Source organism: Aliivibrio wodanis (genome assembly GCF_052920805.1).
On record NZ_JBREXA010000002.1, the window covers coordinates 2,537,538 to 2,595,208 of the forward strand.

Here is a 57,671-nt window from a genome sequence, read left to right on the forward strand (position 1 = left end):
CAGCGTCGTAAAAGCGAACGTAAATTTTTCCCTGGTTACGTGTTAGTGCAAATGATCATGAATGATGAATCATGGCACTTGGTACGTAGTATTCCACGTGTTATGGGGTTCATTGGTGGTACTTCAGATCGCCCAGCACCAATTACAGATAAAGAAGCTGATGCTATTTTAAATCGTCTTGCACAAGCGAGTGAAGCCCCTCGTCCTAAGACATTATTTGAAGCTGGTGAAGTGGTTCGTGTTACTGAAGGTCCATTTGCTGACTTTAATGGTACAGTGGAAGAAGTTGATTACGAAAAAAGTCGTATCAAAGTGTCTGTTTCTATCTTTGGTCGTGCAACTCCAGTTGAACTAGAGTTTAGCCAAGTAGAAAAAAACTGATCGAAAAATCAGCAAAGCTATTGTAAAACGCGCGAATTATTATTATAATTTCGCGCGTTTTTGTTAACGGGGAGCTAATCCAGTTGGATGGCGTTTGAACCCAAAATTAGGAAATATTATGGCTAAGAAAGTTGAAGCTTATATCAAACTGCAAGTTGCAGCAGGTATGGCGAACCCAAGTCCACCAGTTGGTCCTGCTCTAGGTCAACACGGTGTTAATATCATGGAATTCTGTAAAGCGTTTAACGCAAGAACAGAATCTGTTGAGAAAGGTCTACCTACTCCAGTTGTTATCTCTGTATACAACGACCGTTCTTTCACGTTTATTACTAAGACTCCACCTGCTGCTGTTCTTCTTAAGAAAGCTGCTGGCGTTAAGTCTGGTTCTGGTCGTCCAAACACTGAGAAAGTTGGTACTATTACTGACGCTCAAGTACAAGAGATCGCAGAAACTAAAGCTGCGGACATGACTGGTGCTGACATTGAAGCTATGAAGCGTTCAATTGCTGGTACTGCTCGTTCAATGGGTCTAGTGGTAGAGGGTTAATAAAATGGCTAAACTTACTAAGCGTATGCGTAATATCCGCGAAAAAGTGGAAGTTACTAAAGACTACGAAATCAACGAAGCTGTTGCTCTTCTTAAAGAACTAGCTACCGCTAAATTCAATGAAAGTGTTGATGTTGCTATCAACCTTGGCATTGATGCACGTAAATCAGACCAAAACGTACGTGGTGCAACAGTACTACCTCACGGTACTGGTCGTGATATCCGTGTTGCTGTGTTCACTCAAGGTGCAAACGCAGAAGCAGCTAAAGAAGCTGGCGCTGATCTAGTAGGCATGGAAGATCTTGCTGAACTAGTTAAGAAAGGCGAAATGAACTTTGACGTTGTTGTTGCTTCTCCAGATGCAATGCGCGTTGTTGGTCAACTAGGTACAATCCTAGGTCCTCGCGGTCTTATGCCAAACCCTAAAGTTGGTACTGTAACTCCTAATGTTGCTCAAGCAGTTAAAAATGCGAAAGCTGGTCAGGTTCGTTACCGTAACGACAAAAACGGCATCATCCACACTACTATCGGTAAAGTGGATTTTGATGGCGCTCAACTTAAAGAGAACTTAGAATCTCTTCTAGTTGCACTTAAGAAAGCAAAACCAACTTCAGCGAAAGGTGTTTTTCTGAAGAAGGTAAGCATCTCAACTACAATGGGTGCTGGCGTATCTCTAGATCAAGCGACTCTAGATACTGCTACAAACTAATTTGCAAAAGCGTAGGATTTGTGTATAATTCTGCGCTTATCAAATTTATGGTTGGGGCTGTTTGATTTTTATTGAATAGTCTCCGTCCAAGACCGTAGGCGCTTGTAAAAGAGCTTAATAAAACCTGCGTAGACGGTGCCCGAACTAAAGGCTAATTTTTAAAATTAGCTTTCTGGGAATGCATCGTAATTACTCTCCTACATTTTGTAGTGAGTGGTGTAATCACAACCAGAGGTTAATCCAAATGGCTTTAAATCTTCAAGACAAAAAAGCAATTGTTGCTGAAGTCAACGAAGCAGCCAGTGGTGCACTTTCTGCAGTTGTAGCTGATTCTCGTGGCGTTACTGTTGGCGCGATGACTTCTCTACGTAAACAAGCGCGTGAAGCGGGTGTTTACATGAGAGTTGTTCGTAACACTTTAGCACGTCGTGCAGTAGAAGGTACTGAGTATGAGTGTCTACAAGACACCTTTACTGGTCCGTCTCTACTTGCATTCTCTAACGAGCACCCAGGTGCTGCAGCACGTCTTTTTAAAGACTTTGCTAAAGAGAATAAAGACTTCGAGATCAAAGCTGCTGCATTTGAAGGCGCAGTTACTGATGCTGATGTACTAGCGACACTACCAACTTACGACGAAGCTATCGCACGCTTAATGATGTGCATGAAAGAAGCTTCTGCTGGTAAATTGGTACGTACTATCGCTGCTGTTCGTGATCAAAAAGAAGAAGTTGCGGCATAAGCCCTGCTTTATTTGATTACAAAATAAATTATTGTTGACTTAAAAGAGAATTGTTATGTCTATTACTAACGAGCAAATCCTAGACGCAGTTGCAGAAATGTCTGTAATGCAAGTTGTTGAGCTTATCGAAGCTATGGAAGAAAAATTCGGTGTTACTGCTGCTGCTGCAGTAGTTGCTGGTGGCGCTGCTGCTGAAGCTGCTGAAGAGCAAACTGAATTTGACGTAATCCTAACTGCTGTTGGCGGAAACAAAGTTTCTGTAATCAAAGCAGTACGTGGCGCTACAGGTCTTGGCCTGAAAGAAGCTAAGGGTCTTGTAGACTCAGCTCCTGCTGCACTTAAAGAAGGCGTTGATAAAGCTGAAGCTGAAGGCCTTAAAGCACAGCTTGAAGAAGCTGGTGCAACTGTTGAAATCAAGTAATTATTACTTAGTTTCATAGCCTAACGGCTAATGGCTGGTGGTTTATTAACCACCGGCCTTTTTGCGCTGTAGGGTTTAGGGTAATTTCACACTGTTTAAAGTCCCTATATCCGAGCAAAAAACATAATCTCAATCAGAGATTATGTCCTACAGAAAACAGTGTTATTAGTTACTGTCCCAACCTTTCGAAGGCGGATGGTTCGGGTCACTTATCAGCGAGCTGAGGAACCCCATGGTTTACTCTTATACAGAGAAAAAGCGCATCCGTAAGGATTTTGGTAAGCGTCCACAAGTGTTGGACATACCATACTTGCTATCGATCCAGCTTGATTCTTTTACTAAGTTTATCGAGCAAGATCCTGAAGGGCAATACGGTCTTGAGGCTGCTTTCCGTTCTGTTTTTCCAATTCAGAGCTATAACGGCAACTCTAAGCTAGAATACGTTAGCTACAATCTCCGTGAGCCAGAATTTGACGTTAAAGAATGTCAAATCCGCGGTGTTACATATTCTGCACCTCTACGTGTTAAACTGCGTTTAGTTGTGTACGATAAAGATGCACCTGCAGGCACGGTAAAAGACATTAAAGAACAAGAAGTCTACATGGGCGAAATTCCGCTTATGACAGACAATGGTACTTTTGTAATCAATGGTACTGAAAGGGTTATCGTATCCCAGCTGCACCGCAGCCCAGGTGTCTTCTTCGACAGCGATAAGGGTAAAACCCATTCATCTGGTAAAGTTCTTTATAACGCACGTGTAATTCCTTACCGTGGTTCATGGTTAGACTTCGAATTTGATCCTAAGGATAACTTATTCGTACGTATCGACCGTCGTCGTAAATTACCAGCAACGATCATCTTACGTGCACTTCGCAAGACAACAGAAGAAATCTTAGATTTATTCTTCGACAAAGTTGTATTTGAAGTGAAAGATCAAACGCTAATGATGGAATTACTTCCTGAGCGTTTACGTGGTGAGACTGCAACATTCGATATCGAATCGAACGGCAAGGTTTATGTTGAAGCCGGTCGTCGTATTACTGCACGTCATATCCGTCAATTGACGAAAGACGAAGTAAACTATATCGAAGTACCAGTGGATTATATCGTAGGTAAAGTGGCTTCTCACGATTATGTGAATGAAGACACAGGCGAGATCATTATCGCAGCTAACCAAGAGTTTAGCTTAGAAGATCTTGCTAATTTATCTCAAGCTGGCCATAAGAAGATCGAAGTGTTATTTACGAATGACCTTGATCATGGTGCATACATTTCAGACACATTACGTGCTGATTCAACTGTTGACCGTCTATCGGCTCTAGTTGAAATTTACCGAATGATGCGCCCAGGCGAGCCACCAACAAAAGAAGCTGCTGAATCATTATTTGAAAGCCTATTCTTCTCTGAAGATCGCTATGACTTATCGACTGTTGGTCGTATGAAGTTTAATAGCTCAATTGGCCGTGATAATGATGAAGGTAATGGTATTCTTGATGAGAAAGACATCATCGAGGTTATGCGCAAGCTGATCGATATTCGTAACGGTAAAGGCGAGGTTGATGATATCGATCACCTTGGTAACCGTCGTATTCGTTCTGTTGGCGAAATGGCAGAAAACCAATTCCGTGTTGGTCTAGTTCGTGTAGAACGTGCTGTTCGTGAGCGTTTAAGTCTTGGTGATCTTGATGCTATTATGCCTCAAGACCTTATCAATGCTAAGCCGATTTCAGCTGCAGTTAAAGAATTCTTTGGTTCTTCACAGCTATCTCAGTTTATGGATCAGAATAACCCATTGTCAGAAGTTACGCACAAACGTCGTATTTCTGCTTTAGGTCCTGGTGGTCTAACTCGTGAGCGTGCTGGTTTCGAAGTTCGTGATGTACACGCGACTCACTACGGTCGCCTATGTCCAATCGAAACACCTGAAGGTCCAAACATCGGTCTAATTAACTCATTATCAGCTTACGCTCGATGTAATGAATATGGTTTCTTAGAAACTCCATATCGTCGTGTTGTTGATAATGTTGTGACTGAAGATGTAGATTACCTATCTGCGATTGAAGAAGGTACTTTTGTTATTGCACAGGCGAATGCCGTGTTAACAGAAGAAGGTACTTTCGCTGATGAACTAATCATCGCTCGTCAGAAAGGTGAATCTGGCCTACACCCACGTGAACACATTCAATATATGGATGTCGCGACAAACCAAGTTGTATCTGTAGCTGCATCGCTTATCCCGTTCCTAGAACACGATGATGCGAACCGTGCCTTGATGGGCGCGAACATGCAACGTCAAGCTGTACCTACACTAAGAGCTGATAAGCCTTTAGTTGGTACTGGTATTGAACGTAGTGTAGCAGTCGATTCAGGTGTAACTGCAGTTGCGAAACGTGGCGGTATGGTTCAGTCTGTAGATGCTTCTCGTATCGTTATTAAAGTGAACGAAGAAGAATTGGTACCTGGCGAAGCTGGTATCGATATCTACAACTTAACAAAATACACTCGTTCTAACCAAAATACGTGTATCAACCAACGTCCTACAGTACTTCCTGGTGAACCTGTAACTCGTGGTGATGTACTTGCTGATGGTCCTTCAACGGATCTTGGTGAGCTTGCACTTGGTCAGAACATGCGTATCGCGTTCATGCCTTGGAATGGTTATAACTTCGAGGATTCAATCCTTGTATCTGAGCGTGTAGTTCAGGAAGACCGTTTCACGACAATCCATATTCAAGAACTATCTTGTGTGGCTCGTGATACTAAACTTGGTTCAGAAGAGATCACTGCAGATATCCCTAATGTAGGTGAAGCTGCACTGTCTAAACTTGATGAATCAGGTATTGTTTACATTGGTGCTGAAGTTAAGGGTGGTGACATCCTAGTTGGTAAAGTAACACCTAAAGGTGAAACTCAACTGACTCCTGAAGAGAAGCTACTACGAGCTATCTTCGGTGAAAAAGCATCTGATGTTAAAGATTCTTCTCTACGTGTACCAAACTCTGTTTCAGGTACTATCATTGATGTACAAGTATTTACTCGTGATGGTGTTGAAAAAGATAAACGTGCTCTAGAAATCGAACAAATGCAGCTTAAAGAAGCTAAGAAAGACATTACTGAAGAATTCCAGATTCTTGAAGGTGGCTTATTAGCACGTGTTCGCACACTTCTACTTGCTGCAGGTACTTCTGAAGTTAAGCTTGATGCGATGGATCGTAAGCAGTGGTTAGAAATCACGCTTGACGACGAATCTCAACAGAATCAACTTGAACAGCTTGCTGAGCAATATGATGAGCTTAAAGCAGAGTTCGATAAGAAATTCGAAACTAAACGTCGTAAGATCACTCAAGGTGATGATCTTGCACCTGGCGTACTGAAAATCGTTAAAGTTTACCTAGCGGTAAAACGTCGAATTCAGCCTGGTGATAAGATGGCGGGTCGTCATGGTAACAAGGGTGTAATCTCTAAGATCAACCCTGTTGAAGACATGCCTTATGATGAAAAAGGTCAGCCAGTAGATATCGTATTGAATCCTCTGGGTGTACCTTCTCGTATGAACATCGGTCAAATTCTTGAAGTTCATATGGGTCTTGCTGCGAAAGGCGTTGGTGACAAACTTAACCAAATGCTTAAAGAGCAACAAGAACTGCATAAGTTCCGTAACTTCTTACAAAAAGTATACGATCTTGGTGAAACTCGCCAAGAAGTAGACATTGCTGCATTGTCAGATGACGAAGTTCGTACATTAATTAAGAACTTACGTGGTGGTTTACCAATCGCAACACCAATCTTTGATGGTGCTCCAGAAGCCTCAATTAAAGAACTATTAAAACTAGTAGATTTACCAGAATCTGGTCAATTGAAATTGTTTGATGGTCGTACTGGTGATGAGTTTGAGCGTCCTGTAACTGTTGGTTACATGTACATGCTAAAACTAAACCACTTAGTTGATGACAAGATGCACGCACGTTCTACCGGCTCTTACAGCCTTGTAACTCAGCAACCACTTGGTGGTAAAGCTCAGTTCGGTGGTCAGCGTTTCGGTGAGATGGAAGTATGGGCACTTGAAGCATATGGTGCTGCATATACTCTACAAGAAATGCTAACCGTTAAGTCGGATGACGTGAACGGTCGTACTAAGATGTATAAGAACATCGTAGATGGCGATCATCGTATGGAACCAGGTATGCCAGAATCATTCAACGTATTGTTGAAAGAAATCCGCTCACTTGGTATCAACATCGAGTTAGAAGACGAAGAATAATCTCATTGAGATTGTTCGGTAGAATATAAGGCGCTCGCCGAGCGCCTTTTTTCTCCTTACAGGAGCCGAATGTGAAAGACTTATTAAAGTTTCTGAAAGCACAACACAAGACCGAAGAATTTGATGCAATCAAAATCGGTCTTGCTTCACCTGACCAAATTCGTTCATGGTCTTTTGGTGAAGTTAAAAAGCCAGAAACAATCAACTATCGTACCTTTAAGCCAGAACGTGACGGTCTTTTCTGTGCACGTATCTTTGGCCCAGTTAAAGACTACGAGTGCTTATGTGGTAAATATAAGCGCCTGAAGCACCGTGGTGTTATCTGTGAAAAATGTGGCGTAGAAGTAACGCAAACTAAAGTTCGTCGTGACCGTATGGGCCATATTGAACTTGCGTCTCCTGTTGCACATATCTGGTTCCTGAAGTCACTTCCATCTCGTATTGGTTTGTTAATGGACATTCCTCTACGTGATATCGAACGTGTACTTTATTTTGAATCATATGTGGTTACAGAGCCGGGTATGACTGACTTAGAGCGCAGCCAACTTCTTTCAGAAGAAGACTACCTTGATAAGCTAGAAGAGTTCGGTGACGAATTTACAGCTAAGATGGGTGCGGAAGCGATTAAAGACTTGCTTGGCTCTATGGACATGCAAGCTGAAATCGAAGACATGCGTGAAGAGTTAGAAACTACTAACTCAGAAACAAAACGTAAGAAACTGACTAAGCGTTTGAAACTTGTAGAAGCATTCGTTCAATCTGGTAATAATCCAGAATGGATGATCTTAACTGTTCTACCTGTACTTCCGCCAGATCTTCGTCCTCTAGTACCACTAGATGGCGGCCGTTTTGCTACGTCTGATCTAAATGACTTATACCGTCGTGTGATTAACCGTAATAACCGTTTGAAGCGTCTTTTAGACCTAGCTGCACCAGACATCATTGTACGTAACGAAAAACGTATGTTGCAAGAGTCTGTGGATGCGCTGCTTGATAACGGTCGTCGTGGTCGTGCGATTACAGGTTCTAACAAGCGTCCTCTTAAATCTCTTGCTGATATGATCAAGGGTAAACAAGGTCGTTTCCGTCAGAACTTGCTTGGTAAACGTGTAGACTACTCTGGTCGTTCTGTAATTACAGTAGGTCCATACCTTCGTCTACATCAGTGTGGTCTTCCTAAGAAGATGGCACTTGAACTATTTAAACCATTTATCTACAGCAAATTAGAAGGTCGCGGTCTTGCTACGACAATCAAAGCTGCTAAGAAAATGGTAGAGCGCGAAGAAGCGATCGTTTGGGATATCCTAGATGACGTAATTCGTGAACACCCAGTACTGCTTAACCGTGCACCAACACTTCACCGTCTTGGTATTCAAGCGTTTGAACCAGTACTAATCGAAGGTAAAGCGATTCAGCTTCACCCACTTGTGTGTGCGGCATATAACGCCGACTTCGATGGTGACCAGATGGCGGTACACGTACCTCTAACTCTGGAAGCTCAATTAGAAGCACGTACACTAATGATGTCGACGAATAACATTCTGTCGCCAGCATCAGGCGACCCAATCATCGTTCCTTCTCAGGATGTTGTATTAGGTCTGTACTACATGACACGTGACAAAATTAACGCGAAAGGCGAAGGCATGTACCTTGAAGGTTTTGCTGAAGCTGAGAAAGCATACCGTACAGGTTGTGCAGAGCTACATGCTCGCGTTAAAGTTCGAATCACAGAAGTACTTCGTGATGAAAACGGTATTGAAACTCGTGAAACTAAACTGGTTGATACGACTGTTGGTCGTGCAATGCTATGGCAGATCGTTCCTGAAGGTCTACCTTACAGCATCATTAACCAGAAGTTAGGTAAGAAGCAAATCTCTAACCTACTAAACGAAGCATATCGTTCTCTTGGTCTAAAAGACACAGTAGTGTTTGCTGACCAAATCATGTACACAGGTTTCGCATACGCAGCATTGTCTGGTGCGTCTGTTGGTATCGATGACATGGTTATCCCTGATGCTAAGTACACTAAAGTTGCTGATGCAGAAGAAGAAGTTAAGCAAATTCAAGAACAGTACCAATCTGGTCTTGTAACTGCAGGCGAACGTTACAACAAAGTTATCGATATCTGGGCAGCAACGAATGAACAAGTTGCTAAAGAGATGATGGATAACTTGTCTTCAGAAACCGTGCTTAACCGCGATGGTGAAGAAGAGCAGCAAGAATCGTTTAACAGCGTTTACATGATGGCCGATTCAGGTGCTCGTGGTTCTGCAGCTCAGATTCGTCAGCTTGCAGGTATGCGTGGTCTGATGGCGAAACCAGATGGTTCAATCATCGAAACACCGATCACGGCGAACTTCCGTGAAGGTCTAAACGTAAACCAATACTTCATCTCAACGCATGGTGCGCGTAAAGGTCTCTTGCCGATACAGCACTTAAAACAGCGAACTCAGGTTACCTGACTCGTCGTTTAGTTGATGTTGCTCAAGATGTTGTAGTTCATTTAGATGACTGTGGAACACTGGAAGGTGTAACCATGATCCCTCTAATTGAAGGTGGTGATGTTAAAGAACCTCTACACGAGCGTGTTCTAGGTCGTGTGGTTGCTGAAGATGTATTGAAACCTGGTACAGATGAGATTCTTCTTCCACGTAACACGCTTCTTGATGAGAAGCAGTGTCAAATCGTTGAAGAAAATTCAGTTGACCAGATTAAAGTACGTTCAGTAGTAAGCTGTGAAGCTGACTTCGGTTGTTGTGCTAACTGTTACGGTCGTGACTTGGCTCGTGGTCACATGGTAAACCAAGGTGAGTCAGTAGGTGTTATTGCTGCTCAATCAATCGGTGAACCTGGTACACAGCTAACGATGCGTACGTTCCACATCGGTGGTGCGGCATCTACGGCAGCAGCAGACAATAGCATTCAAGTTAAGACGACTGGTTCGATCAAGCTTCATAATGCTAAGCACGTAACAAACGGTGAAGGTAACTTAGTTATCACATCTCGTGCTTCTGAAATGACAGTTATTGATGAGCATGGCCGTACAAAAGAGAGCTATAAGCTATCTTACGGTACTATTCTTTCTAAGAAAGATGGTGATGCAGTGGTTCAAGGCGATAAGATCGCTGCTTGGGACCCGCATACAATGCCAATCATCACTGAAGTACAAGGTCAAGTTCAATTCGTGGACATGATTGATGGTGTGACAATTACAACTCAAACTGATGAGTTAACTGGTCTATCTTCAATTGTTATCCTTGATGCGGCTGAGCGTGCTTCTGCTGGTAAAGACATGCGTCCAACAGTGAAACTTGTTGATGCGAATGGTCGTGACATCATGATCCCTGGTACTGAAATGCCAGCACAATACTTCCTACCTGGTAAGGCGATTGTTAACCTTGCAGATGGTGGTAACGTAGGTATCGGTGAAACACTAGCTCGTATTCCTCAAGCTTCAAGTGGTACTAAAGATATTACCGGTGGTCTTCCACGCGTTGCGGACTTATTTGAAGCTCGTAAACCTAAAGAGCCAGCAATTCTTGCTGAGCACGCAGGTATTGTTGCGTTTGGTAAAGAAACTAAAGGTAAAGTACGCTTATTGATCACTCGTGACGATAACAACGAAGTTTATGAAGAAATGATTCATAAGCACCGTCAACTTAACATCTTTGATGGTGATAAAGTTGAACGTGGTGACGTTATCTCTGATGGTCCAGAAACTCCACATGATATCCTACGTTTACGTGGTATTCATGCAGTTACTGAATACATCACTAACGAAGTTCAAGAAGTTTACCGTTTACAAGGCGTTAAGATTAACGATAAGCACATTGAGACTATCGTTCGTCAAATGCTACGTAAGTGTACTATCACACATTCTGGCGATTCTACCTTCCTTGAAGGTGAACAGCTAGAATTCGCTAACGTAACGATTGCAAACCGTCTGCTTGAAGCAGAAGGTAAGGAACCAGCTCGTTTCGAACGTGATCTACTAGGTATTACTAAAGCGTCTCTTGCTACTGAGTCGTTCATCTCTGCTGCATCGTTCCAAGAAACGACGCGCGTACTTACTGAAGCAGCTGTTTCTGGTAAGCGTGATGAACTACGTGGTCTGAAAGAAAACGTAATCGTTGGTCGTTTAATTCCAGCGGGTACAGGTTTCGCATACCACCAAGAACGTCAAAAGCAAAAAGCAATGGAACAAGAAGCTCCTTCTGCTGAACAAGCGACTGATAACTTAGCCGCTCTATTAAATGCAGGATTCTCTTCTGAAGAGTAATTAAGCCTTAATAGTTTTGCTTTAAAATAAAAGCCGCTCATATTCAATATGGGCGGCTTTTTAATATCAATTATTTAATAACTAAAAAATAATACTAATCGTAGTAAATAACTGATCATCTTAGCTGGTTAAAATACTCGATAACTGTGTTGAAATTAATAACTACTTATCGACATTACGCACCTGGTGGGTGACTTAAACTACTCACAATAAGTTCGATTAAGCCATCTTCTAATTCAAACCTCACTTCAATAATTTCTCCTAAAATAGAAAAATCATTATCAAAATCACTTAATAATAAAGCCTCATTTTCTTTTGAATATTTATCTGTGAAATTAAGAATCGGGTCCGTGGTTTTTGTAATATTGGCATATAGTTGACTCATTTCTTCTGTTGGAGAAAAGCCCGTCGCATCCCATTTAGCCATTACCATATTGTAAATTTTAAAGTGGCCTTCAGAAATATAGTCGATCAAATGCTGTGTAAATGATTGAATGGATGAAAAAGAAGGAAGTGAAGAGGAAGAGTTATCAAATGGAGGGAGTCCAGCTAATTTACAAAATTCCACAAGGAGATCTTGTCGAGTAGAAAGCCAGTGGTCAATAACATCGTTATTCCCACCCCATTGTTCTTGGAATTGATTTAGTTTAGTAAGCATAACGATATCCTTGTAGTTGCAAGCAATAAACCAACGTCTTATATCTATACCCAACATATTAAAATACAGTTTCAGAGAGGATCGGTTGGGTATACACTCATTACTATGTTCTTTAAGATTGCCAGTAAATATTGATGGCTGCAAGAGGGTTGTGATAAAGATGTTAAACCAACATACAAACGCGTACTGGTGTGTCGTAAATGATTCAGCAATTTGGCTAGAGGGCAGTAACCTTCCTTGCGGGAGTGCCATTGAGCTTAATTTACCTTTTGAGCAAGCGGTATGCATTGGTGATTATGACGGTTTTCCTGTTATGTGGCTCAATGATGAACACCTAGAACAAACCGTTGAATACACTAGCTTGAGAGAACTACTACAGGTTAAAGAACCGTTATTTCTAATGATAAGTAAAGCGATTCAATATGGGTTCATGGCTCGTGAATTTCGTTTTTGCCCTCAATGTGGTGGCCGAACGCAATTAAATCTCAATCAAATAGCCATGCAATGTAATGAATGTAGAAAATTGCATTACCCCCGTATTTTTCCTTCAATTATTGTTGCGGTACGTCGAGGTGATACCATTTTATTAGCACAGCACCAACGACATAAAGGCGGATTATTCACTGTTCTTGCTGGTTTTGTTGAGGTGGGTGAAACGTTAGAGATGGCGGTTGAGCGAGAAGTTTATGAAGAGACTGGTATTAAAATAAAAAATATTCGTTATATCGCAAGTCAGCCTTGGGCATTTCCATCCAGTTTAATGATGGGATATATGGCGGATTATGATTCAGGAGAAATTAAAGTGGATAAAACAGAGTTGATCAAAGCTGATTGGTTTAATTTAGATAATTTACCTGAATTAGCACCAAAGGGTACGATAGCAAGATCATTAATCGATTCGACCCTTAGTGACATCAAAGAAGCTTGAATATAGAAGAGTTAAGTAAATATGATCTTGATAACAAAGGTAAGCTTTTGTTCCAGAGATTGAGTGCTACAATAGCGGGAGCTAAATATAAGGAAAGATCATGACAGAATTAAAAAATGACCGCTATTTACGTGCGTTATTAAAACAACCAGTAGATTACACACCAGTTTGGATGATGCGCCAAGCAGGTCGATACCTTCCAGAGTACAAGGCGACACGAGCAGAAGCTGGTGATTTCATGTCTCTATGCAAAAATGCAGAGCTTGCTTCAGAAGTAACTCTTCAGCCTTTACGTCGTTTTCCTCTAGATGCAGCGATTCTATTTTCAGATATTCTGACTATCCCTGATGCGATGGGTTTAGGTCTGTACTTTGAAACAGGCGAAGGCCCTAAGTTTGAACGCCCAATTACTTGTAAAGCTGACGTAACTAAAATCGGCCTTCCAGATCCTGAAGGTGAACTGCAATACGTAATGAATGCAGTACGTCAGATCCGTAAAGATCTAAAAGGCGAAGTGCCACTGATTGGTTTTTCTGGTAGTCCTTGGACACTAGCGACATACATGGTTGAAGGTGGAAGCTCAAAAGCATTCACTAAGATCAAAAAAATGATGTATGCAGAGCCAGCAACATTGCACCTATTACTAGATAAATTAGCTGATACAGTTATTGAATACCTAAACGCGCAAATTAAAGCGGGTGCACAATCAGTGATGGTATTTGATACATGGGGTGGTGTATTAACTCCTCGTGATTACAACGAATTCTCTTTGCAGTACATGCATAAGATCGTTGATGGCCTAATTCGTGAAAATGAAGGTCGTCGTGTACCAGTAACTCTGTTCACGAAGAATGGTGGAATGTGGTTAGAATCAATTGCAGCAACAGGCTGTGATGCCGTAGGCCTTGATTGGACAATCAACATTGCAGATGCGAAAGCTCGCATTGGTGATAAAGTGGCTCTACAAGGTAATATGGACCCATCAATCCTTTACGCACAACCTGAACGTATTCGCCAAGAAGTGGGTACAATTCTTGAAGGTTTTGGTAATGAAGGTACAGGCCACGTATTTAACTTAGGTCACGGTATTCACTTAGACGTTCCGCCAGAAAATGCAGGTGTATTTGTGGAAGCGGTTCATGATTTATCTAAGCCTTACCATAAATAAAATCTTAGTTTAAGATCCTAGATAGAAAGGAGACTCATTGTAGTCTCCTTTTTTATTGGAACAGAGCTATAATTTTATTGTCATAAATTAGATGAAAGTAATAAAGAGCCAGTTATGTTTAAACAATTACGTACCTTATTAAAAAAAGTCATCAATGAAGCGGCAGAAAGCGGCTCAAATGATACGACCTCGATGCATTTAGCAATGGCCTCATTACTTTGTGAAGTATCAGGTGCCGATCATCAAAGTGATGAACGAGAAGATAGCGCGAAATTACAGTTATTGGTAAAACTGCTCGATATTAGTGAGGAACAAGCACAGCAATTATTGCTTGAAGCGGTAGCTAAAAGTAAAGCGTCGACGTCTTTATATGAGTTTACGACTAAGCTGAGAGCCTTAATGCCAAATGAACGTTATGATTTAATTGAAGCGATGTGGGCTGTCGCGTATGCCGATGGCATTATTGAACCGATGGAAGAGGCCGTTATTCGTCAGGTCTCTGATTTGATCTATCTTGATCATTTAGAGTTTATACGAGCAAAACTTGCCGCCGCACCAAAAAATCAGTAACTGAACATTAATTAATAGAATATTGAAGCCTGCGAATAAACAGGCTTTGTTTTTTATTAAATGACCTTAATAACCCTTATCAAAATCCACCAAGTTCAATAATGAAAACCCATCACGCCAACGTAAGTAGTTCTCAGAAAATTGCTCGAAAACCTGCTCAGGAAAACTGATGGCAGCAATATGTGGAGTCACTGTGATGTTAGGATGGTGCCAATAGGGGCATTCTTGAGATAAGGGCTCGTTAATAAAAACATCGAGAAAAGCATGGGAGAGAGATTGCGACTCTAGGGCATGCAATAAGCCATAATTATCGATGACATCACCACGTCCAACGTTAAATAGTAATGCGCCATTACAGTCGTTTAACGTTTCAATATTAAGTAAGCCAACGGTTTGTTCTGTTTTAGGTAAAGTACTGACAATCACGCTTGCTTGTTTAAAAGCGTTACACATTTCAGTAATGTGAAATACTTTTTCAAAAGGAGAATCTTTGGGTGGGATGCCTGAACGATTAATACCATAAGCAGTAAAGCCTAATGCCTTAGCCGTATTTGCAAGAGCGCAACCAATCGATCCCGTTCCTAGAATTACCATGACTTTATCAGTGAGTGATGAGTAGCTATGAGGTTGCCATTTTTTTTGCCGCTGTTGTTGTTCATACAATGCAAAGTGACGAAAATATTGAATGCAATAACCCAAAACATACTCAGAGATCTGTTGACCAAAGATCCCTTTTACATTGGTCAGGTCGTAGTCTTGTCGTAAGTCTGGGTGTGTTAAAGCGTCAATGCCAGCAAAGGTCGATTGAACCCAGTCGACAGATTCAAATTGGTTAAGTAAATCCAGAATGAGTGGTGGATCGGCAAGAACAATGTCAGCCTTTCTAAGATCATGACAAATTTCGAGATCAGGAAGATCCGATTGCTTGAAAAGTGAGAGGTATTTCTCTTTTTCTTTTGAAATGATAAGTAATTTATTCATAACCTTCCTTTTGTCATTCGTGGTTATCAAGTACACTTAAAGCGTCATTTTTTTATAGTGTAGAATCGTATATGTTACGCAATCCTATCCAAGTTCGTTTAGAAAAGTTTGAACCATGGCAACAAATTACTTTTATGGCTTCTTTATGTGAGCGTATGTATCCAAACTATGCCCATTATTGTGAAGCAACAGGCTTTGCTGAACCTCAAACCTATCGCGTTATACTAGATAGTATTTGGGAATTATTGACGGTTAAAAATGCCAAGATTAATTTCGAACGTCAATTAGAAAAGCTAGAAGAAATGATCCCTGAGTTAGATGATGACTCAATTTACCTCACTTATCCTGCCATTGATGCTTGTGTTGCATTATCGACTTTCTTGCACGGGATCTTAGATCGTGATGTATTAGAAGAAGCTATGTTTAAGATCAGCCAATTATCAGTGATGACCGTTGCTCAATTAGTTGAAGCTGAAACGGGTGAAGAAGTAACAGACGAAAATCAAAAAGAAATTGAAGTGATTTGTGAAGAGTGGGATGTCCAGTGGGCTATTTTCCGTCCTCTTCGTGAAGCAGAAGAGCGTGATATTGATTTAATTAAAGATTTACGCCAAGAATTACGAGATGAAAATGTAAGTAATATTGGGCTTGAACTGAGTTACTAATATTCTTACTTGTATAAAAAAACCGATGATAATTCATCGGTTTTTTTGTTTTTATCTAAAGGGGCTTGCTAACACCTTTATTTTTAAATTTATTTAGTGTTCTTCTTTATCTGTATTATCAATAACACCGTGTTTAGTTTTCCAATTTGTCCAACGTTGTTGAGCAAGTTGCTGCATATCTGTTGTTTTGTCAGCTTCATCAATAATCTCTTCGCCAACCATGTATTCAAAGATATCTTCTAGAGTTAATAAACCCTGAACCGTGCCATATTCATCAATGACTAGAGCAAGCTGTGCTCTGTGCTTCATTAAGTGCTCAAATGCTTTTGGTAAGGTTGATGTGCTGATGACAACTTGAATTGGGCGCATAACAGAGCCTAGAGGGCGCTTCCCTTGTCCTTCATGCATTGCAGAGAACAATTCCAAGCGGTGAGTAAAGCCAATAATATTGTCACTGTCTTCGCTGTACACTAAAGGACGAGAGAATGGCGTATCCATGTGTTCTTTTAGGAAGTCTTCAACTGTCATTTCTGCATTTACGCGAAATAATACGGTTCTTGGTGTCATTATCTGCGTCACGGGAATATCTTTAATATTTAAAATATTAGTTAATATTTTTGATTCGCCTTCTGCAAACTCGCCATTTTCTTTTGCAAGGGTTGCCATTGCTGCAATTTCATCTCTTAACTTTGGTGCTTGATGACCACGAGCTAAACGTTTAGTCAGTTGTTCAGAGGCCCAGACAACAGGTGTAAGCAATAGAACCATCCAATAAAGCATTCTTGCTGCCATTGGAGCCAATTGACGCCAGTAAGTTGCCCCAATCGTTTTAGGTACGATCTCTGAGAATAATAGGATAGCGAATGTTAAAAACGCTGAGAATACGCCTAACCATTCACTACCAAAAACAATAGAGGCCTGAGCACCAGATGCAGCAGCACCAGCAGTATGGGCGATAGTATTTAGCGTTAAAATAGATGCCAAAGGGCGATCTACATTATTTTTAAGTTTCGTTAATCTTTCCGCTGAAGGGTGATTCTCCTGGCGCATTTGGGCTAAGTAGCTTGGACTAATACTAAGTAAAATAGCTTCAAGCACAGAACAAATGAAAGATACACTAATAGAAATGGCAATATAGATGGATAAAATAAACATTATTAATCTCAAAAAAGTAAGCAAGCCCTTATAAAATGGGTGCTGATTGACCAAAATACAATGACTCATAAATGAAAATTAGTAACAATTTGTGAGACGTTACTCAGTTTATGTTTAAAGAACACGCATTCCGTAGCAAGAAGTGCGACAAACCTTTGCCAGATGGGGGCTTTATGCATTAGAGTGAAGGGGATTTCAAAAAAATAGAAGGGAAACCCTAATGAATAAAACCCAGTTAATTGATGCTATTGCTGAAAAAGCAGATCTATCAAAAGCACAAGCAAAAGCAGCTCTTGAAGCGACTCTAGAAGGCGTAACTGGCGCACTGAAAGATGGTGATCAGGTTCAACTTATTGGCTTTGGTACGTTTAAGGTTAATCACCGTGCAGCACGCACTGGTCGCAACCCTAAGACTGGTGATGAGATTCAAATTAAAGCAGCTAATGTTCCTGCATTTGTTGCTGGTAAAGCACTGAAAGAATCAGTGAACTAAGATATACTTTGCCGAGTTACCCTAACTCGGCATTTTTATGAAGCGAATCCTCTCTACATTACTTCTCTCTACTTTTCTTTTTGGTTGCTCTTCTAGCCCACAAGATGAACAGCGCATTAAATCGACCATCTTAACTAGTGGTCAAATTCAAGGGGATGCAACTAGCTACTATTGGTATACCCGTCGATTACAACAATCAATTAGTGCGTCTGACTATGTGACTATCGGTGATTATGGTTGGTATAAAACCACGTATCGCTGGGAAAAAAACATCTTGGTAGAAGCGGTTCGTGAAGGCGAAATGCTAGATAAGACGAATGAACTTACTCCTTATTTTATGCATGTTCGTTACAATGGTAATGGCGAGGCTGTTTATCAACGTTATCGTAAAGATGGCCGTATCTTTCCTTTAATGCCAAACCAATTAGCTCAATTCCAAGACCAATCTCAGTATTTAATTACTAAAGTGGAAAACTCAAATAAAGAGGGCATTTCCTTATATCAAGGTGAGTGGGATGGTGAAACGTTTTATTCATGCAATGGTGAGGAATATAGTGAAGTAGAGTTTAATCAAATATTGCCTGATTTTGTCGTTGCTAGGTTGTCGGGTTTAGACAGTTTTATTTCGTTTTTAGGTGAAGAAAAAAACAGGAATAAAAAGGTGCTGAAGATGTCTGAATTATTGTTATTAACCGATGATAGTTATAAATGTGTAGAGCGTTCAAATCTTATTGAAGAATAAGATACTAGCTGGGGCAGGCATAGCCAAGTAAAGTTAAAAAAGGCACTATCACAGTGCCTTTTACTATCTGTAGAAAGTAACGACTATTTACTTTCTAATTCGCGAGCAATGGCACGGTAACCAATGTCATTGCGGTGGAACATTCCATTCCAACTAACTTGCTTTGTAAGCTCATATGCACGTTCCTGAGCTTCTAAGACGGTATTACCTAATGCAGTTGCACATAACACACGTCCACCGTTTGTAACTACATCACCAACGTCGTTGTTTTTTGTGCCAGCATGAAATACTTTCTGGCCTTCAACTTCAGTAGTTGGAAGAGAGATGATATCTCCTTTTGCGTAATCTGAAGGGTAACCACCAGCAGCAAGAACAACACCGATAGAAGCGCGTGGATCCCACTTAGATTCTGCTTCATCCAGTTTCTCATCGATCGCCATTAGGCATAGTTCAACAAGATCTGACTCCATACGCATCATGATAGGCTGTGTTTCTGGATCACCAAAGCGACAGTTATATTCGATTACTTTTGGAGTGCCATCAGCATCAATCATCAAACCGGCATATAGGAAACCAGTGTAAGGAGCACCTTCTGCATCCATTCCACGTACGGTAGGATAAATCACTTCTTCTAGAATACGATTATGAATTTCAGGAGTTACAACAGGCGCTGGAGAATATGCACCCATGCCACCGGTGTTAGGGCCTGTATCTTTATCACCAACACGCTTATGGTCTTGGCTTGTTGCCATTGGTAAAACGCTAGTGCCATCAACCATTACGATGAAGCTTGCTTCTTCACCTTCTAGAAACTCTTCGATAACGACACGGCTACCTGCATCACCAAAGGCATTTCCAGCAAGCATGTCTTTAATTGCGTCTTCTGCTTCTTCAAGTGTCATAGCAACAATAACGCCTTTACCAGCAGCAAGACCATCAGCTTTAACTACAATTGGAGCGCCTTGCTCACGAACATAAGCTAATGCTGGCTCAATTTCAGTGAAGTTAGCGTAATAGCCTGTTGGAATATCATGGCGAGCTAAGAAGTCTTTAGTAAACGCTTTAGAACCTTCTAATTGTGCTGCCGCTTTCGTAGGGCCAAAGATAGGTAATCCTGCTTCACGGAATGCATCAACTACACCAATTACTAATGGGCCTTCTGGACCAACGATAGTCAGTTCAACTTCTTTTTCTTTAGCAAACGCAACAAGAGCAGTAATGTCTTCAACATTAATTGCCACGTTTTCTAATTTTGGCTCAAGCGCTGTACCTGCATTACCTGGAGCGATAAATACTGTTTCAACGTTTGGGTTTTGTGCTGCTTTCCAACCTAAAGCATGCTCTCTACCGCCTGCGCCGATGATCAATACGTTCATGTTTTAATCCTTAATACCATATTGTAATGGGAATAAATTATATAAATCGGTGAATACAAAGTTCAGTGTGCGAGAAACTATAAAAGCAATATTAAGTTCACAGAGTGTGCTTTTTTGCTCTTATAGGAGCGCAGCGTTCTAGTTTCTAGAAGCGAAGCGCTCTCGTTACTGTATTCCCTAGTGGCGGAAGTGACGCATACCGGTAAAGATCATCGCCATACCATGTTCGTCAGCTGCTGCGATAACTTCGTCATCACGCATAGAGCCACCCGGTTGGATAACACATTTAATGCCAGCTTCAGCAGCAGCATCAATACCATCACGGAATGGGAAGAATGCATCAGATGCCATTGCACAGCCTTCAACCACAAGACCTTCGTCAGCGGCTTTAATTCCAGCGATTTTTGCAGAGTAAACGCGGCTCATTTGGCCAGCGCCGACACCAATAGTCATGTCACCTTTAGAGTAAACAATGGCGTTAGATTTCACGTATTTCGCTACTTTCCAACAGAACAGTGCGTCTTTTAATTCTTCAGCAGTTGGTTGGCGCTTAGAAACCACTTTAAGCTCATCTTCAGATACCATACCTTGGTCGCGATCTTGAACTAGTAAACCGCCGTTAACGCGTTTCACGTCAAAGCCAGTTGTTTTAGTTGTCCACTCACCACATTCAAGTAGGCGAAGATTTTTCTTAGCTGCAACAATTTCAATTGCTTCAGCAGAAACAGAAGGAGCAATGATAACTTCAACGAATTGACGCTCAGTAATTGCAGTTGCAGTTGCTGCATCTAGTTCGCGGTTAAATGCGATGATACCGCCAAATGCAGATGTTGGATCTGTTTTGAAAGCGCGGTCATAAGCTTCAAGAACATCTTTACCTAGGGCTACACCACATGGGTTTGCGTGTTTAACGATAACACATGCAGGTTCGTCGAACTCTTTCACACACTCTAGAGCGGCATCTGTATCTGCAATGTTGTTGTAAGAAAGCGCTTTACCTTGAATTTGACGAGCAGTTGATACAGACGCTTCTTCAGGATTAGCTTCAACATAGAATGCAGCAGCTTGATGACTGTTCTCACCGTAGCGCATATCTTGTTTTTTCTCGAACTGTTGGTTGAAGGTACGAGGGAATTTAGATTCGTTATCGCCTTCTTTATTCTCACCATAGCTAGGAACCATTGTGCCGAAGTAATTAGCAATCATGCCATCGTAAGAAGCTGTGTGCTCAAATGCTGCAATTGCAAGGTCAAAACGCGTTGCTTGAGTCAGTGATTTGTCGTTAGCGTCCATTTCAGAAATTACGCGATCGTAATCGTGAGCATTAACGACAATAGTGACGTCTTTATGGTTTTTAGCCGCAGAGCGAACCATTGTTGGACCACCGATATCGATGTTCTCAACAGCATCAGCTAGAGTACAGCCTTCTTTAGCTACGGTTTCAGCGAATGGGTAAAGGTTAACAACAACAATATCGATTGGGTTGATACCATGCTGCTCCATGATGCCATCATCTTGACCGCGACGACCAAGAACACCACCATGCACTTTCGGATGAAGAGTTTTAACGCGGCCATCCATCATTTCAGGGAAGCCTGTGTAATCAGATACTTCTGTTACAGGGATATTTTTTTCTGCCAGCAAGCGAGCTGTGCCGCCAGTAGATAAAATATCAACACCACGTTCAGTCAGTGCTTGAGCAAATTCTACAATACCAGTTTTATCAGATACGCTAATTAGCGCGCGACGGATCGGACGTGGGTTATTCATTGCTACTTTCTTCCTTTAGAATTAAGTTAGGATTTTTGCCAAAAATGAACTTGTACTGCCTGTCATTATCACTTGATAAAGAAAACAAACAGCAATTGGCCAGTTTTGGGAAAGACCCTAATAAAAAGTAAAGCGCGAAACATCACATCAACGTTATGGCGCATATTCTAACTAAAGTTAAACAAAAAAGCTTCCGCAATCGATTGCATTATCAAAAAAAGATGCCATTTTTACTCAGAAAGAATGAAAATAGGCTGAAATAAAAAGGAATCACAGTTTATGAAAATGTATTTAATTGGTGAATTAGCAAAACAATGTAATGTAACCAGTGATACATTACGTTTCTATGAAAAAAATGGCTTACTTGTTCCATCAGGAAGAAGCAGTAGTGGTTATCGTCTTTATAACGAGGAAAACCGTGCTCAAATTCGCTTTATTTTAAAATCTAAGCAATTAGGACTCACATTAGACGAAATCCAAGAGCTACTAGAGATAAGATTGGAAGCAACAAAACATAGCTGTGCGGAAGTAAAAGCCATTACTCAAGCTAAGCTTAATACCATTGATGAAAAGCTTGAACAATTAACCGAAATTAGAACGGCATTAAAGAGTATTAATGATGCGTGTTGTGGTCATGTTGATGGTGATGCATCACATTGTTCCATTCTTTCTGCATTAGCAGAGTTAGAAGAAAAAAAAGGGTAAAATATTTATGCGCCTTTTATTAAAGAAGTTGATAAAATAGCCGATATGGGATGTATAAGAATATGAGCGAAAGTTAGGTGAGAGCCGAATAATGGAAAAACAATACGTAATGAAATTGCTTTCCGCTCTGAAAGTTATCGATAAAAAAATCAGTGAGCAAGGCAAAGCGGTGATGGAGCTTGATGCTCGTATTAAGCGTATTGAAGCTCAGAACGCCAAGATCGCTCAAATGGTTGATGCTGGTGCTAAAGGTTCGAGTACTGCGGGAGCCGGAGCTGATTTAAGTGAACTTGATGAGCGTTTAAAAGGCATTGAAGAAAAAACAGCAAAAGCAGTTGAGCTTATTCGCTCGGGAGCTGGCGCTGGTGGTGGTAAGAAACGAGCTTGGCCGCCATAATAGAGTAAGAAGTTTAAAGTCGATATTACAGGTAATGTAATATCGGCTTTTTTATGCCAGTTGCTTTGTAGAGCTGCTTATCTTAGACATAAAAAAAGCAGCGTTAATTACTTAACACTGCTTTAAATTTTTCAATAAGGCGTGATTAGTTCATGCCGTATTTTTTTAGTTTTTTACGAAGTGTACCACGGTTGATACCCATCATATTTGCTGCTTTTGTTTGGTTGCCGCGAGTATGCTGCATGATCATGTCTAGTAGAGGTTGCTCTACTTCAGCTAATACTAATTCATATAAGTCGTTAACTTCTTGGCCGTTTAGTTGGCCTAAGTAGTTTTTCAGCGAAGCCTTAACAGAGTCACGTAGTGGTTTCTGAGTAATTTGGTCTTGTGCTGTAACTGTTGTAACTGTTAATGCTTCTGAAGTCATAGATTGATCGAACATATTCTGTTTAGCTCTTCTGTTATTATGATGCAACGTGGTCGAAATAGCTTTCAAGCTGCTGAAGTTGCTGATGGGCATCTTCAATAGCATTAAAGCCGCGGCGGAATTCATTTGCTTGTTCGTGCTCTTTTAAATACCAACCCACATGCTTACGAGCAATGCGAGGGCCTAAAAACTCACCATAAAATAGGTGAAGCGCTTGAACATGGCCCAATAAAGTGGCCTTCACTTCTTCAATTGGAAGAGGTGGCATGAATTCGCCCGTTTCTAAATAATGTTGGATTTCTTGAAAAATCCATGGCCTACCTTGTGCAGGTCGGCCGATCATTAAAGCGTCTGCGCCGGTGTAATCAAGCACAAAACGAGCCTTTTCCGGTGAGTCAATATCACCGTTTGCTATAACCGGAATCGAAATCGCTTCTTTTACCGCTTTAATGTTGTCGTACTCAGCATCACCTTTGTACATACAAGCTCTAGTTCGCCCGTGGAGCGCTAAAGCTTGAATGCCACACTGTTCTGCCATTTTTGCAACCTGAACACAGTTTCTATTGTCTGGATCCCAGCCTGTGCGTGTTTTCAGAGTAACAGGAACGTCAACTGCATTTACAACTGCCAGTAAGATCTCTTCAATCAAATCTGGTCGTTGTAGAAGCGCTGAGCCTGCAAGCTTCTTATTCACTTTTTTAGCAGGGCATCCCATATTGATATCGATGATTTGCGCACCAGTCTCAACACAGTGTTGCGCTGCTTCCGCCATTAACTTTGGATCTGCCCCTGCAATTTGTACCGAGCGAATACCAGATTCACCTTCATGTACCATGCGATTTTGGGACTTAGATGTTTTCCACAGTTTTGGATTAGAAGACATCATTTCGCTCACAGCCATGCCTGCGCCATAGCGCATACATAACTCACGAAAGGGCCTATCAGTTACACCAGCCATAGGAGCAACGATAAGATTGTTCTTTAATGTATATTTACCTATCTGCAAAACATCCACACACGTTTGTGTCAGCAAGGGCGCGCATTTTACGCATTTTTTGTCCGCCTGAAAAGAGCAAATTTTGAGCATTTACAAATACTTTATGCAATTTGTTTATATTTCAGTCAATTAGACGGTTTTATGCCTCAAATTTAGTATTGAGGCATTGAAGTTTTTTCTAGGAGGAGTAGGTCTAAAGCGACATTACTTCTTAATTCCTGAGATTCTACACCATTCTTGTTGCTCTGCAATTGCATCAAGAGTGAAGTTCTCAGAGTAATATGAAGCAACATCGAGAGCTTGAGTATCAAGTACCCCAGACATAGCTAGAGCGCCGCCAGGAGCAACATGAGCAGTGATAATGCTTGAAAGTTCACGTAGTGGTGCAGCAAGAATATTTGCAACTACAACGTCCGCAACAAGGTTCTCTGGTTGATCTTGAGGTAAGAACAGCTCAAGTTGGTCAGCTACACCATTACGAGTTGCGTTCTCTTTTGAAGCTGTAATTGCTTGAGGATCAATATCGATCCCAACCACTTTAGCAGCCCCTAGCTTGATCGCAGCGATCGCTAAGATGCCTGAGCCACAACCAAAATCGATAACTGTTTTTCCTGTTAGATCGATACTTTCTAACCATTCAAGACAAAGTGCTGTTGTTGCGTGCGTACCTGTGCCGAACGCTAGACCCGGATCAAGCATTACGTTAATAGCATCAGGCTCAGGGATTTCAAGCCAACTTGGACAAATCCATAAACGTTCGCCAAACTTCATAGGGTGGAAGTTATCCATCCACTCGCGTTCCCAGTCTTTGTCTTCTAATTGTTCTACTTTATAGGCAAAGTTATCATCAAGAACTGAGCTTGTTTTTAACTGTGCAATCACTAAATCCATGTCGGTTTCTGCATCATAAAGAGCAACGATATCCGTTTCGCCCCATAAGCGAGTCTCTCCAGGAAGAGGTTCGAAAATAGGAACATCTTTCGCATCTAAAAAAGTTACTGAAAGAGCGCCTGTCTCTTCCATTAGCATGTCACTGATTTGTTCAGCATTTTCAGAGGTTGCGTTTAGTTTTACTTGAATCCAAGGCATGGGGATCACTTTCTTTAGTTGAAAATATCGGCGATTTTATCATAGAAAAAGGCCGTGAGTGTAATCGCTCACGGCCTTTATTTATTTCTTTAACTTAAAAGAATAAAACTGGAGTCTTATTGAAGACCTAATTTTTTCTCAAGGTAATGAATGTTAGCACCGCCGTGTTGGAAGTTCTCATCATTCATAATTGCTTCTTGTAGAGGTACGTTCACGTGAATACCTTCAACAATCATCTCACCTAATGCATTTTTCATACGAGCGATAGCAACGTCACGGTTTTCACCATAAGTAATTAGCTTGCCTATCATTGAATCGTAATGAGGCGGTACTGTGTAGCCTGTATAGATGTGAGATTCCCAACGAACACCCATGCCACCAGGAGCATGGAAACGTGTGATCTTACCTGGAGATGGTAAGAATTTTACGGAATCTTCTGCATTAATACGGCATTCAATAGAGTGGCCACGTAGCTTAATGTCATCTTGGGTATAAGATAACGGTTGGCCAGCTGCAATGCGCAGTTGCTCTTTTACTAAGTCGATACCCGTTACCATTTCAGTAATCGTGTGCTCAACTTGGATACGAGTATTCATTTCTATGAAGTAGAATTCGCCATTTTCATATAGAAATTCAAACGTACCAGCGCCACGATAACCAATTTCGATACATGCACGAGTACAACGATCACCGATGTATTTACGCATCTCTTCAGTGATACCTGGAGCCGGAGCTTCTTCAACCACTTTTTGGTGACGACGTTGCATAGAACAGTCACGCTCACCAAGGTGAATAGCATTACCTTGGCCATCAGCAAGAATCTGAACTTCAATGTGACGAGGGTTTTCAAGGAATTTCTCCATGTAAACCATATCGTTGTTGAAGCATGCTTTTGCTTCTGCACGAGTCATTGCAATTGCTTCAACAAGATCTTTTTCTGCACGAACAACACGCATACCACGACCACCACCACCACCAGAGGCTTTGATGATTACAGGGAAACCAATACGCTTAGCATGAGCTTTATTCTTCGAGGCATCATCATCTAATGGGCCATCAGAACCAGGTACACAAGGTACGCCTGCTTTTTTCATAGAAGTGATTGCAGATACTTTGTCACCCATCATGCGAATAGTTTCCGCTTTTGGACCAACAAAGATAAAGCCAGAACGTTCAACTTGTTCTGCAAAATCTGCATTTTCAGACAAGAAACCGTAACCAGGGTGCACAGCAACTGCACCTGTTACTTCAGCTGCACTGATAATACGAGGAATATTTAAGTAACTGTCGATACCACGAGCAGGACCAATACAAATCGTTTCATCAGCAAGAAGAACGTGTTTTAAGTCACGGTCAGCAGTAGAGTGTACAGCTACTGTTTTGATGCCAAGCTCTTTACATGCTCGCAAGATACGTAGTGCAATTTCACCACGGTTTGCGATAACTAATTTATCTAACATAGAAACCTCTATTATTCGATGATAACAAGAGGTTGATCAAACTCAACCGGGTTACCATCTTCCGCTAGAATGGCAGTAACAACGCCTGATTTATCAGCTTCAATTTGGTTCATCATTTTCATTGCTTCAACGATACAAAGTGTATCGCCCACAGTTACTTGTTGGCCAACTTTAACAAATGGTTTTGCATCAGGGCTTGAAGCGCCATAGAAAGTACCTACCATTGGAGAGCAAACTTGGTGACCAGTAACTTGTGCAGGAGCTTCAACTACAGGGGCAATAGGTGCAGCCGTTGGAGCAGCAACCGGTGCAGCAACAGGAGCAGCAACTTGGTGTATAGGAGCCATTTGAGCTTGAGGTGCTACCGCACGACTGATACGTACTGATTCTTCACCTTCAGAAATTTCAAGTTCAGCAATACCAGATTCTTCAACGAGTTCGATCAGTTTTTTTATTTTGCGGATATCCATTTTGTAATCTCTTCTGTTTATATTCAGTGATCAATTTGAGTGCAAGCGTTTAGCTGCTGCACTCAAAGCAAATTCGTAGCCATCGGCACCTAACCCACAAATCACACCTACCGCTTTATCTGAAAGATAAGAGTGGTGGCGGAAGGGCTCACGTGCGTGGATATTTGATAAATGTACTTCTATAAAAGGAATACCAACCCCAAGTAATGCATCACGTAAAGCGACACTAGTATGCGTAAAAGCAGCAGGGTTGATAATAATGAAATCAATACGTTGATAAGCATTATGAATCGCTTCAATTAGCTCATATTCACGATTTGACTGTAAATGCTCCAGTTCGATATCTAAAGCGTTAGCTTGAATCGTTAAAGCATTAACAATTTGTTCTAAGTTTTGGCTACCATAGTGAGCCGGCTCACGTAGACCTAGCAAATTAAGGTTTGGGCCATTGAGAACTAAAATTCGTGATTGAGTAGACATTGTGATGCTAAATTCCTTGTTTTTACAGGTTAAGTAAAAAAAGCACACCTTTTATAGTAGATTTGGCGAGTTATTGCAATTTTTAGTCTTGCGAGCGTCGATAAAATGCAATTATAGACAATTCACAGCAAATCGCAGCAAAATACTGGTCTTATCAGCTCTAAGTTCTATCTTACTCGGAGTTAATTGAGCCTATTTTGCTGTAAATATGGTAATTAGAATGAAAGAGAAAAACTAAGTTCAATTATTTTAATTTGTTGGTTAATAAATACTTTCTAACTTGTTGAACAATTATACAGTTTTTTATTTTGTTTATTAGTCGGTTATGTTGAAAAGAGAGAAAACTTCTGTCAATTTGGGCTAGAAGTCACAAGAAAAAAGCCGCTATTATTGCTAATAGCAGCTGATCTTCTGAATCAGAGTTTTTACTCTATGAGGGGGAGGGTTAATTCTATTTTGTTAAGCAATATTTCTTTGCTCTTCAATTAGCTTATCGACCACACTTGGATCTGCTAGTGTTGATGTATCACCTAGATTCGAGGTATCTCCCGTCGCTATTTTACGAAGAATACGACGCATAATTTTCCCTGAACGAGTTTTTGGTAGAGAGTCTGTCCAGTGTAGAAAATCAGGAGTTGCAATCGGTCCAATTTCTTTTCTTACCCAATCTTTGACTTCTTTATGTAGTTCTGCACTTGGAATTTCACCTGAGTTTAAGGTGATATAGGCATAAATGGCTTGCCCTTTAATATCATGAGGAACGCCAACAATTGCGGCTTCTGCTATTTTGTCAAAAGCGACTAATGCGGATTCCACTTCAGCGGTTCCCATTCGGTGGCCAGATACATTTAATACGTCATCAACACGGCCAGTGATCCAATAATACCCATCCTCGTCACGTCGAGCGCCATCGCTGGTAAAATACATTCCCTTAAAGGTTGAGAAGTAAGTTTGTTCAAAGCGGTCATGATCACCGTAGATGGTACGCATTTGTCCCGGCCAAGAATCAGTAATAACTAAGTTACCATCGGCAGCACCTTCAATGAGGTTGCCCATATTATCAACCAATGCAGGTTGAACACCAAAGAATGGACGAGTTGCAGAACCTGGCTTTAATGCAGTTGCACCTGGAAGTGGAGAGATTAAAATTCCCCCTGTTTCAGTTTGCCACCACGTATCAACGATAGGACAACGAGCATCACCAATCGTGTTGTAATACCACTCCCATGCTTCAGGGTTTATAGGTTCACCTACCGATCCCATTACTCGAAGAGAGCTTCTTGATGTGCCTTCTATTGCTTCTTTACCGTGAGCCATTAATGCTCTGATTGCGGTAGGTGCAGTATAAAGAATATTTACGTTATGTTTATCAACCACTTCACTCATGCGACTCGTGCTTGGATAGTTAGGTACGCCTTCAAACAAAATGGTTTTTGCCCCATTCGCTAATGGACCATAAATAAGATAAGTATGCCCTGTGATCCAACCAACATCGGCAGTACACCAGAATACTTCGCCTTCTTGGTAATCAAAAATATATTTGAAGGTCATTGCCGCATACACAAGGTAGCCGCCTGTGGTGTGCAATACGCCTTTTGGTTTACCTGTTGAGCCAGATGTATAGAGAATGAATAGAGGATCTTCTGCATTCATCGCTTCAGGTTCACAATGTGAAGAAGCAATTGCGGTTGCTTCATGCCACCAAACATCACGACCTTCAGTCCACTCAATGTCATTACCTGTACGTTGGAAGACAACAACCTTTTCAATTGTAGTAACTGCTGGGTTATTTAAAGCATCGTCCACATTATTTTTTAGTGGAACTGTTCGTCCGCCACGAACACCTTCATCTGCAGTGATCACGACTTTTGCATCGGAATCAACAATTCGTCCTGCTAGTGCTTCAGGGGAGAAACCGCCAAAGACTACGGTATGGACCGCACCGATACGAGTACAAGCAAGCATTGCTACTGCGGCTTCTGCCACCATTGGCATATAAATACAGACCACATCGCCTTTGCGTACACCTTGGCTTTTTAGTGCATTTGAAAATTTACATACTTGTTCATGAAGTTCGTTGAAGGTAATTGAGGCATCATCTTGAGGATCATCGCCCTCCCAGATGATCGCAACGTCGTCACCACGAGTAGCAAGGTGGCGATCAATACAGTTTGCTGAGACATTTAACTCGCCATCTTCAAACCATTTAATATCTACATGGCCAGTATCGAAAGAGGTATTTTTTACTTTGGTATAAGGAGTCATCCAATCCACAATTTGTCCATGTTCACGCCAAAATCCTTCAGGATTAATCACGGATTGCTGATACATTTCACGGTATTTATCTTCATCGGCATGGGCATTGATTGCGATGTCTTGATTGACTGGGTATACGTGAATGTCACTCATGTTGTTTCTCCTTGTGAATACAGCAAATATCCAATTTATGACTGGATTTCATTGCAGCACCGTCATTGGCTCTGCTTTTTTATTGGTAGGGTTGATATTACTTTCGGTTAGAAATGGCTTTTCAACAATTAGACTTTAGTCAGAGAAAGAAGGGTTTACTGAATTTTCAGGGCAGTGAGTGTTGATTTTTGAGACGCAGATCAGCAACTGTGTGCATTTCTTATTTTGGGTAAATCAGGGAAGTCACCATGAGTTAAGCGAACATAGATTAATGCGGCGGCAATGGCATCTTCCAATGCGTCATGGCGTTTGGCCTGCGGTAGGTCTAAATGTCTAGAAATAGCTTCAATACTTAAGTCGTAATAGGCGTTTGGTAATAAACGTTCTAATTTATGATGATAGATATGGCAGACTTCAACGAGTGCATTGGGTAAAGGATGATCAAATTGGCGTAAGCAAGCGCGATCTAAAATCTTTTTATCATAGTGGATGTGATAGCCGACGATTGGTCGATTGCCAATAAATTGAATTAACTGATTGAGCGCATCTTTTTCCGATAGGCCATAAGTGAGATCTTGATGCCTCAGCTGATGAATTTTAATTGAATCAGAGTTCAAACTTTGTGGTGGTGTCAGCTTTAAATGGATTGTTTGGCTGGTTAATACTCGATTTTGTTTAATTTTAATGGCCGCGATCGAAACCAATTCAGCATGATTAGGGTTAAGACTGGTGGTTTCACAATCAATAGAGACTAATTCATCACCAGAGTAGGATGAAAAGAGGGTGTGGTGAGGATGGCTTTGTAATTTATATTGCCACCATAATCGTTGCAGAATATTCATCTCTTAATCCCTTATTTGATAATGGTAACCAAGCCACTCTTTAAACTTCTTTACCACATGTAAGCTATGGCGCAGTAAGTCTCTTTCTGTTCTATCGAGCTGATCAATATGAATATAATTGGAGACTCTATTTTGGCTTTCTTGCAGTTGTTGACGAAGTCGCCATTTAAAAAATAATTTCAATGCTTCAGTTAAATTATCGGCGGTTGATGGTTCTAAGACTTTGCGTGAACTTAACTCTTCAATACGTTGGAAGGTGTTGGTTTTTTCTATTCCTTGCTCTAAAGAAAGGGCGCGAATACCATGAACAATAGGGAAAATCCCTCCTTGTTTAATATCGATGCCTTCTTTTTTATTTTTGACATTACCAAACAGGGTGAGTGGCACTGTGAATTGCAAAGCGGGTCGAGTAAAAATACTCAACGCAAGTTCGTTGTCTTTTAATTTTTTACTGACGCTCTGCTTTAATGGAGAGAGTAAATCTCGGTTACCAGCAATGGCTTGGGCATCAGAAAATATGGCTAAATTCATCATATTATCGCCATTATGCTCAGTGCATATTCGGTTAATATAATGCTGCCACTCTTGTTCTGTTTTTACCCAATGGGGGTTACTGACCATGACATTGCCTTTACATAAAGGATAGCCAAGCTGCAGTAATGTCTGAGTAAATTGTGTCATCAGCTCACCAACGTTATGCCATTCCACCCCATTTTTAATAATTAAGGCGTTATCTTGATCGGTTTTTAAAATTTGTTCCCCGCGTCCTTCTGATCCCATAACCAGTAAACAGCAATGATCATGAAGACTTTTTGGAATCGTTAACGTAAACGCCTTTTCAATGATCTGTTCATTAACGGTAGAGATTAGCTCCATAATAAATCGTGTGCGAATGCCATTATTTATTAAAGTCTCAATGAGTTGGGTTTGACTATTGGCTGCGATGGCAAGCTCTTCAATGCTTTGTGAACGAGCGATGCGTAAAGTTAATACGTGAGAATGAGTAGAGAAAAGACTCAATACCTGTGTCATATCGAGCATGCCAATTAATTTTTTATCCTCTAACACCGCAACCCTTTTTACGTGGTGGCGAGTCATAAGGGTCATGGCATTAAATAGATAGTCATGTTTTTGAATATGCACTACTGGGTAGGTTGCCATTGGGCCGACAGGATGATTCTGTTCATGATCACCAAGAACTAACGCATGTAATAAATCGGTACGAGTAATGATCCCGATGGGTAACGGATTTTCACTTTCTTTACGCCTTGGATCATACTGATTTAGCTCTACAAAAAGAGCATCAATATTATTTTCTTTAAGCAGATGAGTGACTTGTTTTAATGAGGTATTCCAATCTACCGTAATTGATTTTTGAATCGTATCATCATCAACTTTTGTGAGAATAAATTCAGCCAAATTTTTCTGTTGATTTGCTTGGGCTAGAAGGGCTTTCCGTTTTGCTAAACTGCCATTAAAATAAGCGGAAAAATCTGGATTTTCATGATAAATAGAGAGAAATATATCCGTAGGGATAAGGTGACATAAGGTATCTTCAAGGGCGTGATAATTGTGTTTTACGCAATGCTCTAATTGAGAACGAACATCAAAAATATCATCATTAGTATAATGGGCATAAATTTCCCCACTGTCGTTAGAACGCTCTTCAACTACGCCTTTGATTATAATGTATAAGCTTTCAGTCGATTGTCCTTGATACAAAATAATATCATTTGAGCGAAAGTAAGCGATATCGACGTGTCGAGCTAATTGTTCTTGTTGTGCAGTAGTCAGAATATTGAATGGGGCAATTGAGAAATTGATATCAGTTGGCATAACTCCACCCTTTAATCGACGATTTATCCTATTCTCGCTAGAAATGCGATAAGAATGAAGACGACTTTAGTCTAGGGATCTTATTAATGTCTTGAAAATTGAATTCGAAGTCACATTTTAAAAGGTGCAATTTTCTTCTATTCTGTTTTCCCTTTTTATAAAGCTATTCAATGCCATAATGTACACCTCTTTTATTATTCCTTTTTGGACGTTGCTATGTTTCGCGTTTCTCCCTTTACCTGGATCTCTCAATATTTTGGTGGGTTCTTTTTTGCCTACGGTGTTTATTTACCATTTTGGGCATTGTGGTTTGAAGACCAAGGTGTATCTGCTGGAGATATCGGTGTTTTAATTGGTTTAGGTTTTGCAACGCGTTGCGTAGCGAACTTGGTGATAACACCTCGTTTGCATAAGGTTGAATACTTAATTCCGGCATTACGAGTATTGACGCTCGCCTCTTTAATCGCACTCGGTTTGTTTTTAATTAATGGGGGGAACTTCTGGTGGATGGCATTTGTCACCATACTCTTTAATTTATCTTGTGGCCCAGCCGTCCCATTGTCTGATGCCATGACAAATTATTACGCGAAGAATAATTTATTAGATTACGGTCGAACTCGTTTATGGGGCTCGGTGAGTTTTATTGCAGGCTCAACTGTTGTGGGTTATTTAGTGTCAGGGTTTGGCACTGATATGATCGTGTATACTGCGATTGCTGGAATATTAGCGGCACTGTTTTTAGTGATGCGAAACCCTAACCCAATGCCTATATCAGCTTCTGCAGAAGATCATACTCGCCCTAAATTGTTAGCTCTTTTAACGGAACCTGCGGTATTAAAATTCATTATTTTAGTATCGCTTATTCAAGGAAGTCATGCTGCATATTACAGTTTCAGTTCTATCTATTGGAAAGAGTCGGGCTATGAGGAAAGTACCATTGGTTATTTATGGAGCTTAGGTGTTGTTGCTGAGGTAATGGTATTTGCTTTTAGTAAGCAATTGTTTGCAGGATGGAAGATATCAACGTTATTTAAAGTCGCTGCTGTTGGTGTAATGGTTCGCTGGGGATTAACGGCAGCAACGACGGATTTATTTGCCTTAGTGTTAGTTCAAGCATTGCACGGTGTTACATTTGCTATGGCACACCTAGCTGCAATCCAATATATACAAAAATTTCCTCAAAACAAAATGATCCCTCTACAAGCGTTATATAATGCGATTCCGTTAGGTGCTTTTATTGCATTAATGACGACATTAAGTGGTTGGGGTTATGAAGCATGGGGAGCAAATATTTTCTGGTTTATGGCTGTGATGGGAGCCTTTGCTCTGCTGATTAAATTGGATAAAGTGAAAGATAAATAGCTCTTAATCACATTTGTTAGCTTGAGTGAAAAACAAGCGACAATATAACGCTAGAATGGTGCTACAGAGTATTTGTACCCTTCTAGCGTTTTTTTATTACACTAGAATGGTATCACCAAGGATGAGTGATGACACAAGGATGGATTGTGGTGCCAGTATCACTGGCATATTTAGGACTATTATTTTTAATTGCCTGGTATGGTGATAGGCAAAAAGGGTGGCTAGCTCGTTATCGCCCGTGGATTTACAGTCTTTCGATTGCAGTTTATTGCACCTCATGGACCTTTTATGGCACTGTAGGCCAAGCCACCAGTAACCCGTGGTCTTTTCTTCCAATCTATCTTGCACCTATTTTTGTTTTTGTTTTTGCATGGCGTTTTTTAGCCAGAATTATTTTAATTGCAAAGCGTGAACACATTACTTCTATTGCTGATTTCATTGCTGCCCGTTACGGTAAATCCCAAGGATTAGCAGGGGTTATCACCATTATCGCGGTGATTGGCATTTTACCCTATATTGCTTTACAGCTACGGGGGATAACTATGGGGTTAGACTTTGTTGCTCCGAATTTGGCTCAAGATTTAGGGTATCAAGAAGGTCATATTTCTTGGTTTGTTGGCGGAGCATTGGCGATTTTTACTATTCTTTTTGGTACTCGCCATATTGATACTACAGAGCATCATCGAGGCTTGATGATGGCGGTCGCCTTTGAGTCGATTGTTAAGCTGATTGCTTTTTTTTCTGTGGGGGGATTTATTGTCTATTTGGCTTATTCAGAACCTAATATAGATCTGATAAAGGTAGCTAAAGAAACTTATCAATCACCAAATCTCATTACGTTATTATTTCATACCTTACTGACTATGGCTGCGATCATCTGCTTACCTCGTCAGTTTCATACCATTGTTGTTGAGAACGAACGAGCGCAAGATCTACGTACTGCTCGTTGGCTATTCCCTCTTTATCTCTTATTAATGGGGTTATTTGTGCTGCCTATTTCATGGGCGGGACAAGCATTACTTTCTGATGCTTCTAGTGATGCCTTTATTATCAGCGTCCCTTTATCTATGGGGTCTGAATTGATGGCTTTATTGGCTTTTGTCGGAGGAACATCAGCCGCTAGTGGTATGGTAATTGTTTCAACGATTGCATTGGCTATCATGGTATCTAACGATTTAGTTTTGCCTCTATTATTACGTCGAGTAAAAACCACAGCACATTCATTTGGTCATTTTTCTAAATTATTAGTAACGATTAGACGATTGCTGATAGTTTTATTATTAATGGGTGCATGGGGGTTTTATCAAGCATTAGACACAATAGAATCGTTATCTGTTATTGGATTATTAGCTTTTGCTGCCATAGCACAGTTTGCTCCTGCATTAATTGGAGGTCTGTATTGGCGGCAAGGAAATAAAAAAGGAGTATATGCAGGCTTAGCGATTGGTTTTGTTGTTTGGTTAATTACTTTAATGAGCCAAACTCAGATGTTAGCAGGCAGTGCAGAGACTAATTTTTTATTATGGGTAATTACTCCGCCAAACTGGTTAGCTTCATTAGAAGTAAAAACGTCTGATTGGGGGATGATGACGAGTCTAGGCTTAAACTCTATGCTTTTTATTCTTGTATCTTTAGTGACTAGAGCATCGCTAAGTGAACGATTACAAGCGGCGTCTTTTATCGGTGCGCCATTACCTGAAAATGAAGATGTCAGTGTTTATCAAACTCGCGTCACTGTTGGGGAGTTAGAAATGTTAGCGTCTCGGTTTGTCGGGCGCCGCCGAGCTCAGAAAGCATTTCAGCAATTTTCACAGCAGCAAGGTGAAGAGTTACTTCCACAACAACAGGCTAATTCTCAATTAATTCGGCATACTGAACGCGTATTAGCGGGAGTATTTGGGGCTTCGTCTTCTCGTCTAGTACTTACTTCCGCACTTCAGGGAAGAAATATGCAGTTGGAAGAAGTTGCGACTATTGTAGATGAAGCCTCTGAATTGTATGACTTTAGCCGAGGGTTATTACAAGGTGCGATTGAGCATATCAGCCAAGGAATTGCAGTAGTAGATAAGCAGATGAAATTGGTCGCATGGAACCAACGGTATTTAGAGTTATTTACTTTTCCTCCTGGATTAATTCAAGTAGGTCGTCCGATTGCAGATGTCATTCGGCACAATGCGGAACAAGGTCTTTGTGGTCCTGGAGATCCAGAAATTCACGTAAAGCGGCGTGTAGAACATTTAGAACGAGGGACTCGGCACGTATCTTCACGAATTCGTCCAGATGGTCAAGTAATTGAAGTACAAGGAAACCCTATGCCTAATGGTGGTTTCGTAATGAGTTTTACTGATATTACGGTTTTTAGGCAAGCAGAAAAAACACTAAAAGAAACCAATGAGACTTTAGAATCTCGGGTACATGAAAGAACAAAGGAACTTGAAAAGTTAAATCAGCGTTTGGTTAGTGCGACTCAAAATGCAGAATTAACATCTCAATCTAAAACTCGTTTATTAGCCGCAGTTAGCCACGATTTAATGCAACCTCTTAATGCTGCTCGTTTATTTGCATCATCGTTAAGTGAAGTAGCCAAAGATCCTGAAACAGAAAAAATATCAGGGCATATTGAAAGTGCCCTTGGAGCTGCGGAAGAGTTGATTGGTGATTTGCTTGATATTTCTCGTTTAGAGGCAGGTAAATTAGAAACTCATGTTCATGGGTTTTCATTGAGTAGTTTATTCTCTAATTTAGAAGCAGAATTTGGTGCATTGGCAAAACAGCAAGGTATTGAATTTTCAGTGATTCATTCTAACGTGGTCGTGGATTCTGATCCTAAATTGTTGCGTAGAGTGGTTCAGAATTTTTTAACAAATGCATTTCGATATAATCCAAAAGGTAAAGTTATTTTAGGGGCGAGACGAGTCAAAGAACAAATCCGCATTGATGTTTGGGATAATGGCATTGGGATACCAGAAGAAAAACAACAAGCTATTTTTGATGAATTTACTCGGGTGGATCAAAGTCGAGCAGATCAAGGGTTAGGGCTTGGGCTAGCGATAGCAAGAGGTATTTCTCATGCTCTTGGGCATACTATTTCTTTAAGATCTTGGGTGAGTAAAGGTTCAGTATTCTCAGTAGCTTTAGAAAGAGGGGTAATGGTAGAGAGTCATATTTCGGATGTAGTTGAAAAAGAAGAACTGCCGTTAAGCCATCTACGTGTTTTATGCGTTGATAATGAACCTGATATTTTAGTTGGAATGGAATCATTACTTGAGCGCTGGGGGTGTGAGGTAAAAATCGCGACTGATCTGATGGGAAGTTTACGCAGTTTAGAAGGTGGTTGGATCCCTGATGTTATTTTTTCTGATTATCGTCTGGATAACGATCGTACTGGCTTAGAAGTATTGCAGCAATGTCGTTTACGTTTAGGAAATACGTTTGAAGGTGTGATGATTAGTGCAGATAAAACAGATGATTTATTAGAGTGTATTAAAAGTAACGGCTTTGGTTTTATTTCAAAACCAGTAAAACCCTTAAAACTTAGAGCGGTGTTAAACCGTCATTCTTAAAGCAATAATGATGATATTACAGCCATGCGGCGCATTGTTTTTGAAAATGATATAGTGTCACTATATAAATTATAACAACGGACTGATAATGAACTACGATATTTTTAATGGTGATGCTGACGGCATTATCACACTGCTTCAGTTACGCCTTGCTTCACCTTTGGACTCTCAGTTAGTGACTGGTGTGAAACGAGACATTAATCTTGTGGCAAAAATAGAAGCTAAATCGGGTGATAAACTTACGGTATTAGACATCTCGATGGAAAAGAACATGGTAGGTCTAGAGCTTGCTTTAAGCTCTGGCGCTGAGGTGTTTTATGCTGATCATCATCGTGCGGGTGAGATCCCTGAGCATGAGAATCTATCTGCTCATATCGATTTAGATGCCAATACGTGTACTGCATTGATTATCGATCATCTATTAGATGGCCAGTTTCATGAGTGGGCGATTACCGCTGCTTATGGTGATAACTTAATTGCTAAAGCGGATGACTTGGCAGACGCTGCCGGTTTATCTGTTGAGCAAAAAGAACAGCTAAAAGAGTTGGGTACCTTAATCAACTATAATGGTTATGGAGCTAAGGTTGAGGATTTACACTTTGATCCTGCTGACTTATATCAAGCGTTATTAAAATACTCTTCTCCTTTTGATGTAATTGCCGATAAAGCCTCTCCTTTTTATCAGCTTCAAACTGCCTATCAATCGGATATGGATAATGCTCTTGCGATTCAAGCACTGCATAAAAGTGAGAAACTGGGATTATTTGAATTACCAAACAAGGCATGGGCACGTCGTATTAGTGGTGTGTATGGTAATCTTCTTGCAAATCAAAACCCCGATTCAGCTCATGCGGTATTAACGCAAAATATGGATGGCACGTATATGGTGTCACTGCGAGCCCCGTTGAATAATAAGCAAGGTGCAGGGGAGATTTGTAGCTCGTTTGAAACCGGTGGTGGGCGTGAAGCGGCGGCGGGAATTAATGCGTTGCCGAAAGAGTCTATTTCTGAATTTGTTAAAGTGGTTGAGAGTAAATACTAAACGAAACTAGAAACTATACGCTGCGCTAACTAGAGACTATAAAATCAAAAGCGAGCACGTTACTTTTGCTCTTGATTTTATAGTTTCTAGAGCGGAGCGTTCTAGCTAGCGCAGCGTATAGGCTCTTATTCAATAAATTAAAAAATAGAGAACAAAATGAACATATTAGTCACTGGCGGCATGGGTTACATCGGTAGCCACACATGTGTACAAATGATTGAAGCGGGCTTAACGCCAATCATTTTAGACAACTTATACAACAGTAAAGAAGTGGTGCTTGATCGCATTGAAGCTTTGGTTGGTGTAAAACCTCAATTCTATGAGGGTGATATTCGTGATCCTCAAATCTTAGCAACCATCTTTGCTGAAAACCAAATTGATAGTGTGATCCACTTTGCAGGCTTGAAAGCGGTAGGTGAGTCGGTTGAAAAACCTATCATGTATTACGATAACAATGTATCGGGTACTTTGGTATTAGTTGAAGAAATGCGTAAAGCGGGCGTGAATAGTATTGTATTTAGTTCATCTGCAACCGTTTATGGTGATCCTGCATCAGTGCCGATCAATGAAAATTTCCCTACATCAGCAACGAACCCATATGGTCGCAGTAAGCTAATTGTTGAAGAGTGCTTAACGGATATTCAAAAAGCATATCCAGAAATGAGCGTGACATTATTGCGTTACTTTAATCCTGTTGGCTCTCATAAATCAGGCAGCATGGGTGAAGATCCTCAAGGTATCCCAAACAATTTAATGCCTTTCATCTCACAAGTCGCAGTTGGCCGTCGTGAGTTTTTATCGGTATTTGGTGATGATTACCCAACCGTTGATGGCACTGGCGTTCGTGACTATATCCATGTGGTGGACTTGGCTGATGGACATTTAGCCGCACTGAAGTACAAAGGTAAAGAAGCCGGCCTTCATATCTATAATTTGGGTACAGGTAAAGGCTACAGTGTTTTACAGATGGCTGAAGCGTTCTCTAAAACAGCAGGTGTTTCGGTTCCGCATAAAATTGCCCCACGTCGTCCAGGCGATATCGCAGAATGTTGGGCAGACCCAGCTAAAGCGCGTGAAGAGTTGAAGTGGGAAGCGAAGTTGTCTCTTGATGATATGACAGAAGATACGTGGCGCTGGCAGTCGAATAACCCGAAAGGGTACTAAAAGCAGGACGCTTCGCTACGAGGACGGACTTCGTCCTCGAGGGGTGAGTAAGAGCGAAAAGCTAGGATTCTGAGGTGATCGTGGTGGTTATAGAGTTCATAATACTGTTCTCTCCCCTGAATCCTCTGCACGAAGCGTCCTGAAACCTAAGATCAAAAAAATGCCCACAGGCTACAAACCTGCGGGCATTTTATTATTTGCAGAGATTTGAAACTATACGCTGCGCTAACTAGAGACTATAAGAACAAAAGCGAATACAGCGCTTGCTTTTGATTTTATAGGAGCGAAGCGGTCTAGTTTCTAGTCAGCAAAGCGTATAGTTCTACTTAAAAAGAACTTCACCTGACATTTCAGCTGGAATTGCTGTATCAGTTAGCGCTAGCATAGTTGGAGCTAGGTCAGACAGTTTACCGTCTTCTTTAAATTCAACTGCTTTGCTACCAACGTAGATAAGAGGTACAGGAAGGTTAGTGTGAGCTGTGTGAACGCCGCCTGTTTCAGGGTTGATCATCATTTCAGCATTACCGTGGTCGGCAGTGATCAGCATTTGACCATCCACTTCTTTGATAGCTTCAACTACTTTACCGATGCACTCATCAAGTGCTTCCATTGCTTTAACTGCAGCTTCGTATACGCCAGTGTGGCCAACCATGTCACAGTTAGGGAAGTTACAAACGATAGCGTCATACTTACCAGATTTGATTGCAGCAACTAATTTCTCAGTTAGCTCAGGAGCGCTCATTTCAGGTTGTAGGTCGTAAGTTGCTACTTTTGGAGAAGCAACCAGTTGACGCTCTTCGCCTTCAAACTCGTCTTCGATACCGCCGTTGAAGAAGAAAGTAACGTGTGCGTATTTTTCAGTTTCAGAAATACGTAGCTGAGTTTTACCTTCTTTAGATAACCATTCGCCGTAGGTATTTTCTAGAGACGCAGGAGCGAATGCACAAAGAAGAGGGATGTTTGCAGCGTATTGAGTCAGCATAACAAAATCGATTGCTGGGAATACGTTACGAGCAAAACCATCGAAATCAGGAACGAATGCACGTGTGATTTCACGAGCACGGTCAGCACGGTAGTTCATGAAGATTACTGCATCGCCATCAACGATTGCTGCTGATTCTTCGCCTTCTGCTTTGATTTCAGTTGCTTGTACAAACTCATCGTTTTCTTCACGAGCGTAAGCTGCTTCAAGACCTTCAACAGCAGAATCAAAAGTAAATTCACCTTTTGCTTCTGTCATTAGCTCGTAAGATTTTTGTACGCGATCCCAGTTGTTGTCACGGTCCATTGCGTAGTAACGACCAATTAGAGAAGCAACACGGCCTTTGCCTAGCTTAGCGAATAGCTCTTGGAAGTTTTTCAAAGAGTTTTCAGCTGAACGAGGTGGGAGTATCACGTCCGTCTAAGAAGCAGTGTAGGTAGATTTTTTCTGCGCCACGTGCCGCTGCCATTTCTACTGCTGCGTAGATATGATCTTCATGAGAGTGAACGCCACCTGGAGACATAAGGCCCATGATGTGAACAGCTTTGTCTGCTTTAACTGCTTTGTCGATAGCGTTAACAAGTGTTTCGTTCTCTTGGAATTCACCATCAGAAATTGCTTTAGTGATGCGAGTAAGATCTTGATATACAACACGACCAGCGCCGATGTTAGTGTGACCTACTTCTGAGTTACCCATTTGACCATCAGGTAGACCAACGTCCATACCAGATGCAGAAATTAGTGTGTTTGGTTGAGTAGCCATTAGGCCATCAAGAACTGGAGTATTTGCGTTAGTGATTGCGTTATCTGCTTGAGCTTCACGGTGACCGTAACCATCAAGAATAACTAGAGCCATAGGCTTTTTAGCTGACATAAAGGTGTTCCTCGTCAATAACTTAATAAATTTGAATAAATAACTTTGTGTAATTTTACTACAAAGTGAGTGAAGGAGCCAGAGACTATACGCTGTGCTAACTAGAGACTAGACCGCTTCGCTTCTATAAAAGCAAAAGCTAAGAGCATGGAGTTCAGATCGCTACGCTTGCAGAATTTAGAGGTGATCGTGGTGGCTACAGCGATCGCAATACAGTTCCTCCCCTTGAGTGATGTATTGTTGAGATTGACGATGTTGATATAAGGGGAGGCTAGGAGGGGTTGGTAATATAGAGCTAGAAACTATACGCTGCGCTAACTAGAAACTAGACCACTTCGTTTCTATAAAAGCAAAAGCAAAAGCAAAAACCAAGGGCAAGCGCCGTGCTCGCTTTTGATTTTATAGTCTCTAGAGCGAAGCGTTCTAGTTAGCGAAGCGTATAGTCTCCAACAACTTACTATGCTTCACAAACAGCCACGCGCTAATTCCACCCAACACATTCCCTATCGCTATCCCAACAAACAGTCCTTCCATTCCGTAAAAATGACTACCAACCCAAGCCGTCGGCAAGGTAAATACAAACAATCTCATGAAACTCCAACTGAAAGAATGTAACGGTTTTTGCATCGCATTTAGGCTACTAACAAGCACCATCACAATCCCTTGGAATCCATAACTGAAGGGCACACAAATCAAATACATCCAGAGGCCGTGTTGTACGGCGTCATCTTGGCTGAATAGATGAGAGAGCGGAATACTCAATGGAACAATCAAAATATAAAGAAACAGTTGGAAAAAGACGGAGAACTTCATTGCTAAGAAGATCGCTTCTTTGACTCGCTCTGGCTGTTTCGCTCCGAGATTTTGCGCTACAAATGGGCTTAGTGAAGAGGTCAATGCCATTATCACTAATAGCATTAATGACTCGACCCGTTGCGCTGCACCATAAGAGGCAACCGCGACGGTACCTTGACTAGCAAGCATCATCATTAAAATAGCCCCTGAGATAGGATTTAATGCATTTGATAGTGCAGCTGGCGAGCCGATTTTTAAGATCTGTTGCCAGTCTTGTTTCATTTCTGATGGCTTTGGTGGTGCGAGTAGTTTTACTTTTCGAGTGAGTACATAGAAAGAACCAAGCAATGCACCAAACCAACTCACGCCACTGGCTATTGCAGCGCCTTGAATACCCAGTTCAGGAAAAGGGCCATAACCAAAGATAAGTAGAGGATCGAGTACGCCATTGATTAGCCCTGCCAGCATCATGATTTTGGCGGGTGTGGTGGTATCGCCGGTTGCTCGAATAGCACTGTTGCTCGACATTGGAATAACAAGCAGCGGAATGGTGAGATACCAAATGGACATGTATTGGTCGATCAGTGGCAATAGCTTGTCTTCTGCACCTAATAATCGAAACAGTGGGTCGATGGTAAAGAAGCCAATGACACAAGCAATAAGGATAAGAATGACCGCTAAGATTAAACCGTGCGTGGTTAATTGACTCGCGTGTTTACTGTTGCCTTGTCCGAGTAAACGTCCGATAGAAGCTGATAATCCAACCCCAATACCCATCGTAATGCAGTTCACCGCAAAGGTAACAGGGAAGGTAAAACTCACCGCAGCAAGGGCATCAGTACCAAGCAATGAAATAAAGAAGGTATCCACCAAGTTGAATAGAAGAATCGCAACCATGCCAAACACCATAGGAGTGGTGAGTTTTTGTAATACATCGGCGATAGGTTGGGTTAGTAAACCGTGTTTATCTAGCATGGTTTTCTCGAGTGGTGGCGGGATGGGTAGTGTAGCAGTAAGAGCAGAGGCGCAACAAGTTGCTTAAGGTTAAAGGGCGCTTCGCTTAAGGAGGACTTCGTCCCAGAGGAGAGCATAGAGCAGAATTCAGATCGCTACGCTTGCAGGTTTCAGGGGGCTCGCTTTTGATCTTTCTGAAACCTGAGACCTGAATCCTCGGCTTTTGCTTTTATAGAAGCAAAGCGGTCTAGTTAGCGTAGCGTATAGCCTCTAGTTCTTTAAAAATTTAGCTCTGAAGCCCTTGCAATCCCCCCCTAAAAACCCCATTAATAAACCAAAGCCAAATCATGGCACTTTATTTTTAAATGGAAAATTATCAGGAGACGCCCAATGAATATCCGTCCTTTACATGACCGTGTGATCGTTGAACGCCAAGAAGTTGAATCAAAATCTGCAGGTGGCATCGTGCTAACTGGTTCAGCGGCTGAAAAATCAACGCGCGGTACGGTTCTAGCTGCTGGCAAAGGCCGCATTCTAGAGAATGGTTCTGTACAACCATTAGACGTAAAAGTTGGCGATTCAGTGATCTTTGCAGAAGGCAACATCAAGGTTGAGAAGATCGAAGGCAAAGAAGTATTGATCATGTCTGAATACAACATTCTGGCTATTGTTGAATAATCAGCTCTCGTTGAGTAATTCGTTGTTCGAAATCTGCTATTTTCGATACTAAAAGCGATATTAAGAAAAGAATTTAAAAAGGAAAGTAAAGATGGCTGCTAAAGGACGTTAAATTTGGTAATGACGCACGAATCAAAATGCTAGAAGGTGTAAACGTTCTGGCTGACGCGGTTAAAGTAACTTTAGGTCCTAAAGGCCGTAACGTTGTTTTAGATAAATCATTTGGCGCACCAACTATCACTAAAGATGGTGTTTCTGTTGCACGTGAAATCGAACTTGAAGATAAGTTCCAAAACATGGGCGCACAAATGGTTAAAGAAGTGGCTTCGCAAGCGAATGACGCGGCGGGCGACGGAACAACAACTGCGACAGTTCTTGCTCAAGCTATCATTGCTGAAGGCCTAAAAGCGGTTGCTGCTGGTATGAACCCAATGGATCTTAAACGTGGTATCGACAAAGCTGTAATTGCTGCGGTTGAAGCACTAAAAGATCTATCTGTTCCATGTGCTGATACAAAAGCTATCGCGCAAGTAGGTACTATCTCTGCAAACTCTGATTCTACTGTTGGTAATCTTATTGCTGAAGCAATGGAAAAAGTAGGTCGTGACGGTGTTATCACTGTTGAAGAAGGCCAAGCACTTCAAGACGAATTAGACGTTGTTGAAGGTATGCAGTTTGATCGTGGTTACCTATCTCCATATTTCGTAAATAACCAAGAAGCGGGTTCTGTTGATCTAGAAAGCCCATTCATCTTGCTGGTTGATAAAAAAGTATCAAATATTCGTGAATTGCTTCCAACTCTTGAAGCAGTAGCGAAAGCATCTCGTCCTCTTCTTATCATCGCTGAAGATGTTGAAGGCGAAGCGCTTGCTACTTTAGTTGTGAACAACATGCGTGGTATCGTTAAAGTTGCTGCTGTTAAAGCACCTGGTTTTGGTGACCGTCGTAAAGCTATGCTACAAGACATCGCGGTTCTAACTGCGGGTTCTGTGATTTCAGAAGAGATTGGTCTAGAGCTTGAAAAAGTAGTTCTTGAAGATCTTGGCCAAGCGAAGCGTGTAACTATCACAAAAGAAACAACAACTATCATCGATGGTTCTGGTGAAGAGACTATTATTTCTGGCCGTGTTACTCAAATTCGTCAACAAATCGAAGACGCAACGTCTGACTACGATAAAGAAAAACTTCAAGAGCGTGTAGCTAAACTAGCTGGCGGTGTTGCAGTAATCAAAGTTGGTGCTGCTACTGAAGTTGAGATGAAAGAGAAGAAAGATCGTGTTGAAGATGCACTTCACGCAACTCGCGCTGCGGTTGAAGAGGGTGTTGTTGCTGGTGGTGGTGTTGCACTTATCCGCGCTGCATCTAAAGTTGCTGGTCTTGAAGGCGACAACGAAGAGCAAAACGTAGGTATCCGTGTAGCACTTCGTGCAATGGAAGCGCCTATCCGTCAAATCACTAAGAATGCGGGTGAAGAAGATTCAGTAGTTGCTAACAACGTTCGCGCTGGTGAAGGTAACTACGGTTACAACGCTGCAACTGGCGTTTACGGCGACATGATCGAGATGGGTATTCTTGACCCAACTAAAGTTACGCGTTCTGCACTTCAGTTCGCTGCATCTGTTGCGGGTCTTATGATCACAACTGAAGCGATGATCACTGATAAGCCACAAGATTCTGGTCCTGCTATGCCTGATATGGGCGGCATGGGTGGAATGGGCGGTATGATGTAAACATCCCCTGAGCCTATTGTCTAAATAGACAAGCGTTCAAATTGAGAGCCGAGGTTAACTTATTCGTAAGTGCCTCGGTTTTTTTATGCTTTGAGACTAGAGGCTATACGCTGTGCTAACTAGAGACTAGATCACTTCGTTCCTATAAAAGCAAAAGCGTTGAGTTTGATAACTTTTATTACCACAATAACTATATCTGCTTTTATAGTCTCTAGAGCGAAGCGTTCTAGTTAGCGGAGCGTATAGTTTCTCAATCAATAGATACAAAAAAGGCCAACCGAAGTTGACCTTTTTACAATTTAAATTCTAATACGAGAATTTAAAAAATTAAGCTTTTGCTTCAGCTGCTGCTTTAGCGATAGCTGCAAAGCTTTTCGCGTCAAGAGCTGCGCCGCCAACTAGAGCACCATCGATGTCTGGTTGTGCGAAGTATGCTGCTGCGTTTTCAGGTTTAACAGAACCGCCGTATTGGATAACAACGTTCTTAGCAACTTCTTCAGATTTCTCAGCAATGTGAGCACGGATTTGAGCGTGAATGCGTTGTGCATCTTCAGCTGTAGCTGCTTTACCAGTACCGATAGCCCAGATTGGTTCGTAAGCGATGATAGCGCCTTCAAGAGCGTCAACGCCTTGAGTGTTGATAACAGCGTCAAGTTGACGTGCACAAACAGCCATAGTTTCGCCAGCTTCGTTTTGTGCATCAGATTCACCGATACAAAGAACTGGAGTTAGGCCGTTCTCTTTTAGGAATGCAAATTTCTTAGCAACAAACTCGTCTGATTCAGCGTGGTATTCACGACGCTCAGAGTGACCGATGATGATGTGGCTAGCACCAAATTCTTTAAGCATTGCTGGAGACATGTCGCCAGTGAATGCACCGCTGTTGTTTAGGTCAGTGTTTTGAGCACCTAGGATGATTGCGCTGCCAGCTTCAGTAAGCGTACGCTCAGCAAGGTCAACGAAAAGTGCTGGTGGAGCAACTGCAACGTCTACGCCTGTAACGCCTTCAAGTTCAGCGTTAAGACCGTTTAGTAGATCAACAACCATTTCTTTGCTGCCGTTTAGTTTCCAGTTACCCATAACTACAGGATGACGCATAGGATTCTCTCCAATTCAAATTAATGTAAAAAACTTGCGTAAAAATATAACAGATTTTGCGACAGATTTAGTGTCTAAAATCATTTTTATGCATAATTTTAGTGCTTTTATTTCGAGATGCGAAAAATTATTAGCTGTAATGTAGAAATATGGGGGTGATCTTAAATGTGATTCATTAGGCACTTTTTTATTGAGGAGATTGTAACTTATCCTCTTTGCCCTAATGATGGAAAAATAATCATTTATTCAGTCGTATAATAAAAGGAAGTAACGATGCCGCATTTAGTTATGGAATACTCAAACTCAGCAGAAGACCGTTTAAATATGCAGGGGCTGCTAGAAGATTTACATCAGGTGATGATTGATTCGGAGTTATTTTCCAGTAAAGATGTGAAATCTAGAGCCATTAGAGTTCATTCTTGGTTAGTGGGGGATAAAGGAAATAGTGCTGATTTTATCCATATTACTGTAGATTTATTATCGGGCAGAACTATGGAGCAGAAAAGAGAGTTAAGTCGTCGATTAATGGGTATTTTAGTAGAGCAAGCAAGTCACATTGACAGTTTAACTATCAATGTGCGAGATATGGATCAAGAAAGTTTTCAGAAAGTAGGTTAATTTCTACTGAGCACCAATACTGAGTAATTAATGTTTTGTGTTATTAGAAACGCGATTATTTGCATCTGGGAATTGAATAATTTCTGCGGTTTGGATTTCACCAAGTGGATTATTGAGTGAATCGCTAAAGCGTATAAATTGTTTACTAAGCTCTTGTCCTAATAAAATATTAACATGATTTGGGTTGTTACCTCTTTCAATAATGCGGTTGATACGATTTTGTTGTGCTCGCAAATATTCCTGATGATTCTCTGGTAAGCTATCAATCAATTCCATACTGAGCTGATGACGTAATTGCTCTAGTTGGTCTAGGTCGGTTTCGGCTAATGTTTTCAGTTCATCGAAAGAAGGTAAGCTAGTGTGATTAGGTGAACATGGCATTGGCTAATTCCTCATGTTTGCATTAATGAATTTAGCTTAGTTGGTGTTTTGTGATTTTGAGAAGATGGAATGGGGGATATTGAAGGGCTGTCTCGTTTGTGAGATAACTATACGCTGCGCTAACTAGAACGCTTCGCTCTAGAAACTATAAAATCAAAGCACTTACGTTTTAATATATTCGATCTCAAGTCAATTATATATGCACTTATAGTCTCTAGTTAGCGCAGTGTATAGTTTCTAGTTTAAAAAAACCGCAGATGCTCTCACACCCACGGTTGTCAAATTTATTCAAAGAACTTAGCTCTTCCTCGCTCCTCGAGCGAAGCGTCCTCGCCTCTCGTCCCTGATCTTAAAGAATAAAATCTCTAACTTCTTTGTCTTTACGCTCTAGATAATGAATCGACTTAATACGACGAATTGTACGACAGCGACCACGAATAAGCAGTGTCTCAGTTGTTGCAATATTACCTTGGCGAGTAATACCTTCCAGTAAATCACCCTTGGTGATACCAGTTGCTGCGAAAACAACATCATCGCTGCGTGCCATGTCTGTCATTTTTAAGATAACGTTCGCTTTCACGCCCATTTCTTCACAACGCTTTAATTCTTCTTCACCGTGAATACGGTTTTCTTCCGTATCGCCTTTTACTTCATGACGAGGAAGAAGACGAGCTTGCATATCACCATCTAAAGCTCGAATAACTGCAGCAGAAACCACACCTTCAGGTGCGCCACCGATGCAATACATTACGTCAACTTCGCTATCTGGCATACATGTTAAGATCGATGCTGCTACATCACCATCAGGCACAGCAAATACACGAACACCCATCTTTTGCATTTTAGAAATCGTCTCATCATGACGAGGTTTAGCAAGCGTGGTTACTACTAGTGTATCCAGTGTTTTACCTAGTGCTTTTGCGATGTTTTCTAGGTTTTCTTCTAGAGAAAGAGCTAAGTCGATAGCGCCTTTAGCAGCAGGACCAACAACCAATTTCTCCATATACATATCAGGTGCTTTTAAGAAGCTACCTTTTTCACCAGCAGCCAATACAGCAAGAGCATTTGATTGCCCCATTGCTGTCATGCGAGTACCTTCGATAGGGTCAACCGCGATATCAACCGCGTCGCCGCCAGTACCAACGTGTTCGCCAATATATAGCATAGGTGCATCATCGATTTCACCTTCACCAATAACAATCTCGCCACTGATATCAGTTTTGTTCAGAAGTGTGCGCATTACTTCAACAGCAGCACCATCAGCAGCGTTTTTATCGCCACGGCCAAGCCATTTGTAACCAGCCAGTGCGGCACCTTCAGTAACTCGAGAAAAAGCCATTGCTAAATCGCGTTTCATATTTGCTCCGAATAAATCGATGAATTTAAAAATCGCGGAGATTTTATCACAACAAAAAGGGAAACGTTTGCTTTTTGAGTGGTGAATATGCTTTTTTAAAAAGAGTAAGATGACTTATAAGAAAAACCTGCTGTTTTTACTCATAATAATAGGAAAGAAATTCTGGTGTAAGAATGAAGTTCGTTTTAATCTTAAGAAAGTAAGTCAGCAGTAAGTAAATTCTGCTGTTTTTTTGTTCATGTGGTGTGTTTTAATGAATAACACTATGGCAGAATTTCAATTGCTGAGTAAAATAGAAAATAAGTCAGCAGAGAAAATATTCTCTCTGCATTCCAATGAAGATTACAGTTAAGGTGGCAGGAATGTCTTTAGAAATATTAGAACAACTAGAAGCTAAAGTTCAGATGGCAGTAGATACAATCGCACTGCTACAAATGGAAGTTGAAGAATTAAAAGAAACGAACGCAGCGCTTGCTCAAGATCTTGAGCAAGCAAATAACGGTCGCTCTGTAGTTGAGCAAGAAGCTCAAAAAGCACGTGATGAACAAGCTCAATTCGAAGCTCGCATCCGTGGTCTACTAGGTAAAATGGATGAAGTAGAGTAATAGATCAGGGACGAGAGGCGAGGACGCTTTGCTCGAGGAGTGAGGAAGATCTTGGTTCTGTGAATTATTTGAAACCGTAGGTGTGAAAGCATCTGCGGTTTTTTTATGCTAGAAACTATACGCTGCGCTGACTAGAGACTATAAAAGAAAAAGCGAGGGTCTCAGGTTTCAGGAAGATATGAGGTAGTGCTTTGGCTTTTAGCTCCTCCCCTTTATCACGGCTGTTATTTGGTTGTGAGTATCAATATAAGGGGAGGCAGGGAGGGGTTGTAAATGATGAAGTTGAGTTTATCCGCATAACATGAACATGGCATAGACCAACCCCCTCTAACTCCCCCTTGGATTGACTATGTAGATCTCATTGCAATGGCAATAAAGGGGGAGAACCATTCTTTGTCGCTATAATTACAACGATCACCTCTGAACTCTGCAAGGGAGCCTGCGACCGATCTGAATTCTGCTCTATTCTTCTTCACTCATATCTTCTAACGGCTCTTGAGAAATCACAATTCCCGTAGAATCTGCATATAAATGATCTTCAGGTAAAAAGGTAACGCTACCAAAATTAACTGCGACATCAACCTCCCCAATCCCTTGTTTTGCTGCGCCAACAGGGATAGATGCGAGTGCTTGAATACCAATTTCAATTTCTTCTAGATAATCGACTTCACGTACACAGCCGTAAATAACTAAACCTTCCCAGCCATTATGAGCTGCTTTTGCGGCGAGATCTGCATCAACTAATGCGCGACGTAATGAACCACCACCATCAACAAGCAATACGCGACCTTCGCCTTTTTCATCAAGTAATTGACTGATTAAACCATTATCTTCAAAACATTTAATAGTAGTAATTTGACCTGAAAAAGAGGTGTTTGCACCAAAATGGCTGAACATAGGTTCAACAACATCAACTTGATCTAAGTAAATGTCACACAGTGCTGAAGTATTATATTCCATGAAGATATTTACCTTACTATTGGTGATTTTGATGATTTACTATACTGGCTTTATAGTGCATTACTATGACAAGCCACAAGGTTATATAGATAAATATAGTCCAATTGAGAAGAAAATATTGGTAAATAATGCGCACTGTACGACGGTCCCCATCATTGGTCGGATAGCTTCTCCATTAGGAGCTTGCATAACAGAAATAACATGCTTAACAACAAGGGGAATAGTTAATAAGAATAACCAACCTGTTAGAGAGTGAATTTGAGTAGCACTAAAAATAGCAAGAGATATGAAACTTACTGACATTAATATCGCATGATATTTTCTTCCCCAACTTGCACCCATTCGAACTACTAAGGATCATTTTTCCACACGCCTCGTCATTTTCAATGTCGCGTAAGTTATTAATATTTAATACTGCAACGGCTAAAAGGCCACAGGAAATTGCTGGTAATAGAAGTGAAGACGACAAATGACCAGTATGCAAATAATAGGTACCAGCTACACCCAACAAACCAAAAAATATGAATACAGATATATCACCTAAGCCACGGTAGCCATAAGGCTTATTTCCCATGGTATAAGCAATAGCTGCCCCAATAGCGAGTAAACCAAGGATAATAAACCCGATAATATCCATGGTTTGATTTAATGAAATAAAGACTAAAATTAAGCCACTAATAATAGTAAGAACAATATTTATTCCAATGGCTTTTTTCATTGTAGCTTGAGTGACTAAACCCGACTGCATTGCACGTTGTGGGCCTAAGCGATCGTCATTATCAGTTCCTTTAACTGCATCTCCGTAATCATTCGCTAAGTTAGATAAAATTTGTAATAAGGTTGCGGTAACAAACGCCATGAGAGTGATAGTGGCAGAGACGTGATTGTTCCAATAAGCCAATGCTGAGCCTGTCATAATAGAAGCAAGAGCAAGAGGCAGTGTTTTTGGACGTGCAGCACTGAGCCAAATAGCAAAAGGAGAAGTTTTCATAGCATCGCAAAAAATAGTGAATAGAGCCTCTATTATTCACTATTTTTGGAAGAACCCCAAATTTGAAAAGAAAAAGAGGGTCAGTTTAAAACCACTAGCCTATTTTCCCGGTATCAATCAACTGTTGCAGCAACGGACGAATGATCAATTCCATCGCAAAACTCATCTTTCCCCCAGGGACGACAAGAGTGTTGTGACGGGACATGAAAGAACCATCAATCATGGCAAGTAAGTAAGGGAAATCTACATTGCGAATACCACGGAAGCGGATCACAACAAAGCTTTCGTCCAAACTCGGAATACCTTTGGCGTTGAGTGGATTTGAAGTATCCACTGTAGGTACGCGCTGAAAGTTAATATGAGTACGAGAGAATTGCGGTGTGATGTAGTTGAGATAATCATCCATTGAACGAACAATTGAATCCATCACAGCTTCTCTTGAATGACCGCGATCACGAGTATCTCGAACGAATTTTTGTATCCACTCAAGGTTTACAATCGGTACCATGCCTATCAATAAATCGACGTGCTGTGATACATCAATATCCCCATCAACTACACCACCGTGTAATCCTTCATAAAAAAGCACATCGGTGTTCTCTGGCAGATCTTGCCATGGAGTAAATGTTCCCGGCATTTGATTGAAGGGCACAGCTTCATCAAAGGTATGTAAATAACGACGATATTGACCTGTACCATCGATACCATACTGGCGAAAGAACCCCTCAAGAGCTGGAAAATCGTTAGCTTGAGGTCCAAAGTAGCTTATATGCTTACCTTGTTCTTTGGCTTTACGAATTTCAAGGTCCATTTCTGGACGAGTAAATCGATGAAAACTATCACCTTCAAGCCATGATGCTTTGATATCCATCATATTGAACATTTTTCGGAAGGCTTCAGAAGTCGTAGTTGTACCCGCTCCGGATGAACCAGTAACGGCGATAATTGGATGTTTTGCGGACATGACAAACCCTGTCGGTTATTCTTGGCATCAAGCCTTAATGCCGGAATGTTATAACAGGGTTGCGTTAAATGATACGTTATCGTTTGAAAATTGTGATTGATTGAAAATGATTATTCAAATTCATGATTGGTAAGGTTAGGGTTGAAACGGGCTTTAGTTTGAATATCGACGGTTTCATGTAACTCTGAAAACACCACCATCGCTTCGCCACTTTTAAGTAATAACTTAATTTGCTCTATTTTATCTTGATGGCTGCATTCCATCTCACCGTAATCGGTGCCTTCACGAAGTACAAATTCTGAAATCAAGTTTTCTAGGGTTTCTGGTGCGATATCTTGCCAAGGAATGATCATACTGCTTACTCATCCATTTTATTAACGACTAGGGTTAGAGAATTTTTTGAAACCACTTATTTACGGTTGTCTCTAACCAAAAATTTGGTTTGGTGAATGAACCATTAATAAAGCCCACATGACCACCATGTTCTGTTAGTTGATAGTGTACACAGTTAGGAAGGGGATGAGTAGGGATCACCGCTTTTGTCATAAATGGATCGTCTTTAGAGTGAATAATTCGGGTCGGAATATCTATGTTATCTAAAAACTGCAAACCGCTGCATTGTTGATAATAGTCTTGTGCATTCTTGTAGCCGTGCATAGGGGCTGTGAGTAAATTATCAAATTGCAGGAGATCGGGAATGGCTGCAATCATCGTTTTATCTAAACCTACGATCGCTTTTCTACTTCCGTTGATCTTTCTGATGCTGCTGGCTTTCAATGATCGTAATAAATACGTTTGATAAACACGAGAAAAACCGTACTGAATGCGCTCTGAGCAAGCGGCCAAATCTAAGGGCGCAGAAATAACGGTTGCTGCATTTAATAATGTGTTTGTTTTGTACTTAGCAAGATAATTGACCAACATATTACCACCCAGAGAGATCCCAGTTGCGACTTTTACTCGGTTTGGAAAACGTTTATCTAGCATTTTGATAAAAAAACGCGCGTCTTCCGTTTCTCCTGAGTGATAGGCTCTGGCTAAACGGTTTGGTACGTCACTGCAACCTCGAAAATGCATCATTACGCCTAACCAACCTTGCTCTTTAGCGGCGGAGAGTAATCCATTCGCGTATGGGCTTTCAAAGCTGCCTTCTAAACCATGAAATAAAATGAAGATCGGTTTATCTCCGGCTTTATTTGGATTTTCGCTCCATGCTAAATCTACAAAATCACCATCAGGTAGCTCTAAACGCTGCCAATATGCATTAAACAGAGGATTTCTACGCAATAAGCGAGGTAACAATGTTTGAATATGTGCGTTGGATAATCCTGAGGCAGGAGTAAATGAGTCCATCATGAATTAGGATCCCTTTTTAGCTTGTAGAGAAAGATATAACGAATCGGCATTGAGTGAGCAGCAATAAGTCTGTAATAAACTGCCGTGTTGGTTTGCTTGGATCAATTCAATACGTAGAACCGTATCAATAAGATCAGCTTGTTGTTGTTTTTCTAATTGCAGTTCAAACTGAAGAGCTTGTTGATAAAGTGACATGTCCGCCGTTTGTTTGATCTGTTTTCTTAATGGTCGATAAGATGCGAGTAAGTCATCTGTCGTTATGAGTGAGTCTTCAAGATGTGCAATATGTAATGATGGAAATTGAATGTTGAGAGAGTCAAGCCAGAGTAAAAGTAAAGCAAGATTCACATTACCTTGATACTGATCTTGTAAGGTGAGAGCGGCGGATTGCACGCCTTGTTTTTTATAATGGGATAGGGAGAAAGACCAAAAGACTTCGCCGGTAAGCAAAGCCTTTTGTTGTTTACTAATAGGAGGATTACAGTTGAGAGGCATTCTCTTTTTCTTCAATTTGTTCTTGAAGATCCATCCATTCCATCTCTACGTCTTCAAGCTCTGATTTTGCCGATGCTTGAGTTGCCAAGACTTCAGTTAATCGTTTTTTGTTTTCAGCTTCATATAAAGACACATCACCAAGCTCTTCTTCCGCTTTGCTTATGGTTTCGTTTAGCTTATCCATTTTCTTTTCAAGCTTAGTCACTTCTTTACGTAGTGGTGCTATCTGCTTTCTGAATTCGGCTTCTTTACGTTTTTGCTCTTTTTTATCTGCCGCACTTAAACTGGTAGAGGTGCTTGGGCTATCTTGTTTGTCTTGTTGCAGTTGTTCTTTACGCTCGGTCTTATTTTGTTCTGTTAGCCATTTATAGTAATCCGTTAAGTCACCATCAAAAGGAACCACTTGGCGATCGTGAACTAAGTACAGATCATCTGTGGTAGCACGAAGTAAGTATCTATCATGACTGACGATAACCATTGCACCTTCAAAGGTTTGTAGTGCCATGGTTAAGGCTTGGCGCATATCTAAATCAAGGTGGTTGGTCGGTTCATCGAGTAGCAACATGTTTGGTTTTTGCCATACTACCAGTGCTAATACCAAACGGGCTTTCTCGCCACCTGAGAACGGACCTACTTTATCTAAAGCTTTTTCGCCTTGAAAACCAAAGCTACCTAAGTAATCACGCAGTTGTTGCTCTGTGTGATTAGGGGCAATTTGCATTAAATGTTGTAGTGGTGTTTCTTCTACGTGCAGCGTTTCTAATTGATGCTGTGCAAAGTAACCAATTTTTACGCCTTGAGAGTAGCTGAAAATACCACTTTGTGGCGCTAACTCACCAGAGAGTAATTTAATTAGTGTTGATTTACCGGCACCATTTCGACCCAATAAGCCAATACGACTGCCCGGAACAAGGTTCAAACGAATTTGTTCTAGAATGGTGTTGTTTTCATAGCCGGCACTCACTTCATCCATCATTAGGATTGGGTTTGGCAGAGCATCAGGTTCTCTAAAATTAAAGCTAAATGGGTTATCAAGCTGTGCAGGTAGCACTTTTTCCATCTTCTCTAACGCTTTAATACGGCTTTGTGCTTGACGTGCTTTTGATGCTTTGTAACGGAAGCGGTCAATGTATGACTGCATGTGTGACATGTTCTTTTGTTGCTTTTGGTATTTCGCTTGTTGCAGCACTAATTTCTCAGCACGTTGCACTTCAAATGACGAGTAGTTACCTGTGTATTCGTTTAACTGTTGGTTCTCTACATGAATAATACGATTGATAACAGGATCAAGAAAATCACGGTCATGAGAAATAAGCATTAAGGTGCCAGGATAGTTTTGTAACCAACGCTCTAACCACATTACTGCATCTAAATCTAAGTGGTTGGTTGGTTCATCGAGCAGCAATAAATCTGAGCGACAAATCAGGGCTTGAGCCAAGTTTAAACGCATACGCCAACCACCAGAGAATTGAGTTAAGTTCCACTCCATCTGCTGTTGAGAAAAGCCTAAACCATTTAGTAATTCAGCCGCACGTGAGTTAATGGTGTAACCACCAGCAATGTCTATTTTGCTGTGAAGTTCAGCAACTAAGGTGCCGTTATCTGCATCTTCTGCTTTACGTAACTGTTCTTCTAAGCCTCGGAATTCACGATCACCATCGATAACATAATCAATGGCTTTGCGCTCTAGTGCTGGAGTTTCTTGCGCTACCCATGCCATTTCCCAGTTTTGAGGAACTCGATTTGAACCGGCATCAACGCTTAATTCGCCTTTAATTAGGGCAAAAAGAGTGGATTTACCACAGCCATTTTTTCCGACCAAGCCCACTTTGTCACCCGGGTGAATGGTGGCAGAGGCTTGTTCTAATAATGGCTTCCCGCCACGAAGTAATTGAATGTCTGAAAACGTAATCATGCTGTGGTGTTCTTCTCTTGTTGGCAAAATAGTGAATACGAAGAGCATAGTAGGCGTAAGAGCGAAGATTGTCGATATGGAAATAGTCTGTATGATGGAGAAGATAACTACAAAAAGAAAAGTCTAGAAAGGAATTTATGACTCAGTTGCCTAAAATATTAGTGATCCTTGCTCATCCTGATCCTCAACATTCAGTGGCCAATAAAGCTATTTTAACGGCTTATCAAAACCTCTCTCATGTCACCGTGCATGATCTTTATGCTCAATACCCAGAGTTCTTCATTGATGTGATTCATGAACATCAATTGCTTGCTCAGCATGACATTATCGTTTTTCAACATCCTCTTTATCTCTATTCTTGCCCAGCTTTGTTAAAAGAGTGGATGGATTGCGTCCTTGGTAAGGGATTTGCCTATGGTGATGGCAATGCACTAAAAGGGAAGCAATGGCGTAGTGTGATTACCGCGGGCGGGATTGAAGAGGCGTTTTCTGCGACAGGCTATAATCAACATTCCATGGATGAGATCCTTGTGCCATTTAAGATCACCGCAGCATTATGTCAAATGGAATGGCTGACACCATCAATTCAATATTGGGCTCGAAAGATCACAGTAGAAAAACGTCAGCAGTTTATTGATGATTATAAGTTGTGGCTATCAAACCCTAGAGGAGAAAGCTAATGGCGGGAGATTGGTTACATACTAGTTCAATATTTTTAGCTGCTGCGGTTGTTACTGTTCCTTTGGCGCAACGATTTGGTTTAGGCGCAGTGCTTGGTTACTTATTGGCAGGGATTGCGATTGGCCCGTGGGGATTGAAGTTGATCTCTGAT

General features: G+C 41.1%; 48 protein-coding genes and 3 pseudogenes (2 of these 51 cut by a window edge). 25 read left to right on the forward strand and 26 right to left on the reverse strand.

The genetic code is table 11. The features are described from left to right. The 7 genes and pseudogenes from nusG to rpoC form a co-directional block, all read left to right on the forward strand. Positions 1-381, forward strand: the 3' portion of a protein-coding gene (nusG, locus tag ACU5DF_RS19730) for a transcription termination/antitermination protein NusG (RefSeq protein WP_045103113.1). 165 nt of this gene lie to the left of the window's left edge; only the last 381 of its 546 coding nucleotides appear in the window; its start codon lies off the left edge, out of view; the stop codon is at positions 379-381. Between the two features lie 118 nt (positions 382-499). Beyond that, complete coding sequence (gene rplK / locus ACU5DF_RS19735; RefSeq protein WP_045103112.1) at positions 500-928, forward strand: 50S ribosomal protein L11; 429 nt, start codon at positions 500-502, stop codon at positions 926-928. A 4-nt stretch (positions 929-932) separates the two neighbouring features. Further along, on the forward strand, positions 933-1,637 hold the full coding sequence (gene rplA / locus ACU5DF_RS19740) for a 50S ribosomal protein L1 (protein ID WP_045103111.1): 705 nt from the start codon (positions 933-935) through the stop codon (positions 1,635-1,637). Positions 1,638-1,881: 244 nt separating this feature from the next. Next, on the forward strand, positions 1,882-2,376 hold the full coding sequence (gene rplJ / locus ACU5DF_RS19745; protein ID WP_045103110.1) for a 50S ribosomal protein L10: 495 nt from the start codon (positions 1,882-1,884) through the stop codon (positions 2,374-2,376). Positions 2,377-2,431: 55 nt separating this feature from the next. Next, positions 2,432-2,797 (forward strand): 50S ribosomal protein L7/L12, encoded by a 366-nt coding sequence (gene rplL / locus ACU5DF_RS19750; protein WP_045103109.1) that lies wholly within the window; start codon positions 2,432-2,434, stop codon positions 2,795-2,797. A gap of 232 nt (positions 2,798-3,029) precedes the next feature. Beyond that, positions 3,030-7,058, forward strand: coding sequence for a DNA-directed RNA polymerase subunit beta (gene rpoB / locus ACU5DF_RS19755; RefSeq protein WP_446713927.1), 4,029 nt, complete (start codon positions 3,030-3,032; stop codon positions 7,056-7,058). Between the two features lie 71 nt (positions 7,059-7,129). Then, positions 7,130-11,337: pseudogene (gene rpoC, locus ACU5DF_RS19760) on the forward strand (DNA-directed RNA polymerase subunit beta'). Positions 11,338-11,512: 175 nt separating this feature from the next. On the opposite strand, the gene ACU5DF_RS19765 reads toward rpoC, so the two are convergent. Further along, positions 11,513-11,995 carry an Rsd/AlgQ family anti-sigma factor gene (locus ACU5DF_RS19765; protein WP_045103106.1) on the reverse strand — a complete coding sequence of 161 codons (483 nt, stop codon included), beginning with the start codon at positions 11,993-11,995 and terminating at the stop codon, positions 11,513-11,515. Positions 11,996-12,155: 160 nt separating this feature from the next. Here ACU5DF_RS19765 and nudC point away from each other — a divergent pair, with 160 nt between their 5' ends. The 3 genes from nudC (at position 12,156) to ACU5DF_RS19780 (ending at position 14,661) form a co-directional block, all read left to right on the forward strand. Further along, positions 12,156-12,923, forward strand: a complete 768-nt coding sequence (gene nudC / locus ACU5DF_RS19770; protein ID WP_446713928.1) for an NAD(+) diphosphatase — start codon at positions 12,156-12,158, stop codon at positions 12,921-12,923. A 100-nt stretch (positions 12,924-13,023) separates the two neighbouring features. After that, the gene (gene hemE, locus ACU5DF_RS19775; protein WP_045103104.1) at positions 13,024-14,091 is read left to right on the forward strand and encodes a uroporphyrinogen decarboxylase; all 1,068 of its coding nucleotides are present in this window, start codon (positions 13,024-13,026) and stop codon (positions 14,089-14,091) included. A gap of 114 nt (positions 14,092-14,205) precedes the next feature. Next, positions 14,206-14,661, forward strand: coding sequence for a tellurite resistance TerB family protein (locus ACU5DF_RS19780; protein ID WP_446702680.1), 456 nt, complete (start codon positions 14,206-14,208; stop codon positions 14,659-14,661). Between the two features lie 66 nt (positions 14,662-14,727). Here ACU5DF_RS19780 and ACU5DF_RS19785 read toward each other — a convergent pair whose 3' ends face one another. Further along, complete coding sequence (locus ACU5DF_RS19785; protein WP_446713929.1) at positions 14,728-15,642, reverse strand: D-2-hydroxyacid dehydrogenase; 915 nt, start codon at positions 15,640-15,642, stop codon at positions 14,728-14,730. Between the two features lie 71 nt (positions 15,643-15,713). Between ACU5DF_RS19785 and ACU5DF_RS19790 the strand changes: the two genes are divergently transcribed. Then, positions 15,714-16,307 carry a YjaG family protein gene (locus ACU5DF_RS19790; protein WP_045103101.1) on the forward strand — a complete coding sequence of 198 codons (594 nt, stop codon included), beginning with the start codon at positions 15,714-15,716 and terminating at the stop codon, positions 16,305-16,307. Positions 16,308-16,400: 93 nt separating this feature from the next. Here ACU5DF_RS19790 and ACU5DF_RS19795 read toward each other — a convergent pair whose 3' ends face one another. Next, complete coding sequence (locus tag ACU5DF_RS19795; protein WP_045103100.1) at positions 16,401-17,462, reverse strand: CNNM domain-containing protein; 1,062 nt, start codon at positions 17,460-17,462, stop codon at positions 16,401-16,403. Positions 17,463-17,682: 220 nt separating this feature from the next. On the opposite strand from ACU5DF_RS19795, the gene hbs reads away from it, so the two are divergent. Then, positions 17,683-17,955 (forward strand): non-specific DNA-binding protein Hbs, encoded by a 273-nt coding sequence (hbs, locus tag ACU5DF_RS19800; protein ID WP_045103099.1) that lies wholly within the window; start codon positions 17,683-17,685, stop codon positions 17,953-17,955. A gap of 37 nt (positions 17,956-17,992) precedes the next feature. Then, the gene (locus tag ACU5DF_RS19805; RefSeq protein WP_446713930.1) at positions 17,993-18,697 is read left to right on the forward strand and encodes a DUF1481 domain-containing protein; all 705 of its coding nucleotides are present in this window, start codon (positions 17,993-17,995) and stop codon (positions 18,695-18,697) included. Between the two features lie 83 nt (positions 18,698-18,780). On the opposite strand, the gene purD is transcribed toward ACU5DF_RS19805, so the two are convergent. Together purD and purH are read right to left on the reverse strand one after the other, a co-directional pair. Further along, positions 18,781-20,073 (reverse strand): phosphoribosylamine--glycine ligase, encoded by a 1,293-nt coding sequence (gene purD / locus ACU5DF_RS19810; RefSeq protein ID WP_446713931.1) that lies wholly within the window; start codon positions 20,071-20,073, stop codon positions 18,781-18,783. Between the two features lie 177 nt (positions 20,074-20,250). Beyond that, on the reverse strand, positions 20,251-21,843 hold the full coding sequence (gene purH, locus ACU5DF_RS19815; RefSeq protein WP_446713932.1) for a bifunctional phosphoribosylaminoimidazolecarboxamide formyltransferase/IMP cyclohydrolase: 1,593 nt from the start codon (positions 21,841-21,843) through the stop codon (positions 20,251-20,253). 285 nt (positions 21,844-22,128) lie between these two features. On the opposite strand from purH, the gene zntR reads away from it, so the two are divergent. Continuing rightward, positions 22,129-22,548 carry a Zn(2+)-responsive transcriptional regulator gene (gene zntR / locus ACU5DF_RS19820; protein WP_446714281.1) on the forward strand — a complete coding sequence of 140 codons (420 nt, stop codon included), beginning with the start codon at positions 22,129-22,131 and terminating at the stop codon, positions 22,546-22,548. A 91-nt stretch (positions 22,549-22,639) separates the two neighbouring features. Beyond that, positions 22,640-22,945 (forward strand): hypothetical protein, encoded by a 306-nt coding sequence (locus ACU5DF_RS19825; protein WP_045103095.1) that lies wholly within the window; start codon positions 22,640-22,642, stop codon positions 22,943-22,945. 145 nt (positions 22,946-23,090) lie between these two features. On the opposite strand, the gene fis is transcribed toward ACU5DF_RS19825, so the two are convergent. The 9 genes from fis to ACU5DF_RS19870 all read right to left on the reverse strand — a co-directional run bounded on the left by fis (position 23,091) and on the right by ACU5DF_RS19870 (position 32,955). After that, complete coding sequence (gene fis / locus ACU5DF_RS19830; RefSeq protein WP_005421285.1) at positions 23,091-23,387, reverse strand: DNA-binding transcriptional regulator Fis; 297 nt, start codon at positions 23,385-23,387, stop codon at positions 23,091-23,093. Between the two features lie 22 nt (positions 23,388-23,409). Then, positions 23,410-24,378 carry a tRNA dihydrouridine synthase DusB gene (gene dusB / locus ACU5DF_RS19835; protein ID WP_446714282.1) on the reverse strand — a complete coding sequence of 323 codons (969 nt, stop codon included), beginning with the start codon at positions 24,376-24,378 and terminating at the stop codon, positions 23,410-23,412. 195 nt (positions 24,379-24,573) lie between these two features. After that, complete coding sequence (prmA, locus tag ACU5DF_RS19840) at positions 24,574-25,458, reverse strand: 50S ribosomal protein L11 methyltransferase (RefSeq protein WP_446713933.1); 885 nt, start codon at positions 25,456-25,458, stop codon at positions 24,574-24,576. A gap of 116 nt (positions 25,459-25,574) precedes the next feature. Continuing rightward, the gene (gene accC, locus ACU5DF_RS19845) at positions 25,575-26,918 is read right to left on the reverse strand and encodes an acetyl-CoA carboxylase biotin carboxylase subunit (protein WP_446713934.1); all 1,344 of its coding nucleotides are present in this window, start codon (positions 26,916-26,918) and stop codon (positions 25,575-25,577) included. 11 nt (positions 26,919-26,929) lie between these two features. Beyond that, positions 26,930-27,388, reverse strand: coding sequence for an acetyl-CoA carboxylase biotin carboxyl carrier protein (gene accB / locus ACU5DF_RS19850; RefSeq protein ID WP_045103091.1), 459 nt, complete (start codon positions 27,386-27,388; stop codon positions 26,930-26,932). Positions 27,389-27,418: 30 nt separating this feature from the next. After that, complete coding sequence (aroQ, locus tag ACU5DF_RS19855; RefSeq protein ID WP_045103090.1) at positions 27,419-27,868, reverse strand: type II 3-dehydroquinate dehydratase; 450 nt, start codon at positions 27,866-27,868, stop codon at positions 27,419-27,421. 459 nt (positions 27,869-28,327) lie between these two features. Next, a complete protein-coding gene (gene acs / locus ACU5DF_RS19860; protein WP_045103089.1) occupies positions 28,328-30,277 on the reverse strand; it encodes an acetate--CoA ligase in 1,950 nt (649 codons plus the stop codon). A 200-nt stretch (positions 30,278-30,477) separates the two neighbouring features. Beyond that, on the reverse strand, positions 30,478-31,119 hold the full coding sequence (locus ACU5DF_RS19865) for a 3'-5' exonuclease (protein ID WP_446713935.1): 642 nt from the start codon (positions 31,117-31,119) through the stop codon (positions 30,478-30,480). A gap of 3 nt (positions 31,120-31,122) precedes the next feature. Further along, complete coding sequence (locus ACU5DF_RS19870) at positions 31,123-32,955, reverse strand: putative nucleotidyltransferase substrate binding domain-containing protein (RefSeq protein ID WP_446713936.1); 1,833 nt, start codon at positions 32,953-32,955, stop codon at positions 31,123-31,125. 216 nt (positions 32,956-33,171) lie between these two features. Here ACU5DF_RS19870 and ACU5DF_RS19875 point away from each other — a divergent pair, with 216 nt between their 5' ends. From ACU5DF_RS19875 to galE, 4 genes are all read left to right on the forward strand, one after another. After that, positions 33,172-34,317 carry a 3-phenylpropionate MFS transporter gene (locus ACU5DF_RS19875; protein ID WP_446713937.1) on the forward strand — a complete coding sequence of 382 codons (1,146 nt, stop codon included), beginning with the start codon at positions 33,172-33,174 and terminating at the stop codon, positions 34,315-34,317. Positions 34,318-34,445: 128 nt separating this feature from the next. Next, complete coding sequence (locus ACU5DF_RS19880) at positions 34,446-37,880, forward strand: hybrid sensor histidine kinase/response regulator (RefSeq protein WP_446713938.1); 3,435 nt, start codon at positions 34,446-34,448, stop codon at positions 37,878-37,880. Between the two features lie 88 nt (positions 37,881-37,968). After that, entirely contained in the window at positions 37,969-38,922 is a 954-nt protein-coding gene (locus ACU5DF_RS19885; protein ID WP_446713939.1) for a DHH family phosphoesterase, read from the forward strand. Positions 38,923-39,078: 156 nt separating this feature from the next. After that, positions 39,079-40,086 (forward strand): UDP-glucose 4-epimerase GalE, encoded by a 1,008-nt coding sequence (gene galE, locus ACU5DF_RS19890; protein ID WP_446713940.1) that lies wholly within the window; start codon positions 39,079-39,081, stop codon positions 40,084-40,086. 322 nt (positions 40,087-40,408) lie between these two features. Here galE and gpmM read toward each other — a convergent pair. Together gpmM and ACU5DF_RS19900 are read right to left on the reverse strand one after the other, a co-directional pair. Continuing rightward, positions 40,409-41,942, reverse strand: a pseudogene (gpmM, locus tag ACU5DF_RS19895) (2,3-bisphosphoglycerate-independent phosphoglycerate mutase). A 423-nt stretch (positions 41,943-42,365) separates the two neighbouring features. Then, a complete protein-coding gene (locus tag ACU5DF_RS19900; RefSeq protein WP_446713941.1) occupies positions 42,366-43,712 on the reverse strand; it encodes an MATE family efflux transporter in 1,347 nt (448 codons plus the stop codon). 369 nt (positions 43,713-44,081) lie between these two features. On the opposite strand from ACU5DF_RS19900, the gene ACU5DF_RS19905 reads away from it, so the two are divergent. Beyond that, a complete protein-coding gene (locus ACU5DF_RS19905; RefSeq protein WP_045103080.1) occupies positions 44,082-44,369 on the forward strand; it encodes a co-chaperone GroES in 288 nt (95 codons plus the stop codon). Positions 44,370-44,464: 95 nt separating this feature from the next. Continuing rightward, a complete protein-coding gene (groL, locus tag ACU5DF_RS19910; protein ID WP_446714283.1) occupies positions 44,465-46,099 on the forward strand; it encodes a chaperonin GroEL in 1,635 nt (544 codons plus the stop codon). Positions 46,100-46,426: 327 nt separating this feature from the next. Here the strand turns inward: groL and tpiA are convergent, their stop codons facing one another. Beyond that, on the reverse strand, positions 46,427-47,197 hold the full coding sequence (tpiA, locus tag ACU5DF_RS19915) for a triose-phosphate isomerase (protein WP_446713942.1): 771 nt from the start codon (positions 47,195-47,197) through the stop codon (positions 46,427-46,429). A gap of 273 nt (positions 47,198-47,470) precedes the next feature. Between tpiA and ACU5DF_RS19920 the strand changes: the two genes are divergently transcribed. Then, positions 47,471-47,815 carry a 5-carboxymethyl-2-hydroxymuconate Delta-isomerase gene (locus tag ACU5DF_RS19920; protein ID WP_045103076.1) on the forward strand — a complete coding sequence of 115 codons (345 nt, stop codon included), beginning with the start codon at positions 47,471-47,473 and terminating at the stop codon, positions 47,813-47,815. Positions 47,816-47,842: 27 nt separating this feature from the next. Here the strand turns inward: ACU5DF_RS19920 and ACU5DF_RS19925 are convergent, their stop codons facing one another. Continuing rightward, positions 47,843-48,196 carry a DUF3135 domain-containing protein gene (locus ACU5DF_RS19925; protein ID WP_446713943.1) on the reverse strand — a complete coding sequence of 118 codons (354 nt, stop codon included), beginning with the start codon at positions 48,194-48,196 and terminating at the stop codon, positions 47,843-47,845. 349 nt (positions 48,197-48,545) lie between these two features. After that, a complete protein-coding gene (gene glpX, locus ACU5DF_RS19930; RefSeq protein WP_446713944.1) occupies positions 48,546-49,553 on the reverse strand; it encodes a class II fructose-bisphosphatase in 1,008 nt (335 codons plus the stop codon). Between the two features lie 362 nt (positions 49,554-49,915). On the opposite strand from glpX, the gene zapB reads away from it, so the two are divergent. Continuing rightward, on the forward strand, positions 49,916-50,158 hold the full coding sequence (gene zapB, locus ACU5DF_RS19935) for a cell division protein ZapB (protein WP_446713945.1): 243 nt from the start codon (positions 49,916-49,918) through the stop codon (positions 50,156-50,158). A 462-nt stretch (positions 50,159-50,620) separates the two neighbouring features. On the opposite strand, the gene rraA is transcribed toward zapB, so the two are convergent. From rraA to ACU5DF_RS19970, 7 genes and pseudogenes are all read right to left on the reverse strand, one after another. Beyond that, entirely contained in the window at positions 50,621-51,118 is a 498-nt protein-coding gene (gene rraA, locus ACU5DF_RS19940; RefSeq protein WP_446713946.1) for a ribonuclease E activity regulator RraA, read from the reverse strand. 81 nt (positions 51,119-51,199) lie between these two features. Then, a pseudogene (locus tag ACU5DF_RS19945) lies at positions 51,200-52,109 on the reverse strand (1,4-dihydroxy-2-naphthoate polyprenyltransferase). A gap of 94 nt (positions 52,110-52,203) precedes the next feature. Further along, positions 52,204-53,073: a phosphoribulokinase gene (locus ACU5DF_RS19950; RefSeq protein WP_446713947.1), complete on the reverse strand. Its 870-nt coding sequence runs from the start codon at positions 53,071-53,073 to the stop codon at positions 52,204-52,206. Positions 53,074-53,183: 110 nt separating this feature from the next. Next, complete coding sequence (locus ACU5DF_RS19955) at positions 53,184-53,426, reverse strand: YheU family protein (protein WP_446713948.1); 243 nt, start codon at positions 53,424-53,426, stop codon at positions 53,184-53,186. 34 nt (positions 53,427-53,460) lie between these two features. Then, complete coding sequence (locus ACU5DF_RS19960) at positions 53,461-54,429, reverse strand: hydrolase (RefSeq protein WP_446713949.1); 969 nt, start codon at positions 54,427-54,429, stop codon at positions 53,461-53,463. Between the two features lie 3 nt (positions 54,430-54,432). After that, the gene (locus ACU5DF_RS19965) at positions 54,433-54,924 is read right to left on the reverse strand and encodes a TIGR02444 family protein (protein ID WP_446713950.1); all 492 of its coding nucleotides are present in this window, start codon (positions 54,922-54,924) and stop codon (positions 54,433-54,435) included. After that, positions 54,908-56,839 carry an ABC transporter ATP-binding protein gene (locus tag ACU5DF_RS19970; RefSeq protein WP_446713951.1) on the reverse strand — a complete coding sequence of 644 codons (1,932 nt, stop codon included), beginning with the start codon at positions 56,837-56,839 and terminating at the stop codon, positions 54,908-54,910. The genes ACU5DF_RS19965 and ACU5DF_RS19970 overlap by 17 nt, the downstream gene beginning before the upstream one ends. Positions 56,840-56,976: 137 nt before the next feature. Here ACU5DF_RS19970 and kefG point away from each other — a divergent pair, with 137 nt between their 5' ends. After that, a complete protein-coding gene (gene kefG, locus ACU5DF_RS19975) occupies positions 56,977-57,519 on the forward strand; it encodes a glutathione-regulated potassium-efflux system ancillary protein KefG (RefSeq protein ID WP_446713952.1) in 543 nt (180 codons plus the stop codon). After that, positions 57,519-57,671, forward strand: partial view of a glutathione-regulated potassium-efflux system protein KefB gene (gene kefB / locus ACU5DF_RS19980; protein WP_446713953.1) — the 5' portion only. The gene runs 1,638 nt beyond the window's last position; 153 of the gene's 1,791 nt are visible here — the first part of the coding sequence; the start codon lies at positions 57,519-57,521; its stop codon lies beyond the right edge, outside the window. The genes kefG and kefB overlap by 1 nt, the downstream gene beginning before the upstream one ends.

Bases quoted from the DNA above. Each gene is read 5' to 3' on its own strand.
- ACU5DF_RS19965 (WP_446713950.1), bottom strand. From the start codon at position 54,924: ATGCCTCTCAACTGTAATCCTCCTATTAGTAAACAACAAAAGGCTTTG.
- zntR (WP_446714281.1), top strand. From the start codon at position 22,129: ATGTATTTAATTGGTGAATTAGCAAAACAATGTAATGTAACCAGTGAT.
- galE (WP_446713940.1), top strand. From the start codon at position 39,079: ATGAACATATTAGTCACTGGCGGCATGGGTTACATCGGTAGCCACACA.
- accC (WP_446713934.1), bottom strand. From the start codon at position 26,918: ATGTTAGATAAATTAGTTATCGCAAACCGTGGTGAAATTGCACTACGT.
- ACU5DF_RS19885 (WP_446713939.1), top strand. From the start codon at position 37,969: ATGAACTACGATATTTTTAATGGTGATGCTGACGGCATTATCACACTG.
- ACU5DF_RS19970 (WP_446713951.1), bottom strand. From the start codon at position 56,839: ATGATTACGTTTTCAGACATTCAATTACTTCGTGGCGGGAAGCCATTA.
- ACU5DF_RS19955 (WP_446713948.1), bottom strand. From the start codon at position 53,426: ATGATCATTCCTTGGCAAGATATCGCACCAGAAACCCTAGAAAACTTG.
- ACU5DF_RS19880 (WP_446713938.1), top strand. From the start codon at position 34,446: ATGACACAAGGATGGATTGTGGTGCCAGTATCACTGGCATATTTAGGA.
- purH (WP_446713932.1), bottom strand. From the start codon at position 21,843: ATGAATAACCCACGTCCGATCCGTCGCGCGCTAATTAGCGTATCTGAT.
- tpiA (WP_446713942.1), bottom strand. From the start codon at position 47,197: ATGCGTCATCCTGTAGTTATGGGTAACTGGAAACTAAACGGCAGCAAA.
- ACU5DF_RS19785 (WP_446713929.1), bottom strand. From the start codon at position 15,642: ATGAATAAATTACTTATCATTTCAAAAGAAAAAGAGAAATACCTCTCA.
- fis (WP_005421285.1), bottom strand. From the start codon at position 23,387: ATGTTCGATCAATCTATGACTTCAGAAGCATTAACAGTTACAACAGTT.
- ACU5DF_RS19870 (WP_446713936.1), bottom strand. From the start codon at position 32,955: ATGCCAACTGATATCAATTTCTCAATTGCCCCATTCAATATTCTGACT.
- accB (WP_045103091.1), bottom strand. From the start codon at position 27,388: ATGGATATCCGCAAAATAAAAAAACTGATCGAACTCGTTGAAGAATCT.
- acs (WP_045103089.1), bottom strand. From the start codon at position 30,277: ATGAGTGACATTCACGTATACCCAGTCAATCAAGACATCGCAATCAAT.
- rplJ (WP_045103110.1), top strand. From the start codon at position 1,882: ATGGCTTTAAATCTTCAAGACAAAAAAGCAATTGTTGCTGAAGTCAAC.
- ACU5DF_RS19765 (WP_045103106.1), bottom strand. From the start codon at position 11,995: ATGCTTACTAAACTAAATCAATTCCAAGAACAATGGGGTGGGAATAAC.
- ACU5DF_RS19790 (WP_045103101.1), top strand. From the start codon at position 15,714: ATGTTACGCAATCCTATCCAAGTTCGTTTAGAAAAGTTTGAACCATGG.
- ACU5DF_RS19950 (WP_446713947.1), bottom strand. From the start codon at position 53,073: ATGTCCGCAAAACATCCAATTATCGCCGTTACTGGTTCATCCGGAGCG.
- rplL (WP_045103109.1), top strand. From the start codon at position 2,432: ATGTCTATTACTAACGAGCAAATCCTAGACGCAGTTGCAGAAATGTCT.
- nudC (WP_446713928.1), top strand. From the start codon at position 12,156: ATGTTAAACCAACATACAAACGCGTACTGGTGTGTCGTAAATGATTCA.
- hbs (WP_045103099.1), top strand. From the start codon at position 17,683: ATGAATAAAACCCAGTTAATTGATGCTATTGCTGAAAAAGCAGATCTA.
- kefG (WP_446713952.1), top strand. From the start codon at position 56,977: ATGACTCAGTTGCCTAAAATATTAGTGATCCTTGCTCATCCTGATCCT.
- ACU5DF_RS19875 (WP_446713937.1), top strand. From the start codon at position 33,172: ATGTTTCGCGTTTCTCCCTTTACCTGGATCTCTCAATATTTTGGTGGG.
- hemE (WP_045103104.1), top strand. From the start codon at position 13,024: ATGACAGAATTAAAAAATGACCGCTATTTACGTGCGTTATTAAAACAA.
- aroQ (WP_045103090.1), bottom strand. From the start codon at position 27,868: ATGTCTACTCAATCACGAATTTTAGTTCTCAATGGCCCAAACCTTAAT.
- ACU5DF_RS19805 (WP_446713930.1), top strand. From the start codon at position 17,993: ATGAAGCGAATCCTCTCTACATTACTTCTCTCTACTTTTCTTTTTGGT.
- ACU5DF_RS19920 (WP_045103076.1), top strand. From the start codon at position 47,471: ATGCCGCATTTAGTTATGGAATACTCAAACTCAGCAGAAGACCGTTTA.
- glpX (WP_446713944.1), bottom strand. From the start codon at position 49,553: ATGAAACGCGATTTAGCAATGGCTTTTTCTCGAGTTACTGAAGGTGCC.
- ACU5DF_RS19900 (WP_446713941.1), bottom strand. From the start codon at position 43,712: ATGCTAGATAAACACGGTTTACTAACCCAACCTATCGCCGATGTATTA.
- ACU5DF_RS19795 (WP_045103100.1), bottom strand. From the start codon at position 17,462: ATGTTTATTTTATCCATCTATATTGCCATTTCTATTAGTGTATCTTTC.
- ACU5DF_RS19780 (WP_446702680.1), top strand. From the start codon at position 14,206: ATGTTTAAACAATTACGTACCTTATTAAAAAAAGTCATCAATGAAGCG.
- ACU5DF_RS19925 (WP_446713943.1), bottom strand. From the start codon at position 48,196: ATGCCATGTTCACCTAATCACACTAGCTTACCTTCTTTCGATGAACTG.
- rraA (WP_446713946.1), bottom strand. From the start codon at position 51,118: ATGGAATATAATACTTCAGCACTGTGTGACATTTACTTAGATCAAGTT.
- rplA (WP_045103111.1), top strand. From the start codon at position 933: ATGGCTAAACTTACTAAGCGTATGCGTAATATCCGCGAAAAAGTGGAA.
- zapB (WP_446713945.1), top strand. From the start codon at position 49,916: ATGTCTTTAGAAATATTAGAACAACTAGAAGCTAAAGTTCAGATGGCA.
- prmA (WP_446713933.1), bottom strand. From the start codon at position 25,458: ATGCCTTGGATTCAAGTAAAACTAAACGCAACCTCTGAAAATGCTGAA.
- purD (WP_446713931.1), bottom strand. From the start codon at position 20,073: ATGAACGTATTGATCATCGGCGCAGGCGGTAGAGAGCATGCTTTAGGT.
- rplK (WP_045103112.1), top strand. From the start codon at position 500: ATGGCTAAGAAAGTTGAAGCTTATATCAAACTGCAAGTTGCAGCAGGT.
- ACU5DF_RS19825 (WP_045103095.1), top strand. From the start codon at position 22,640: ATGGAAAAACAATACGTAATGAAATTGCTTTCCGCTCTGAAAGTTATC.
- ACU5DF_RS19865 (WP_446713935.1), bottom strand. From the start codon at position 31,119: ATGAATATTCTGCAACGATTATGGTGGCAATATAAATTACAAAGCCAT.
- ACU5DF_RS19905 (WP_045103080.1), top strand. From the start codon at position 44,082: ATGAATATCCGTCCTTTACATGACCGTGTGATCGTTGAACGCCAAGAA.
- ACU5DF_RS19960 (WP_446713949.1), bottom strand. From the start codon at position 54,429: ATGATGGACTCATTTACTCCTGCCTCAGGATTATCCAACGCACATATT.
- rpoB (WP_446713927.1), top strand. From the start codon at position 3,030: ATGGTTTACTCTTATACAGAGAAAAAGCGCATCCGTAAGGATTTTGGT.